This window comes from Massilia aurea (assembly GCF_040790145.1).
GTDB classification, from domain to species: domain Bacteria; phylum Pseudomonadota; class Gammaproteobacteria; order Burkholderiales; family Burkholderiaceae_D; genus Telluria; species Telluria aurea_C.
Genome location: NZ_JBFMMP010000010.1, coordinates 1 through 57,671, shown reverse-complemented (window position 1 = coordinate 57,671; position 57,671 = coordinate 1). Strand labels below are relative to the sequence as shown.

The 57,671-nt window shown below is 65.2% G+C and carries 43 protein-coding genes and 1 tRNA gene (1 of these 44 running past the window's edge); 12 read left to right on the top strand and 32 right to left on the bottom strand.

Features of this window, described 5'->3' with window-relative positions; genetic code table 11:
* The 6 genes in view from AB2N08_RS14870 to AB2N08_RS14845 are tightly spaced (at most 45 nt apart) and all read right to left on the bottom strand, a layout consistent with a single transcriptional unit that may run on beyond the window.
* Positions 1-623 carry the 5' end (the start) of an RNA polymerase factor sigma-54 gene (locus tag AB2N08_RS14870; RefSeq protein ID WP_367611437.1) on the bottom strand. The gene continues 862 nt to the left of window position 1, outside the view, so the window shows 623 of its 1,485 coding nt (coding positions 1-623); its start codon is at positions 621-623; its stop codon lies off the left edge, out of view.
* 13 nt (positions 624-636) lie between these two features.
* Positions 637-1,392 (bottom strand): LPS export ABC transporter ATP-binding protein, encoded by a 756-nt coding sequence (lptB, locus tag AB2N08_RS14865; protein ID WP_367611436.1) that lies wholly within the window; start codon positions 1,390-1,392, stop codon positions 637-639.
* Positions 1,389-1,937, bottom strand: a complete 549-nt coding sequence (lptA, locus tag AB2N08_RS14860) for a lipopolysaccharide transport periplasmic protein LptA (RefSeq protein ID WP_367611435.1) — start codon at positions 1,935-1,937, stop codon at positions 1,389-1,391. Before lptA ends, lptB begins: the two co-directional genes overlap by 4 nt.
* Positions 1,938-1,982: 45 nt before the next feature.
* Positions 1,983-2,588: an LPS export ABC transporter periplasmic protein LptC gene (gene lptC, locus AB2N08_RS14855; protein WP_367611434.1), complete on the bottom strand. Its 606-nt coding sequence runs from the start codon at positions 2,586-2,588 to the stop codon at positions 1,983-1,985.
* Positions 2,589-2,593: 5 nt separating this feature from the next.
* Entirely contained in the window at positions 2,594-3,130 is a 537-nt protein-coding gene (locus AB2N08_RS14850) for a KdsC family phosphatase (protein ID WP_367611433.1), read from the bottom strand.
* Positions 3,130-4,149 carry a KpsF/GutQ family sugar-phosphate isomerase gene (locus AB2N08_RS14845; protein ID WP_370662422.1) on the bottom strand — a complete coding sequence of 340 codons (1,020 nt, stop codon included), beginning with the start codon at positions 4,147-4,149 and terminating at the stop codon, positions 3,130-3,132. The genes AB2N08_RS14850 and AB2N08_RS14845 overlap by 1 nt, the downstream gene beginning before the upstream one ends.
* Before the next feature lie 109 nt (positions 4,150-4,258).
* Here AB2N08_RS14845 and AB2N08_RS14840 point away from each other — a divergent pair, with 109 nt between their 5' ends.
* Entirely contained in the window at positions 4,259-6,238 is a 1,980-nt protein-coding gene (locus tag AB2N08_RS14840; RefSeq protein WP_367611431.1) for a cation:proton antiporter domain-containing protein, read from the top strand.
* A 3-nt stretch (positions 6,239-6,241) separates the two neighbouring features.
* Here AB2N08_RS14840 and AB2N08_RS14835 read toward each other — a convergent pair whose 3' ends face one another.
* The 3 genes from AB2N08_RS14835 to AB2N08_RS14825 all read right to left on the bottom strand — a co-directional run bounded on the left by AB2N08_RS14835 (position 6,242) and on the right by AB2N08_RS14825 (position 9,232).
* Positions 6,242-7,360, bottom strand: a complete 1,119-nt coding sequence (locus AB2N08_RS14835) for a GGDEF domain-containing protein (protein WP_367611430.1) — start codon at positions 7,358-7,360, stop codon at positions 6,242-6,244.
* 111 nt (positions 7,361-7,471) lie between these two features.
* Positions 7,472-8,317, bottom strand: coding sequence for an MOSC domain-containing protein (locus AB2N08_RS14830; RefSeq protein ID WP_367611429.1), 846 nt, complete (start codon positions 8,315-8,317; stop codon positions 7,472-7,474).
* A 75-nt stretch (positions 8,318-8,392) separates the two neighbouring features.
* Positions 8,393-9,232, bottom strand: coding sequence for an alpha/beta fold hydrolase (locus AB2N08_RS14825; protein ID WP_367611428.1), 840 nt, complete (start codon positions 9,230-9,232; stop codon positions 8,393-8,395).
* 175 nt (positions 9,233-9,407) lie between these two features.
* Here AB2N08_RS14825 and AB2N08_RS14820 point away from each other — a divergent pair, with 175 nt between their 5' ends.
* Positions 9,408-12,428 carry a sensor histidine kinase gene (locus tag AB2N08_RS14820; RefSeq protein WP_367611427.1) on the top strand — a complete coding sequence of 1,007 codons (3,021 nt, stop codon included), beginning with the start codon at positions 9,408-9,410 and terminating at the stop codon, positions 12,426-12,428.
* A gap of 93 nt (positions 12,429-12,521) precedes the next feature.
* On the opposite strand, the gene ychF is transcribed toward AB2N08_RS14820, so the two are convergent.
* On the bottom strand, positions 12,522-13,613 hold the full coding sequence (ychF, locus tag AB2N08_RS14815) for a redox-regulated ATPase YchF (protein ID WP_367611426.1): 1,092 nt from the start codon (positions 13,611-13,613) through the stop codon (positions 12,522-12,524).
* A 263-nt stretch (positions 13,614-13,876) separates the two neighbouring features.
* On the opposite strand from ychF, the gene AB2N08_RS14810 reads away from it, so the two are divergent.
* Positions 13,877-21,199: an Ig-like domain-containing protein gene (locus AB2N08_RS14810; RefSeq protein ID WP_367611425.1), complete on the top strand. Its 7,323-nt coding sequence runs from the start codon at positions 13,877-13,879 to the stop codon at positions 21,197-21,199.
* Positions 21,200-21,215: 16 nt separating this feature from the next.
* On the opposite strand, the gene AB2N08_RS14805 is transcribed toward AB2N08_RS14810, so the two are convergent.
* On the bottom strand, positions 21,216-22,313 hold the full coding sequence (locus tag AB2N08_RS14805) for a patatin-like phospholipase family protein (RefSeq protein WP_367611424.1): 1,098 nt from the start codon (positions 22,311-22,313) through the stop codon (positions 21,216-21,218).
* A gap of 107 nt (positions 22,314-22,420) precedes the next feature.
* Between AB2N08_RS14805 and AB2N08_RS14800 the strand changes: the two genes are divergently transcribed.
* On the top strand, positions 22,421-24,298 hold the full coding sequence (locus AB2N08_RS14800; RefSeq protein WP_367611423.1) for a DUF3857 domain-containing transglutaminase family protein: 1,878 nt from the start codon (positions 22,421-22,423) through the stop codon (positions 24,296-24,298).
* Positions 24,299-24,313: 15 nt separating this feature from the next.
* Here AB2N08_RS14800 and pth read toward each other — a convergent pair whose 3' ends face one another.
* The 7 genes from pth to AB2N08_RS14765 form a co-directional block, all read right to left on the bottom strand.
* Positions 24,314-24,898 (bottom strand): aminoacyl-tRNA hydrolase, encoded by a 585-nt coding sequence (gene pth, locus AB2N08_RS14795; RefSeq protein ID WP_258837205.1) that lies wholly within the window; start codon positions 24,896-24,898, stop codon positions 24,314-24,316.
* Between the two features lie 124 nt (positions 24,899-25,022).
* The gene (locus tag AB2N08_RS14790) at positions 25,023-25,616 is read right to left on the bottom strand and encodes a 50S ribosomal protein L25/general stress protein Ctc (RefSeq protein WP_367611422.1); all 594 of its coding nucleotides are present in this window, start codon (positions 25,614-25,616) and stop codon (positions 25,023-25,025) included.
* 260 nt (positions 25,617-25,876) lie between these two features.
* Positions 25,877-26,827 carry a ribose-phosphate pyrophosphokinase gene (locus AB2N08_RS14785; RefSeq protein ID WP_367611421.1) on the bottom strand — a complete coding sequence of 317 codons (951 nt, stop codon included), beginning with the start codon at positions 26,825-26,827 and terminating at the stop codon, positions 25,877-25,879.
* Positions 26,828-26,972: 145 nt separating this feature from the next.
* A tRNA-Gln gene (locus AB2N08_RS14780) sits at positions 26,973-27,049 on the bottom strand.
* 83 nt (positions 27,050-27,132) lie between these two features.
* Positions 27,133-28,026: a 4-(cytidine 5'-diphospho)-2-C-methyl-D-erythritol kinase gene (gene ispE / locus AB2N08_RS14775; RefSeq protein ID WP_367611420.1), complete on the bottom strand. Its 894-nt coding sequence runs from the start codon at positions 28,024-28,026 to the stop codon at positions 27,133-27,135.
* A 4-nt stretch (positions 28,027-28,030) separates the two neighbouring features.
* The gene (lolB, locus tag AB2N08_RS14770; protein WP_367611419.1) at positions 28,031-28,651 is read right to left on the bottom strand and encodes a lipoprotein insertase outer membrane protein LolB; all 621 of its coding nucleotides are present in this window, start codon (positions 28,649-28,651) and stop codon (positions 28,031-28,033) included.
* A 34-nt stretch (positions 28,652-28,685) separates the two neighbouring features.
* Complete coding sequence (locus tag AB2N08_RS14765; RefSeq protein WP_367611418.1) at positions 28,686-30,485, bottom strand: tetratricopeptide repeat protein; 1,800 nt, start codon at positions 30,483-30,485, stop codon at positions 28,686-28,688.
* 102 nt (positions 30,486-30,587) lie between these two features.
* On the opposite strand from AB2N08_RS14765, the gene mutM reads away from it, so the two are divergent.
* Genes mutM through mutY form a run of 3 tightly spaced genes read left to right on the top strand, consistent with a single transcriptional unit; the run spans position 30,588 to position 34,516 of the window.
* Entirely contained in the window at positions 30,588-31,421 is an 834-nt protein-coding gene (gene mutM, locus AB2N08_RS14760; protein WP_367611417.1) for a bifunctional DNA-formamidopyrimidine glycosylase/DNA-(apurinic or apyrimidinic site) lyase, read from the top strand.
* 21 nt (positions 31,422-31,442) lie between these two features.
* Positions 31,443-33,395: a dynamin family protein gene (locus AB2N08_RS14755; protein WP_367611416.1), complete on the top strand. Its 1,953-nt coding sequence runs from the start codon at positions 31,443-31,445 to the stop codon at positions 33,393-33,395.
* Positions 33,392-34,516, top strand: a complete 1,125-nt coding sequence (mutY, locus tag AB2N08_RS14750; RefSeq protein WP_367611415.1) for an A/G-specific adenine glycosylase — start codon at positions 33,392-33,394, stop codon at positions 34,514-34,516. Before AB2N08_RS14755 ends, mutY begins: the two co-directional genes overlap by 4 nt.
* Before the next feature lie 139 nt (positions 34,517-34,655).
* On the opposite strand, the gene AB2N08_RS14745 is transcribed toward mutY, so the two are convergent.
* The 8 genes from AB2N08_RS14745 to AB2N08_RS14710 all read right to left on the bottom strand — a co-directional run bounded on the left by AB2N08_RS14745 (position 34,656) and on the right by AB2N08_RS14710 (position 44,781).
* Positions 34,656-35,801 (bottom strand): deoxyguanosinetriphosphate triphosphohydrolase, encoded by a 1,146-nt coding sequence (locus AB2N08_RS14745; protein ID WP_367611414.1) that lies wholly within the window; start codon positions 35,799-35,801, stop codon positions 34,656-34,658.
* Between the two features lie 17 nt (positions 35,802-35,818).
* Positions 35,819-37,429, bottom strand: coding sequence for a bifunctional shikimate kinase/3-dehydroquinate synthase AroKB (gene aroKB / locus AB2N08_RS14740; protein WP_370662425.1), 1,611 nt, complete (start codon positions 37,427-37,429; stop codon positions 35,819-35,821).
* A gap of 150 nt (positions 37,430-37,579) precedes the next feature.
* A complete protein-coding gene (locus AB2N08_RS14735; protein WP_367611412.1) occupies positions 37,580-39,628 on the bottom strand; it encodes a hypothetical protein in 2,049 nt (682 codons plus the stop codon).
* Positions 39,629-39,724: 96 nt separating this feature from the next.
* On the bottom strand, positions 39,725-41,920 hold the full coding sequence (gene pilQ / locus AB2N08_RS14730; protein WP_367611411.1) for a type IV pilus secretin PilQ: 2,196 nt from the start codon (positions 41,918-41,920) through the stop codon (positions 39,725-39,727).
* The gene (locus AB2N08_RS14725) at positions 41,917-42,456 is read right to left on the bottom strand and encodes a pilus assembly protein PilP (RefSeq protein WP_367611410.1); all 540 of its coding nucleotides are present in this window, start codon (positions 42,454-42,456) and stop codon (positions 41,917-41,919) included. The genes pilQ and AB2N08_RS14725 overlap by 4 nt, the downstream gene beginning before the upstream one ends.
* Positions 42,456-43,145, bottom strand: coding sequence for a type 4a pilus biogenesis protein PilO (locus AB2N08_RS14720; protein WP_367611409.1), 690 nt, complete (start codon positions 43,143-43,145; stop codon positions 42,456-42,458). Before AB2N08_RS14720 ends, AB2N08_RS14725 begins: the two co-directional genes overlap by 1 nt.
* Positions 43,142-43,759: a PilN domain-containing protein gene (locus tag AB2N08_RS14715; RefSeq protein WP_367611408.1), complete on the bottom strand. Its 618-nt coding sequence runs from the start codon at positions 43,757-43,759 to the stop codon at positions 43,142-43,144. The genes AB2N08_RS14720 and AB2N08_RS14715 overlap by 4 nt, the downstream gene beginning before the upstream one ends.
* Positions 43,759-44,781, bottom strand: coding sequence for a pilus assembly protein PilM (locus AB2N08_RS14710; RefSeq protein ID WP_370662421.1), 1,023 nt, complete (start codon positions 44,779-44,781; stop codon positions 43,759-43,761). The genes AB2N08_RS14715 and AB2N08_RS14710 overlap by 1 nt, the downstream gene beginning before the upstream one ends.
* 365 nt (positions 44,782-45,146) lie before the next feature.
* Between AB2N08_RS14710 and AB2N08_RS14705 the strand changes: the two genes are divergently transcribed.
* Positions 45,147-47,480, top strand: coding sequence for a penicillin-binding protein 1A (locus AB2N08_RS14705; protein WP_367611406.1), 2,334 nt, complete (start codon positions 45,147-45,149; stop codon positions 47,478-47,480).
* Positions 47,481-47,575: 95 nt separating this feature from the next.
* Here the strand turns inward: AB2N08_RS14705 and cyaY are convergent, their stop codons facing one another.
* Positions 47,576-47,905: an iron donor protein CyaY gene (cyaY, locus tag AB2N08_RS14700; RefSeq protein ID WP_367611405.1), complete on the bottom strand. Its 330-nt coding sequence runs from the start codon at positions 47,903-47,905 to the stop codon at positions 47,576-47,578.
* A 40-nt stretch (positions 47,906-47,945) separates the two neighbouring features.
* Between cyaY and lptM the strand changes: the two genes are divergently transcribed.
* Both lptM and lysA read left to right on the top strand, forming a co-directional pair.
* Positions 47,946-48,140, top strand: a complete 195-nt coding sequence (gene lptM, locus AB2N08_RS14695; RefSeq protein WP_367611404.1) for an LPS translocon maturation chaperone LptM — start codon at positions 47,946-47,948, stop codon at positions 48,138-48,140.
* Between the two features lie 17 nt (positions 48,141-48,157).
* The gene (gene lysA, locus AB2N08_RS14690; RefSeq protein WP_367611403.1) at positions 48,158-49,435 is read left to right on the top strand and encodes a diaminopimelate decarboxylase; all 1,278 of its coding nucleotides are present in this window, start codon (positions 48,158-48,160) and stop codon (positions 49,433-49,435) included.
* Between the two features lie 166 nt (positions 49,436-49,601).
* Here the strand turns inward: lysA and AB2N08_RS14685 are convergent, their stop codons facing one another.
* The 5 genes from AB2N08_RS14685 to AB2N08_RS14665 all read right to left on the bottom strand — a co-directional run bounded on the left by AB2N08_RS14685 (position 49,602) and on the right by AB2N08_RS14665 (position 55,580).
* A complete protein-coding gene (locus tag AB2N08_RS14685; protein ID WP_367611402.1) occupies positions 49,602-50,222 on the bottom strand; it encodes a sulfite oxidase heme-binding subunit YedZ in 621 nt (206 codons plus the stop codon).
* Positions 50,222-51,199 carry a protein-methionine-sulfoxide reductase catalytic subunit MsrP gene (gene msrP / locus AB2N08_RS14680; RefSeq protein ID WP_367611401.1) on the bottom strand — a complete coding sequence of 326 codons (978 nt, stop codon included), beginning with the start codon at positions 51,197-51,199 and terminating at the stop codon, positions 50,222-50,224. The genes AB2N08_RS14685 and msrP overlap by 1 nt, the downstream gene beginning before the upstream one ends.
* A 311-nt stretch (positions 51,200-51,510) precedes the next feature.
* On the bottom strand, positions 51,511-52,689 hold the full coding sequence (gene ccsB / locus AB2N08_RS14675; protein ID WP_367611400.1) for a c-type cytochrome biogenesis protein CcsB: 1,179 nt from the start codon (positions 52,687-52,689) through the stop codon (positions 51,511-51,513).
* Positions 52,690-52,712: 23 nt separating this feature from the next.
* Positions 52,713-54,800 (bottom strand): cytochrome c biogenesis protein ResB, encoded by a 2,088-nt coding sequence (locus tag AB2N08_RS14670; protein WP_367611399.1) that lies wholly within the window; start codon positions 54,798-54,800, stop codon positions 52,713-52,715.
* A 108-nt stretch (positions 54,801-54,908) separates the two neighbouring features.
* Positions 54,909-55,580 carry a c-type cytochrome gene (locus AB2N08_RS14665; protein WP_367611398.1) on the bottom strand — a complete coding sequence of 224 codons (672 nt, stop codon included), beginning with the start codon at positions 55,578-55,580 and terminating at the stop codon, positions 54,909-54,911.
* A 153-nt stretch (positions 55,581-55,733) separates the two neighbouring features.
* Here AB2N08_RS14665 and yihA point away from each other — a divergent pair, with 153 nt between their 5' ends.
* Together yihA and hemB are read left to right on the top strand one after the other, a co-directional pair.
* On the top strand, positions 55,734-56,483 hold the full coding sequence (gene yihA, locus AB2N08_RS14660; RefSeq protein WP_367611397.1) for a ribosome biogenesis GTP-binding protein YihA/YsxC: 750 nt from the start codon (positions 55,734-55,736) through the stop codon (positions 56,481-56,483).
* Positions 56,484-56,502: 19 nt separating this feature from the next.
* Positions 56,503-57,510, top strand: a complete 1,008-nt coding sequence (hemB, locus tag AB2N08_RS14655) for a porphobilinogen synthase (protein ID WP_367611396.1) — start codon at positions 56,503-56,505, stop codon at positions 57,508-57,510.
* The last annotated feature ends 161 nt before the right edge of the window (positions 57,511-57,671 follow it).

The following is a 57,671-nucleotide window of genomic DNA, read 5'->3' as shown; positions in this document are numbered from 1 at the left end:
ACCGGGTCCATGCTCTGCACCATCGCCAGCGCGCAGCGCAGTTCATCGAGGTCGACCTCGAGTTCTTCGGGCAGCCGCGCGTGGATCTCGTCGAGCGGCTCGTCCAGGTAACCGTTGTCGTCGAGCGCATCGATCACCAGTTCGGCCAGCGCGCGATCGCGTACCGAGAGCAGCGTTTCACGCACCTGCTCCATCAGGTGTTCGCGCAGCGTGGTGGCGCAGGCTTCGAGCTGCGGACGGCCGTCTTCGTCGTCGCTGCTGCCACTGCCGGACGAGGCGCCGCCGCCTTCGTTCCAGTCGGCTTCAGGCCGGTCGCCATCGGCAGCGCCGCTGTCACCGCCCTCGCCTTCGGCCGGCGCAGCGCCCTCGCCCTCGGCCTGCTGGCCCGGCGCCGGTGGCGCCTCGCCATTGGCCGGCGCATTGTTGATGGCGCCATCGGCCAGCAAGCGCACCGAGCGGTCGAGCGGATCGTCGAGCCGTTCGAGCAGCGGGTTATCGCCCAGTATCTGCTCGATCTCCTGGTGCAGTTCGAGCGTCGACAGCTGGAGCAACCGGATCGATTGCTGCAGTTGCGGCGTGAGCGCCAGGTGCTGCGAGGTGCGAAGCTGAAGCGACTGTTTCATTGCTTACCCTGGCTCACATGCGGAAGTGTTCACCAAGGTACACGCGGCGCACCGACTCGTCGGCGATGATATCGTCGGGACGGCCGGATGCGAGCACCGCCCCCTGGTTGATGATGTAGGCGCGGTCGCAAATGCCGAGCGTCTCGCGCACATTGTGATCGGTGATCAGCACGCCGATCTTGCGCTCCTTGAGGAAGCGAACGATGCGCTGGATCTCGATCACGGCGATCGGATCGACGCCGGCGAACGGTTCGTCGAGCAGCACGAAGCGCGGATTGGTCGCCAGTGCGCGCGCGATCTCCACGCGGCGGCGCTCGCCGCCCGACAGCGACAGCGCCGGGTTCTCGCGCAGCTTCTCGATCTGCAGGTCGGCCAGCAGGGTATCCAGACGATCGCTGATCTGCGCTTTGGTCAGCGGCTTGCCGTCGACCTTCTGCAGCTCGAGCACGGCGCGGATGTTTTCTTCCACCGTCAGCTTGCGAAACACCGACGCCTCTTGCGGCAGGTACGACAGGCCGAGCACCGCGCGGCGATGGATCGGCAGGCTGGTGATGTCGGTGCCGTTGATGCTGATCGAGCCGGCGTCCGACGGCACCAGGCCGACGATCATGTAGAACGAGGTGGTCTTGCCGGCGCCGTTCGGGCCCAGCAAACCGACCACTTCACCGCATTCGACCTCCAGCGCCACGTCGCGCACGACCAGGCGCTTGCCATAGCTTTTTTGCAGGCCCTTGACGACGAGTGTGCTGCGATCGCTCACGTCCTTCATTGCGTGCCTCCGGCCGGAGGGCGCTTGGGCGACAGGATCAGCGTGCCGCGACCGCCGCCAACCTTGCTCTGGCCACTGACGTCGTTGCGCACCGCGACCACTTCCTTGCGGTTATCGTACGAGATGAACGGGCCCGTCATCTGGTTGGTCATGCGGTCGTTTTCGAGTTCGGTGACGACGGCGTTCGAGAACAGGCGCACGAGCTCAGTGCGCTCGTCGTACTCGATGCGCTCGGCCTGGCCCTCGACCCACAGATTGGGGCCGCCGTCGCGCTTCTGGCGAAACGTGGCCTGCTTGCCGTTGGCGGCGGTGAGCGTCACGCTCATATAGCCTTCGGGCGTGTCCTTGACCACGGCGCGCTCGGCCTTGACCAGCAGCGTGCCGCGGGTCAGGATCACGTTGCCGGTAAAGGTGCGCACGCCGGCCACGCCATCGAGGTCGGCGTTATCGTACTCGAGACCCGCCGGTTTGAGCGAATCGGCCTTCTCGGCCGCTGCGGTCAAGGACAGGAGGGAAAAGAAAGCGGCAGCAAAGAGTTTTTTCATTGTGGTGCTGGTCCTGGGTTAGCACGCGCGCGGGGCTGGTGGCCTTCAGCGCTGGCGTGGCGGATAGACGATACGGCCGCGGCCGGACAATTGCATCTGCATGGTCGCATTGTTGGCAACCAGGCCGACGGCCTTCAGGCTGGACGCGCCAAGCTCCATGTCGATCGGCTGATCGGTCTTGACGATTTCTTCGTCGGGCAACACGGTCATGGCCTGCGTGCGCACGCGCAGCGCTTCGCTCACGGGCGTCTTCGGGCGTTGCAGGTCGACGTCGCCGAACAGTTCGACGCGGTGTTCTTCGTGGAAGATGCGCGCATTCCTGGCCACCACCGTCATCGGCGGGCGGCCCGGTTCGATGCCGCGCAAGAGCGGCTGCTCGACGTTCGACACGTCGCCCAGCGGGATGTGGGCCAGGCGCTTGCCCGACACCACATAGCTCGGCTGGCCGTTCGGCGTCATGCGCACGAACGAGAAGTTCTCGACGATGTAATCGGGCTCGTTGGGCGGGCCGCCCAGCTGCGCATCGATGTCGGTCGCCTGCATCAGCTGCAGCAGCCAGAAGCTGCCGAAGGCGAAGAACACGCCGATCACGATCATCGCCAGCAGATTCCAGCGGTGCGCGGTGCGTTTGTTGGCGGCGAGAGTGGCCATGGCGTTCAGGCGAAATACGGCGCGAGCGCCTGGTCGTAGGTGCCCTGCGCGCGCATGACGAGGTCGCAGATCTCGCGCACCGCGCCGCGCCCGCCGCCGTTCTTCGTCACGTAGTGCGCGCGGTGCTGCACTTCAGGGTGACCGGACGGCACGGCGACGGCAAAGCCCACGCGCGCGAACAGCGGCAGGTCGATCACGTCGTCGCCGATGTAGCCGCATTGGTCGGCCGTGAACCCGGTGGCCTCGAGCAGCTTGGCAAAGCCGATGCGCTTGTCGTGGATGCCCTGGTGGACATGCGAGATGCCCAGGTCGGCCGCGCGCTTGACGACGATCGGCGACAGGCGCGCGCTGATGATCGCGGTCTGCACACCGGTCTTGTTCAGCAGCTGGATGCCCAGGCCGTCGAGCACATTGAAGGTCTTGGTCACTTCGCCGTCCGGGCCGTAGGTCAGGCTGCCGTCGGTGAGCACACCGTCGACGTCGAAGATCATGACCTTGATGCGCGCGGCGCGCTCGATGTGGGCCAATACAGGAGTAGTCATCAGATCACCTTCGCGCGGGTCAGGTCGTGGATGTGCAGCGCGCCGACCAGGCGGCCGTCATCGATCACGAGCATCTGGTTGATGCGGAATTCTTCCATCACGGCGACCGCGTCGACCGCCAGCTGCTCGGGACGCACGCTGCGCGGATTGGCGTGCATGACGTCGCGGATCAGCACATTCGAGAAATCGTGCATGCGCTCGATCACGCGGCGCAAGTCGCCGTCGGTGAACACGCCCAGCGGCCGGCCATCGGCGTCGACCACGGCGGTCATGCCCATGCCCTTCTGGGTGATCTCGAGCAGCGCCTTGACCAGCGGGACATCCAGCCCCACCGATGGAATGGCGTCACCGGTGCGCATCACGTCGCGCACGTGGGTGAGCAGGCGCCGGCCCAGCGCGCCGCCCGGATGCGACAGCGCGAAATCCTGCTCGCGAAAACCGCGCACGTCGAGCAGCGCCACGGCCAGCGCGTCGCCCATCGCTAGCGTGACGGTGGTGCTGGTCGTCGGCGCCAGGTTGAGCGTGCAGGCCTCTTTGGCCACCGCGATGTTCAGGTGGACGTCGGCCAGCCTGGCCAGGCGCGAGGCCGGCTTGCCGGTCATGGCGATCACGCGCGCGCCCAGGCGTTTCACGGCCGGCAGGATGTCGAGCAGCTCGGACGATTCGCCCGAATTCGAAATGGCGATCAGGATGTCGTTGGCGGTGACCATGCCCAGGTCGCCGTGCGCGGCTTCGCCCGGGTGCATGAAGAACGCCGGCGTGCCGGTGGACGACAGCGTGGCGGCGATCTTGCGGCCGATGTGGCCCGATTTACCCATGCCCGAGACCACCACGCGGCCGGTGCCGGCATAGATCAGCCGTGCGGCATCGACGAAGCTGCTGTCGTCGCCCAGGCGCGCGTGCAGCGCGACAATCGCATCGGCCTCGATGGCCAGGGTTTGGCGACCCAGGTCCAGCACGCGCTGCGCCAGGGTCTCGTCAAAACTTTTCAGCATTATTTGGTCATCAGTTACACTCATTCCAGAAGTATAAACGAATTGCGAAAGCAAAAAACTTGCCAGTCGTAACATTCGATGACAAGCACGCCTCGCGGCGCATCGACACAACAACCACCGCCCGCTTCACCCCATGCACTCTGGTCTCGAACTTACCCTGTTGCTGCTCGGCTGCGCCGTCCTTGGCGTGGTCGCCTTTCGCAGCCTGCACCTGCCGCCGATGCTCGGCTACCTCGCCGTCGGCGTGCTGATCGGCCCCCACGCCCTGGCCCTGGCCGAAGACAGCCCCACCACCCACGCGCTGGGCGAATTCGGGATCGTCTTCTTGATGTTCTCGATCGGGCTCGAATTTTCGCTCGGCCAACTGCGCTCGATGCGGCGCATCGTGTTCGGGCTGGGGCTCGGGCAGGTGGTGTCGACCGTCGCCGCGGCCATGGGCATCGGCCTGCTGGCGGCCTACTTCATGCCAAAATTGTCCCTGGCGTGGCAGGCCGCGTTCGCGTTGGGCGGCGCGCTGGCCATGTCGTCCACGGCGATCGTCGTCAAGCTGCTCACCGAGCGCCTCGAGCTCGAGAGCGAGCATGGGCGGCGCATCATCGGCATCTTGCTGTTCCAGGACCTGGCGGTGGTGCCGCTGTTGATCATGATCCCGGCGCTGGCGCGCGACCCGGAAGACATGGCGATCACGCTGGGCCTGGCCGCGCTCAAGGCCGGCCTGGTGCTGGCACTGCTGCTGTTCTTCGGCCAGAAGCTCATGGGGCGGTGGTTCACGATCGTGGCCAAGCGCCGCTCGCAAGAGCTGTTCATGCTCAACCTGCTGCTGGTGACGCTTGGCGCGGCCTGGATCACCGAGCAGGCCGGCCTGTCGCTGGCCCTGGGCGCCTTTGTCGCCGGCATGCTCATTTCAGAAACACCGTACAAGCATCAGGTGGAAGAAGACATCAAGCCGTTTCGCGACGTGCTGCTTGGCCTGTTCTTCATCACGATCGGCATGCTGCTCGACCTGCGCCTGGTGATCGGGTACTGGTGGCAGGTGACGCTGCTGCTGGCGCTCGTGGTGCTGCTCAAGGCCGGCCTGATCGTGCTGATGGCGCGCGCGTTCGGCGCGCCGCTGGGCACCGCGCTGCGTACGGGCCTGGCCCTCGCGCAGGCCGGTGAGTTCAGCTTCGTGCTGCTCAGTCATGCAGCCGGCTCGAAGCTGATCGACCCGTTCGTGATGCAGCTGGTGCTGGCCTCGATGGTGCTGTCGATGCTGGCCGCGCCCTTCATCATCGGCTACATGGACAAGATCGTGATGAAGGTCGCGGCCAATGAATGGATGATGCAGTCGCTGCAGCTGACGCAACTGGCCACGCGCACCATGAAAACGCAGAAGCACGTGATCATCGCCGGCTTCGGGCGCAGTGGCCAGAGCCTGGCCACGCTGCTGAAAGAAGAGGCGCTGCCGTGGTATGCGCTCGACCTGGATCCGGAGCGCGTGCAAGAGGCGCAGGCGGCCGGCGCGTCGGTGTCGTACGGCGACGCCGCGCGCCGCGAAAGCCTGATCGCGGCGGGCGTGAATCGCGCCAGCGCGCTGGTGATCACGTTCGCTGACACGCGCCAGGCGTTAAAAGTGCTGCACCTGGTGCACGAGCTGGCGCCCACCCTGCCGGTGATCGTGCGCAGCCACGACGACGGCGACATGGACGTACTCAAGGCGGCCGGCGCGACCGAGGTGGTGCCGGAAGCGCTCGAGAGCAGCCTGATGCTCGCCTCGCACGCGCTGGTGACGCTGGGCGTGCCGCTGCGGCGCGTGGTGCACCGGGTGCAGGCGGCGCGCGACGACCGCTACGCCACGCTGCGCGGCTACTTCCACGGCGCGGGCGACAGCGGGGCCGATCTCGAACACGGCCACGTGCGGCTGCATTCGGTGCGCCTGCATGCGCAGGCCGGCGCGGTCGGCATGACCCTGGGCGCATTGCGGCTGGCCGATGTGGCGGTCGACGTGACCACCTTGCGGCGCGGCGGCCAGGACGTCGCACCCGAACCGGCCGTGATCCTGGCGGCGGGCGACGTGGTGGTGCTGCGCGGGGACGGCGAGGCGATCAGCCGCGCCGAAGAGCGGTTGCTGTAGCCGTCAGGCGAACGTAATGACCTGGTTGCGGCCCGCAGCCTTGGCCTGGTACAGCGCCGCATCGGCCGACGCGATCAGCTCTTGCGCCACGCCTTCGATGGCGTGATCGCGCTCGAAATCGGTGAGTGCCGCCACGCCGATCGACACCGTCACGGCGACCTCCTCGCCCGTGCTCAGGCCTACCGGCGTGCCGGCCACGCTGGCGCGGATGCGGTTGGCGACCATGCTGGCGTTTTCCAGGTCAGCGTCGATCAGTACCACGACGAATTCCTCGCCGCCGAAGCGGCACAACGCATCGGACATGCGCAGTTCGGCCTTGATGCGGGTGCACACTTCGCGCAGCACGTCGTCCCCGCCCTGGTGGCCGACGGTGTCGTTGACGCGTTTGAAATGGTCGATGTCGATGTACATGCACGACAGGCGGTAGCCCTGGCGCCGCGCGCGCGCGATTTCTTCGACCAGGCGCCGGTCCATGTAGCGCCGGTTGTAGGCGCCGGTAAGCGAATCGGTCAGGCCGATATACTTGAGCATCTCGTTGCTGATCACGTTCTCGAGGCAGATCGCGATGATCGAGCCCATGTGCTCGACGAAATCGGTGCCAAGGGCCGGCGTGAACCGGCTTGGGTCGGCGCTGCCCAGGTTGAGACTGCCGATCAGGCGCTTGTTGCGCAGCAGCGGCACCAGCGCCACGCTGCGCAGACCGGCCGGCGGCTGCGGGAACATCGCGTGATGGCGGCCTGGTACAAAGGCGCCCAGCAGTGGCCGCGGGAGGCGCTCGGGCGCCATGTCAAAGCCAAGCTCGACCGCATGCTCGCAGAACATCAGGTTGGGCAGCGTCTCGAAATCGACGCCCAGGCGGTGCATGACGGTATAAATATCGGCGTTCTGGTCGATCAGCGACAGCGTGACGATATCAAGGTCCGAGATCACCGGCAGCGTGCTGAAGATCGTGCCGACCAGCTCGGGGAAACTGCCGGCGCCGACGATTTCCAGGTCGAACGCCTGGTGACGGCACATGATCTCGTGATTGCGCTCGGCCTGTTCGAGCAGGTACGCCATGCGCGCGCGCAAGGTCTCGTTTTCCGCCATGAGTTCTTGCGGCGATGCGCTCGGCTCGTGCATGAAGCATTCCTTTCAGCAATAACCGTAACATTACGCCATCCATCCTGGCTTGGATACGAAAAACCGCCTGTCATTACAGGCGGTTAGGCGATTTAGCGACAGTGTCCTGGTCTAGAACGCGAGCTCGACGTCGAATTGCTGGCCCACCCGCAGCAGTTGGCCGATGCCGCCCTGCACGATGACGTTCATGCCCACCGTGACGGCGCCGTCCATGCGCGGATTGGCGCGGTAGGCTTGCAGGATGTCGAGCGGATCGGGGCCGGGAATGCCGGTGGCCTGGTCGACCGCTGGGATCGGACAGCGCGCGCAGGGCTTGACCGGCCGCAGCGAGATCGCATCGTCGTGGAACGCGGCGACGAAATCTTCCTCGAACGCGTCGATGCCATCGAGGACCACGTTCGGGCGGAAGCGGTTCATCGGCAGCGCGGCGCGGCCGGCTTGGGCGAGCTTGCCGTTGATGTCGTCGAGCGAGGCCTGGCCGATCAGCAGGATCGGGTAGCCGTCCGAAAAGCGCGTGGCGGCCGCGACGCCATTCGTCCATTTGGTGCTGGTTGGGCGGTGGTAGTCGGGGCGAAAGCGCACCAGGCGGCATGGTGCGCCGATGGCGGTGCTGAACCAGCTGGCGGCGGCGTCGCCGCAATCGGCGGCAGGGATGCGGTCTTCCCAGATCAGCACATTGATCGTTGGCGCGGCGGCGTCGTGCGCCAGCGGCAGGTGCAGGGGCGGCATGCCGGGGGCGTCGGCGATCAACGTGGCGCCGTCGATGCGCGGGGTGACGACGGCCATGCGTGGCACCTCGCGCTGGGTCAGGAACAGGCCATCCTGCGTGACCAGCATCCACTCGCGGTCATGCACGCCGAGGGCCGACAGGCCGTCCAGGGCCAGGTGGGCTTCAGGCACGGACAGGCCGGCGCAGGATTTGATCGGGTAGACAACGAGTTCGGTGAGGGTGGCCATGCTGGAATGAAGCTGCGGTTTTTGTTGATGAACGCATCAGGCTACCGCAACTTCAGGTGACTGCACAAGGCCCGATCAGCTGCGCAGGAATGCCAGCAACTCGGCGTTGAGCCGCTCCTTGTGCGTCGCTGGCAGGCCGTGGCCAGCCCCCTCGTACACGGACAGGCGGCCCTGCGGCAGCATCTCGACGGCGCGGCGTGCAGTGGCGGCCAGCGGCACGATCTGGTCGTCGTCGCCATGGATGACGAGGGTCGGGATCGTCATCTGTCTCAGGTCGGCGCTGAAGTCGGTTTCGGAGAACTGCTTGATGCAGGCATGAGCGCTCTTGATGCTGCATTGCAGGCCCTGGATCAGGAAGGACTGGCGCATGCCTTCCGACACCTTGGCGCCGGGGCGATTGAAGTTGTAGAACGGTGTACTCAGGTCGAGGAAGAACTGGGCGCGGTCGTTGCGCACGCCTTCACGAATGCCGTCGAAGACCGACATCGGCACGCCATCGGGATTGGTGGGCGAGACCACCATCTGCGGCGTGACCGCCCCTACCAGCACCGCCTTGTTCACGCGCTGCGTGCCATGACGCCCGATATAGCGCGCCACTTCGCCGCCGCCGGTCGAATGGCCGACCAGCGTGGCGCCGGTGATGTCGAGCGTCTCGAGCAGGGTCGACAGGTCGTCGGCGTAGGTGTCCATGTCGTTGCCGTGCCAGGCCTTGCTCGAACGGCCGTGGCCCCGGCGGTCATGGGCGATCACCCGGAAGCCATGCTCGGCGAGGAACAGCATCTGGTCTTCCCAGGCGTCGGCCGACAGTGGCCAGCCATGGCTGAACACGACCGGCGTGCCGTGGCCCCAATCGGTGAAATGGATCGTGGTGCCGTCGCGGGCGGTGACGGTATCGATGGTGTGTGCTGTGCTCATATGGGCTCCTTGGCGTGGCGTGGGGTTCGTGAGGTGATGCCGGTATTATCGGCCTGGATACGGCGCGCGCTCCCATGCGAAAGTGGTGCTGCGGGGGACCCTTTTGGGGGGGTGGGCAGCCATTGCCCGCCGGCTGGTAGAGTGACGGTTTCAACAAATGCGCCGTCACGCTTTCATGGTTTTGCCAATCCGCTTTCCTTCCTGGCTATTCGCTCACCTGGTTATCACTCTGGCGCTCGCGGCGCCAGCGCCGGCATGGGCCAACCCCGACACGGCGCCGTCACCGATCATCGCCATGGACCATGCCAGCTGGACTGCCGCGAACGGCGCGCCGGCCGGCGTCAAGGGCATCACGCAGACGCCGGATGGCTGGCTATGGATCGGAGCGTCGTCGGGCCTGTTCCGCTTCGACGGCGTGCGCTTCCAGGGCGCGCAGGGGGCGCTGGCGCCGCTGTCGGCCAACATCAACGAGATCGGTGTACTGAACGACGGCAGGTTGTGGGTCACCTACAAGTTTGGCGGCGCCAGCCTGCTGCAGGACGGCGCGATGCGCCACTTTCCTGCCGGCCAGGGCGGCATGCCGGGCGGGACCAGCCACCGGATGGGGCAAGACAGCGCCGGCCGCATCTGGCTCGGCACGTCGTCCGGGATGCGCATGCTCGGCGCGGACGGCAGCTGGCGCGTGCCCGATGCGTCCTTCGGCCTGCCGGCTGGCGACGCCGTCGCGATGCTGCTCGACCGGCGCCAGACATTCTGGGTCCGCAGCCGCGACGGCGTGTATGCACTGCGCCGCGGCAGCACCCACTTCGAGCGCACGCTGGCCATCAGCGGCAGCGGCGTGCTGGGAGAACATCCTGACGGCAGCATCTGGGCGTCAGGCATGCTGACACCCGGCCTGCAACTGGTGGAAGGCCCTGCCGGCAGCGACCCCGGCGCGTGGGCAACCGACGACCGCATCAACAATTTCCGTTTCGACCGCAGCGGCACTTTGTGGCTGCCCGGAAGATCCGGCATCAGCCGCATCGGCCCGGCCGGTTCAAGCCTGCGCCAGCTGACCGGCAGGGCCAATGGACTATCGGGGCAGTACGGGTTCACCGTGTTCGCAGACCGCGAGGACAATCTCTGGGTGGGCACCGAGAGCGGCATCGACCGCTTCCGCGCATACCGCCTGACGCCGCTGAAGCTGCCGCCCTACATCGCCGGTGCGCGGCCGCTGGCGGCGCATCCCCATGCCGGCGTCTGGGTCGACCGCTCGTTTTTGGCGGGCCCGGATGCGGCGCCAGCGCAGATTGCGCCGCCATCGTCGGATGCGGACCTGACCACGGCCCTGTACGCAGCGCCGGACGGCGTGCTCTGGAGCGGCGGCATCGGCGGCTTGTGGCGCATCGAGAATGGGCGGCGCAGCGCCGTACCGCTGCCGCCCGACGTCCCGGATCCGATGCGCACCGCGATCTTCTCGCTGGTGGGCGGCGCCGATGGCGCATTGTGGGTCAGCCTGGGCCGGCGCGGGCTGTTCACGTTGCAGGGTGGGCGCTGGCTGGCCAATGGCGGCGCCCCCGGCCTGGCCGGCCTGGCGCCGACGGCGATGGCGCGCGACGCCGGGGGACGCATCTGGTTCGGTTCCACTGATGACCGCGTCGCCATCCTCGAGCGCGGCGTGGTGCGCCACCTCGGGCGCGCCGAGGGCTTGCGCATGGGTACCGTGCTGTCGATCCTGCCGGTGGCCGGCGGCGCCTGGATCGGCGGCGAGAACGGCCTGGCCTGGTACGATGGCCACCGCTTCACGCACCTGACAGGTCGGGGCGGCGACCAGTTTACCGGCATCACCGGCCTGGTGTTCGCCCGCGACGGCACGCTGTGGCTCAACGGCGGCGCCGGCATTTCCGCGATCGGCCCCGAGCAAGTGGCGCGTGCTGCGCGCGAACCCGGCTACCAGCCGCAGTTCACACGCCTTGACTACCGCGACGGCTTGCCCGGCACCGCCAGCGGCATCACGCCACTGCCTTCGGCAGTACGCAGCAGCGACGGCGTGCTGTGGTTCTCGACCACGGGCGGCACGGTCGCCTTCGATCCACTGGCGCTGCCGCGCAACACCCGCGTGCCGCCGGTCGTCATCACGGCGCTCAGGGCCGACGGGCAGGACAACCCGGTCCGCGCCGGCGTGCGGCTGCCGCCCCATACCGGCACGCTGGAAATCGGCTTCAGCGCGCTGAGCTACCGCGCGCCCGAGCGCATGCGCTTTTTCTACCGGCTCGACGGCATCGACACCGACTGGCAAGCGTCGGAACAGCGCCGCACGGCCCACTACACGAACCTGCCGCCGGGACACTACCGCTTCTCCGTGATCGCCTCGAACGACGACGGCCTCTGGAACCGCGAGGGCGCATCGCTGTCGTTCGAGGTGACGCCGAGCCTGACCCAGACACTGGCGTTCCGGCTGGCCTGCGCCCTGCTGATCGTGGCCGGCCTGTGGCTGCTGCACCGGATGCGCCTGCGCCACGTGGCGCGGCGCGTCACCGCGCGCATGAGCGAGCGCCTGGCCGAACGCGAGCGCATCGCGCGCGAATTGCACGACACGCTCCTGCAATCGGTGCAGGGCCTGATTCTGAAGATGGGCGCGTCGCTGCAGCGCCTGCGCGACGATGAACGCGCGCCGATCGAGGCCGCGCTGAACCAGGCCGACGAGGTGCTGGCCGAAGGCCGCGACCGCGTCGCCGGCCTGCGCGGCGCGAACCCGGCGCACGGCGACCTGGCCCAGGCCATCACGGCTTTCGGCGCACCGATCGCGCACGAGGGCGCCGTACGCTTCGAGGTGCAGGTGCACGGCATGCCGCTGGCACTGGAGCGCAGTGTCGGCGATGAAGTCTTCGCGGTCGTCAGGGAGGCGCTGCGCAATGCGTTCTCGCATGCGCAAGCAGCTGCGGTGACGGTGACGCTCGATTACCGGGCGGCAGAACTGGTCGTCAGCGTGGCGGACGACGGGCGCGGCATTGCGCCGGACGTGCTTGCACGTGGCGCACGGCCCGGCCATTGGGGTATTCCCGGCATGCGCGAGCGCGCCGCCGGCATTGGAACGCTCGAGCTACGGTCGCTCACCGGCGGCGGGACCACGTGGTGCTTGCGGGTGCCGCTGACAGGCTCGTCGTTGTATGGCTGGGTGAGGTCGCGGGTGCGCACGTGGCGGGCGTGGCGGTAATGGCGCCAGTCACGACATAAAAAAAAGCCCCGACGCCGAAGGCTGTCGGGGCTTTTTCAGGCGACCGGAATCCGCTGGATTCCGACCTGTTGCTTAGACGTTGAACAGGAAGTTCAACACATCCCCATCCTTGACGACATATTCCTTGCCCTCGGCGCGCATCTTGCCCGCCTCTTTCGCGCCGGCCTCGCCCTTGTAGGCCAGGAAATCGTCATACGCGATCGTCTGCGCGCGGATGAAGCCGCGCTCGAAGTCGGTGTGGATCACGCCGGCTGCTTGCGGTGCGGTGTCGCCCACGTGGATGGTCCAGGCGCGCACTTCTTTCACACCGGCGGTGAAGTAGGTCTGCAGGCCGAGCAGCTTGTAGGCAGCGCGGATCAGGCGGTCCAGGCCCGGCTCTTCCATGCCCAGGTCGGACAGGAAATCGGCCTTGTCGGCGTCGTCCATCTCGGCGATTTCGGACTCGATCGCGGCGCTGATGGCCACGATCGGCGCGTTCTGCTCTTTCGCGTACGCGGTCAGCAGGTCAAGCAGCGGGTTGTCGGTGAAGCCCGTGTCGGACACGTTGGCCACGAACATCGCCGGCTTGGCCGTGATCAGGTGCAGCGTCTTGATGATTTCCATCTCGTCGGCGTCCAGGCCCACGGTGCGCACTGGTTTGCCCTGGTCCAGGTGCGGCATCAGGCGTTCGCAGATGGCAACCAGCTTGGCCGCATCCTTGTCGCCCGAGCGCGCTTTTTTATTTTCGCGGTGGATCGCTTTTTCGACGGCGGTCATGTCGGCCAGCGCCAGCTCGGTCTGGATGACTTCGATGTCGTCCAGCGGGCTGACCTTGCCGGCCACGTGGATCACGTTGTCGTCATGGAAGCAGCGCACGACGTTGATGATGGCGTCGGTTTCACGGATGTGCGACAGGAACTGGTTGCCCAGGCCCTCGCCCTTCGATGCACCGGCCACCAGGCCGGCGATGTCGACAAATTCGACGATCGCATTGACCATGCGTTCCGGCTTGACGATGGCGGACAGCGCGGCCATGCGCGGATCCGGCACTTCGACCACGCCCACGTTCGGCTCGATGGTGCAGAACGGGTAGTTTTCAGCTGGGATGCCGGCCTTGGTCAGTGCGTTGAACAGGGTGGACTTGCCGACGTTTGGCAGGCCGACGATGCCGCATTTGAGGGTCATGAGAACTCTTTCTGATTCGATAAAAGCGAGCGATCAATGAACCGCTCTAAACCCTGCATTGTACCGTCGAACCGGCGGCACTGCCGAAAAAAACGGCGCACGGCGTGGCCAAGTAAACCCGAAAATGACGAATATACAATACCGAAAGTCAGGTTGTATCCAAAAAGCCTCGACTGCAAATAATCGGTTTTACTGAATTGCTTGCCGGCAGTAATATGGCTGATTCACACTATCCCTACGCCTCGCGCTAACAAGGACCCGCCATGCCCGCTCAAACTACGGCCTCCCGCCAAGAGATTGCTTTCGTCAACAGTAATCTCGCGGACATCCCGGCGCTGATCGCCGGCCTGCGCGCCGATATCGAGGTGATCATGCTTGACCCCACGCGTGACGGCGTCGAGCAAATCGCCGAGGCGCTGGCAGGTCGTGCCGGCCTGGATGCGATCCACCTGGTAGGCCATGGCGCCTCGGGTCTGCTCCAGCTTGGCGACGTCACGCTCGATGCGGCGTATCTCAAGTCGCACCCTGCCCTGATGGCGCAGATCGGCGCTTCGCTGGACGACGACGGCGATATCCTGGTCTACGGCTGCGAAACTGGCGCCGGGCGCAGCGGTGGGCAATTCTTGCAGGCCCTGGCCGCGACCACCGGCGCCGACACCGCCGCATCGACGGACGTCAGTGGCGGCGCGCTGGCCGGCGGCAACTGGCAGCTGGAGCGCTCGGCAGGCCAGGTCGATACCGTTTCGGCCATGACCCTGGCGGCCGACAACTACCTGTCGATGCTGCCTTTGAGCACGGGCACGATTCATACCTACAGCGAGAATACCTGGGCCTGGAGCAGCCTGGTGGAAGCCGCCGATGGCACGCTCTACCTCGCCCACAAAATCGATCGCACCGCTGTCAGCATCGAGACATGGAACGGCGCGGGCTGGACGGAAGTCACCCGCGTGACCACCAGCATGACGGGCGACACTGAGTTTGGCGACTACCTGAATCTGCAAATCGATCCGGACGGCAACCTGGACCTGATGTTCCAGCACAGCCGGTGGACCGGCAACGATAGTGTCGCCTCGACCCGTGGCATCAAGTTCGGCGAGTACAACCTTGGCAGCAATAGCTGGACCACCAGCACGGTGCAAGAGGCGTCGCACCCGAGCGGCGCGCGCAATTTCAGCGACCCGTCGCTGACTGTCACCGCAGACGGCGCCCTGCATGTGGTCTACAACTACGCCTATTCCCCGGGCGGGTCCGCCGAGTACAAGATCCAGTACGCATCGAGCAGCAACAACGGCCAGACCTGGTCGGTATCGACCGTGCTGACCACCACCATCAACGGCGAAGACGAGTTGCATAACCCGACCGTCCTGCTGGACAACGATGGCGCCATCCACTTGTTCTACGTGCGCGAAGACAATCAGAACGTTACCTTCGGCAACCTGTACCACGCCGTCAAGACCGCTGGCAGCAACAGCTGGTCGACGCCCGAGAAAATCGCGAGCGATCTGGGGAGCAACTTTACGGTTGCTACCGATGGCGAGGCTTTCTACTTTGGTTACAGCGACTACCAATATGACGCGCAGATGGACATCACCGGCACCACGCTGAAGGTCTTGTCCAACGAGAGCGGCAACTGGGTCACGGACAGCAGTCAGAGCTACACCGGCCTGGTCGGCGTCAGCGGCCTGGAAGTCAGCGCCGGCAAGCTGCACATGCTGGTGTCGGGCTACACGCAGGGTTACGCGGAATCGTTCGTCACCGTGCTGCGCAAGGACGGCGCCACCTGGACCAAAGGTTTCCAGGGCGAACAGGATCTGCCATCGCTCACGGTCCAGGCCCCGGACATCTTCGATGAAAGCACCTTCCTCATCGGCGCCGACGGCCAGATCATGGTCGTCACCGAATCGGGCGAACTGAAAGTTGTCGGCTATACGACCGGTAGCGCCGCCGACTTTGGCCTGGACACGAACGCGGCGCCGGTCGTCAGCGACCTGGCTGGCGACAGCGGCGTGTTCACGGCGGGCGCGCCCGACCCGGTCGAGGACATGGCCTACATCGATGAACAGGCCGGGAACATGGGCGCCGTCGTCGTCAGCGATGCCGATGGCGGCGACTTCATCGGCGGCAACCTGACCATTACCCGCACGTCAGGCGCCGCCGACGGCCGTTTCGTGTTCGACTTCGACAGCAGCGGCCTGCTGGCGTTCGGTCCTGACAGCAATTCGCTGGGCGGCACCCTGCGCGCCGGCGACAAGCTGTTCCATCAAGAATTGGGCACATGGACCGAAATCGGCCAGGTACACGCCACCAAGGACGGCCAGGCCGGCCGCGACCTGGTGATCACGTTCACCGGCGTCAACGCCGATGCGACCGCCGCGTCGGACCTGATCAAGTTCATGCTGTACACCGCGCCAAGCGCTGGCGCGCGTGCCTTCTCGCTGACCGTCAGCGACGGCGACGGCGGCACCTCGGCGCCGGTCAGCTTCGGCATGACCGGGATCGATATCGTGGCGCCGGTCGTCTCCAGCATCACGTCAAGCGCACCCGATGGTCTGCGCAAGCTCGGCGACACTGTGCAGATCGCAGTGAAATTCTCGGAGGCCGTCATCGTCACTGGCGCGCCGACGCTGCTGCTCGAAACCGGCGCGACCGACCGCGCCGCCACCTATCTCAACGGCAGCGGGAGCGACACGCTCGTGTTCAGCTATACGGTGCAGGCGGGCGACCTGTCGGCCGACCTCGACGTGGTCAGCAGCAGTGCGCTGCAACTGAACGGCGGCACGCTGCGTGATGCCGGCGGCAACAATGCCGTGCTGACGCTGGCCGCGCCCGGCGCAGCCGGTTCGCTGGGCGCCGCCAAGGCAATCGCGGTCGATGGCGCCGCGCCATCGGATATTGTCTTGAGCAACGCCACCGTCGCGACCCAGGGCGGCGCCCACGCCCCGGTCGGCACCCTGTCGAGCGTCGATGCCAACCCGCTCGACAGCTTCACCTACAGCCTGGTCAGCGGCGCCGGCAGTACCAACAACAGCGCGTTCGAGATCGTCGGCGCCCAGTTACGCGCTCTCGATGCGGGCACCCTGTCCCCAGGCGCCTATCTGGTGCGGGTGCGCACCCAGGATGCAGCCGGGAATCGCTACGAAGAGTCGATGAGCATCAATGTCACCTCGGGGCCAAGCGTTGCCATCACGACCGACAGGGCATCGCTCGGCGTCGGCCAGAACGCGATGATCACGTTCACGTTCTCGGATACGCCACAGAACTTCGTGCTCGGCGACGTCACGGTTGCAGGCGGCACACTCGGGTCGTTGACCGTCAACCCGCTGAACGACAAGGTCTACACGGCCACGTTCACCCCGACCGCCGGCCAGCAGAGCCTGGCAGCCTCGATCTCGGTCGGCGCCAATACCTTTACCGATGCAGGCGGCCTGCAAAATACCGCGAGCACCACCAACGCGATCCTGAGCGGCGATACGCTGGCGCCAAGCGTGACGATCTCCAGCGACCGCGCCACCTTCAAGGCCGGCGAGACCGCAACGGTAACGTTCACGTTCAGCGAACCGCCGAGCAACTTTGTCGCGAGCGATATCGCCGTCACCGGCGGCGCGCTGGGCAATCTGCAGGCCAGCGCCAACCCCCTGGTGTACACCGCCACCTTCACGCCGACGGCCAATCTCGAGTCGCTGTCCGGCAAGATCGCGATTGCCGCTGCGGCCTACACGGACGCGTATGGCAATGACGGCGCGGCCGCGACCGACCTGACCATCGTGGGCGACACCCTGGCGCCGGTCGTCAGCGGCGCCGGGATCACGTTGTCTGGCGCGAGCGGCGTTGGCGGCGTCTTTGTTGCCGGCGATACCGCGCGGGTCAAATGGGACGACAGCGCCGACGGCGACCACAACCCCGACACCGCCGCCGTCAGCGTGGACATGCGCGCCTTTGGCGGCCCGGCCGCCGTGGCGGCGACGCGGGTGGACGGCGTCTGGAGCGCAAGCTTTGCAATCACAGCCGGCGCCATCGATGCGAGCGGCCGCAACGTGGCGGTGACGGTCGTCGACGACGACGGCAACCAGACCATCCGTAACAGCAGCAGCACGGCCAGTATCGACAACCAGGCGCCGACCGTGACCGCAGGCGCGATCGCCGTTGCCGGCGCCAACGGCGCCGGCGGGGTCTACAAGATTGGCGATGTCGTCAGCGCCACCTGGAGCACCGCGATCAATGTCAACGCCGACGTGGCCGGCGTGCAGTTCGACTTCAGCGGGTTTGGCGGTGGCCTCGTGGCCGGCAGCGCCAACAATGGCATCTGGAGCGCCACCTACACGATCGTGGCAGCGAACCTCGACGCCGCCAACCGCAATGTCGCGGTGGCGGTCACCGACGATGCCGGCAACCTGACCTCGCTCGCGGGCATCGCGAATGTCCGGGTCGATGCGATCCACCCGCAGGTCACGTCCATCACGGTGGCCGGCAACCCGGCGCCGGATGCCACCAGTATCGACTACACCGTGGTCTTCTCCGAGGTCGTGCAAGGGGTCGAGCTCGAAGACTTCATTCTCGTCGGCGAAGGCGAGGCCGAAGGCACGCTGGCGGGCCTGAGCGGCGCCGGCACCAACTGGACCGTCAGCGTCAACGGTATCAGCGGCAGCGGTACGCTCACGCTGATCGTGGACCCCGCCGTTGCCGGCATTCGGGATACGGTTGGCAACACCGCTCTCGAGGGCGTGGTCGAAAGCGACGCGCACGGGGTCTCCTTCAACGGAGTGCCGGTCATCGGCAGCAACGGCGGCGGCGCGAGCGCGCAGTTCAGCGTTGCGGAGAAGCAGCAGGCCGTGACCACAGTGACGGCCACCGATGCCGACCAGCAGCCGCTGACGTATGCGATCAGCGGGGGCGCCGACGCAGCCCTGTTCACGATCGATGCCGCCACCGGCGTGCTGCGCTTCCTCTCGGCGCCGCTGCGCAGCCAGGCCGCCGATAGCGACCTTGATCATGTCTACGAAGTGAGCGTCAGCGCGCAGGACGGCCAGGGCGGCATCGACACCCAGGCGTTGAGCGTCACCGTGCTGGCCGACCTGGACGGCGACGGCATGCCGGATCTCGACGATGACGACATCGACAACGACGGCGGCCTGAACAGCGTGGAAGACCCGGTCCCGGGCGCCTTGGGCGTCGTGGGCGACGGCAATGGCGATGGGCTGGCCGACAGCACCCAGCGCAACGTGGCGTCGCTGCCGACGGTCGTGCCGGGCGCGCCCTATGCCACGCTCGAGGTCGAAAACGGCCTGAGCCTGTCGTCAGTGTCGAGCCTGGCTGCTGCCAGCGGCTTGCCGCGCAACGTCAAGATGCCGGTCGGCCAGTTCGATTTCACCATCGACAACGTGGCGCCCGGCGCTGCGGCCACGGTCAGCATCTACGTCGACAGCAGCCTGAAGGTAAATGGCTATTACAAGCAGAACACCAGCGGTGCCTGGGTCAACCTGGCCACGGCGGTGACTGCCGTCGGCACCAAGACCAAGGTCACGTTCTCGCTGACCGATGGCGGCCAGTTCGACAGCGATGGCGTGGTGAACGGCAGTATCAGCGATCCGGGTGGCCTCGTCACGATCGCGCCGGCGATCGTCAGCAATGGCGGCGCGCCGACCGCGAATCTCACCGTGCGCGAAGGCACTACCACCGTCACCACGGTGCAGGCGGGCAGCGGCGCCGGCTATGCGATCACGGGCGGCCTTGACGCGGCGCTGTTCCAGATCGATGCCGTGACCGGCGCGCTGCGCTTTGCCAGCACGCCATCACACAGCCAGCCGCTCGATGCGGGCGCCGACAATGTGTATGACGTCCAGGTCACGGCCACCGATGCGTTCGGCTTTGACACCCAGGCGCTGGCCGTGCGCGTGACCGCCAGGCCGACCACGCCGGTCACACCGACCGAACCGCCGGTCACGCCGCCGGCCACCGTCATCGACGGCGTCAGCGTGGTCAATGAAACCCGCACCAATGCCGATGGCAGCACCAGCACCGCGATCCTGATTCCCGTCGTGCAGCCGGACCGCGCCGAGACCGTGGGCAACAACACCGTGGCCGACATTCCGCTGGTCAGCGTGGGCGGCAGGGTTGTCCTCAGCACCCAGGTGCCGCAGGGCGTCGGCGTGACGATCAGCGGCACCGCCGCCCCTGTCGGCGTGAATGACGCCCTCACCAACCTGATTCGGGAAATCCGGGGCGTTACCACGGACGGTTCGTTCGACCAGACCGAGATGACGGGCGGCGGCTCCGGCTTCCTGGCCAGCCTGCCCACGAATGCCAACCTGCTGGTGCACACCGTGGCGCCCACTGCGGCCCCGGGCGCGCTCGCCAATGGCCAACTGGTGATCCAGGGCGTGCCGGCAGGCACGGGCCAGCCACTGTCGGCGCTCGTGATCGATACCAAGGGCTTGCCGGGCGGCTCGACGATTTCGCTGCAGGACGTGAGCTTCGCGGCCATCGTCGGCAGCGTGACGGTGCGGGGCGGCGCCGGTTCGCAGACCGTGTGGGGCGACAGCGCCAGCCAGAACATCATGCTCGGCGACGATGACGACGTGCTCCATGGCGGCGGCGGCGACGACATCGTCGGCAGCGGCGGCGGCAACGACCGCATCTTCGGCGACGACGGCAATGACATCGTGTTCGGTGGACTGGGCAATGACTTCGTCGATGGTGGCGCCGGCATCGACCGCGTGCAGCTCGTGGGCAGCGGACGCGACGACTATAGCGCGCGCTTCGACAACGGCCAGCTGGTGCTGACCCACCGCGACGGCGGCGCCGACGGCGTCGATACGGTCGCCAATGTCGAAGTGCTGCGCTTTACGGATGCCGACGCCGATACGAGCGTGCGCGGCACGGTCGAACGCCTGTACGAAGCCGTGCGGGGCGGCGCAGCCGATCAGGCCACCCTGGGCGCCATGGCGGACGCCGCCGCCCAGGGCGTTTCGCTGGTCGAGATTGCCGGCCGCGTGCTGGCGAGCGGCGAGGCGCAGCAGGCGGCGGGCAGCGATGCCGCGTTCCTGACAGCCTTGTATGCCAACACGTTCGGGCGCGCTATCGATGCGTCCGGCCTGGCCTACTGGTCGGGCGCGCTGGGCGGCGGCCAGATGAGCCGTGCAGAAGTGGCGCTTTCGATCGTCGATTCGGCAGAAAAACTGGCGATGCCGGTCACCCGCGACATCGACGTTGGTGCCACCGATATCGGCACCCTGGTACGCCTGTATTCGGCGCTGTTCGACCGCAGCCCCGACATGGGCGGCATCAACTACTGGCTGTCGCTGTCCGAGGCGGACATGTCGCTGGCCGACATCGCCGATGGGTTCATTGCATCGGCCGAAGCCAGCGCCGGATACAGCGCCATGAGCAACGAGGTGTTCACGCAGTCGTTGTACGGGAGCGCCATGCACCGTACCGCCAGCGCGGCGGAAGTCGCTTACTGGACCGGCCTGCTCGACAGCGGCGCCCTCGACCGTGGCGACGTCCTGCTGCAGTTTGCCGAGTCCGACGAGAAGGTGGCCCTGGTCGGCGTCATCAGCACCAGTCTCGACACCGGCGTGGTGGGCTGACTGCCTGCCTGATGGCTCAGAGCGGCCGGACCCGCCCCAGGTCCGGCCGTAACGCGAACTCGGCCAGTTCATCCCGCAGGCGCCCGCCCTCCCCGATCGCATTGCGCCAGACGCGGATGCGCGCATCGTGGTCGAGACCGAACGCCGTGAAATCGGTCCGGTCGGGCAATTTACCGCGCGGCAGCGAGCGCAGGAATTCTTGCGAGGGCGCCACCACCAGCACATTGTCCAGCCAGCCGCGATTGGGCCCGCGCGCCGCGCGCCGCCATGGCATGCTTTTATCAAGCCAGCCGGGCACGATGTGATCGGTGAAATGCGGATACAGCACCAGTTCGCTTTTGCTCGCACCGGCCGCGCGCGCGTACGGCAAGGCCAGGTGGTAGTCGATGATGCCGCCATCCCAGTAACTGCCGGGCGGTGCGTCGGCGATGTCGGTCACCGCTTTCATGATCAACGGCAGCGTGCCCGAGGCCAGCAAGCCAGGGGCCAGATTGGCGCGGGTCAGTGTCGAGAAATGCGTCGTGAAACTGTCGAATGGTTCGTGCAACCATGGCGCCTGACTGCGCGCGTCACCGATCACCACCCTCTCCATCAAGCGCCCCAGCCAGGCCCGTGAGCCGGCATTGTGCAGCGCGGCCGATGCAAAGCCGCGCAGTTCGGCGTGGCGACCGCTTGGGGCGGCCAGCGAACGCAGGCCACGGCCGGCCAGGATGTGCAGGCGATGATGGGGATGCTGCACGATGTCGTCTTCGTGCCCGCTGACCAGTTCGGCCAGCAGGGCTTGCACGACGGCGTCGATTTCTTGCGCGCTGGGCTTCAGGCGCGTGTAGCGCTGGCCGGTGTAGAGCTCGCCCAGGCGGGCGAACGCTTTGGCCGGATCCTTCTGGCACGCCGCGGCCATGCGCCAGGCGCCAATGGAGGCACCGATCAACGTACGCTCGCGCGGCGCCGCCGGCAACCACTCGCCGAACAACCACGCATCGAGCGCTTCGAAGATCAGGCCCTTGGGGCCGCCCGCCGCGGCCGGCACGATGGCGATGTCCTGCGCGCGCAAGCCATGCGCGGCAATCTGGGCCATGGCGAGGGGTCCGGCCTGGAAGGTGAGCGCTTTCATGGTGAAATTATCGCAGAAGTCGGGCCGACGGCAGCCGCTTGCGCGACATCAATCCTGCCCGGGCGTCGCCCCGTAACATGGGCCGGTCGCGTGCCTGAAAGAGTGAGATGTCCCTGCGCTGCCTCGTCATGCTGTGCCTGCTTCTATGGCCTTTGATCGGTCAGCCGGCATGCGCGCGCGACTCCGGTACCGACCGCTCCGTCGTCGTCGAGCGCCACGTACGCCACTTCGTCGTCGAACCCAGCGGCGCCTACCTGCTCACGGTCGAGCAAAGCAAGACCATCGTCGATCGCGACGCCCTGCACGAACATGCCCAGTACTATATCGGCTACAACCAGTCGCTCGACGACGTCATCGACGTCCAGGCCTACACTGAAAAAGCCGACGGGCGCCGGCTCGCCGTGCAGCCGCACCAGATCCGCGACCAGCAAGAAGCCGCCTCGATCGACGCCCCGATGTTCCAGGACACGCGCCTGAAGATCGTCGTGTTTCCCGATGTCGATGCGGGCGACCGCGTCGTGGTGCGCTATGTCGTGCGGCGCCATACGCCGCTGTTTCCCGGCCATTTTGAAGACCTGTCCGCCGCGCGCTTCCAGCGCCAGCGCGACTTTCGGCTGGTCTACGACCTGCCGGCGGCGCTACTGCTGCACGCCGACGCCACCGGATTCGCGCCCACGACCGTCGCCGACCTGCCCGAACCCGCCGCCGGCAAGCGGCGCTACGCCTGGCGCTATCTCGATGGCGACAACGCCCGGCTCGAAGCCGACTCGGTCAGCTATCTCGATTACGGCAAGCGGCTCGCCGTGTCCACCTTCGCCGACTACGCCGCCTTTGCCCGCGCCTACCAGGAGCGCGCTGCCGGGCGCGCGTTGCCCGACGATGCCGTGACGGCGCTTGCCGCGCGCATCACGGGCGCCCTGGTCGAGCGGCGCGCGCGGGCGATCGCACTGTCCGACTGGGTGCGCCGCAACGTGCGTTATGTGGGCGTGTATCTCGGCCCCGGCAGCGTGGTGCCGCATGCGGCGGCCAGCGTGCTGGCCAACCGCTATGGCGATTGCAAAGACCACGCGACGCTGCTCGAAGCCCTGCTGGCCAGTGCCGGCATCGACAGCACCGTGGCACTGGTCAACAACGGCGACGCCTATCGCTTGCCCGCCGTGCCCACGCTGGGCGTGCTCAATCATGCAATCGTGTACGTGCCGTCGTTGCAGCTGTATCTGGATCCGACGGCCGAAAACGTGGCGGGCGGCTTCTTGCCGGCGGCCCTGCTCGGCAAGCCGGCGGTGCTGGCGCGCTCGGGCGACTTCGCGATGATCCCGTTCTTCCAGCAGGCACGCAGTCGCACGTTCACGCAGTTTGACATCGGGCCTGATGGCAATAGCCGCTTCAAGGTCACGCGCACCGGCAGCGGCGCCCAGGCCGAACCGTACCGGCGCGTCGTGCGCGCGACGGCGCCGCTCGAACGCGAACGCCTGGCCGAACGCATGCTGCAGGGGCTGGGCCAGTTCGGGGACGGCGTGCTCGAATCGACGCCGCAGGCCGAGGCGGACAACCCGCGCGACGATGTCACGCTGTCGTTTCGCGGCGCCAGCAGCGGCTTCACGCAACTGCCCGGCCCGGCAGGCCTCGCCACCACATACAGTCTCTGGGGCGGCCTGGGCGACGCCGTGCTGGCGTTCGCGCAAGAGCCCGAGCGGCGCCAGGAATTTGTCTGTCCGGCGATCGATGCCGAGGATGAACTACGCTTTCAGCTGCCGAAGCATTCGCGGGTGCTGGCGCTGCCACGCGCCGTGCGTGTCGAAGACGCCAACTTCGCCTATCGCTCGCACTATGCGCGGCGCGGCGCGCTGGTGACGGTGCGGCGCCAGCTCAAGTTCCGGCACACGGCGGCAACCTGCTCGCCCGACGACTACCGGCGCATGCGGCCCGCGCTCGAGCGCATGCTGCGCGACCTGCGCTCGCAGATCGTGTTCAAGGGCGGCTGAAAATGTTGAATGCAATCAGGCCGTATGCAAGCGCATCGTGGCGGTGTCAAACTTGCCTTCGCAAACCAGCGGAATGATGTGCAGGCTCTTGTCGATCGATTCTTCGATCAGGCTCTGCTCTTCGCGGCGCGGGCGGTGCAGCACAAAATCGGCCACCACCTGCTGCAGGTTCATCGTGCGCGGATGGCCGATGCCAAGACGCAGGCGCCAGTAGTCCTGGGTGCCCAGCGCCGCCGTGATGTCCTTCAGGCCGTTGTGCCCACCGGACGACCCACCCTTCTTGAGCTTGGCCACGCCCGGCGGCAGATCGAGCTCATCGTGCACGACCAGCACTTCATCCGGATTGATTTTATAAAAGCGCGCCAGGCCGCCGACCGACTGGCCGGAGCGGTTCATATAGGTCTGCGGCTCGAGCAGCCAGACATCGTTGCCGGCAATGGATGTCTTGGCGACCAGGGCATTGAAACGCGATTCGCGCTGCAGGCGGCAACCCGGCAAGCCATTGGCCAGATTGTCCACGAGCCAGAAGCCGGCGTTGTGGCGGGTTTGTTCGTACTCGGGGCCGGGATTGCCGAGGCCAACGATCAGTCGGATGGACATGCGTAAGGTTCTGTCGAGAAAAGGCGATTATCGCCGAAACCTGCGATTCAAAAAATAAAAACCCGCCGGGCAAGCCGCGGCGGGTTTTTTGCGATGCGCCGCCGGAGCGACGCGTCAGCTGCGATTACTCGGCAGCTGGGGTCTCTTCAGCGGTGACTGCGCCGCGTGGGATGGTTGCGGTGACGATGGTCAGGTTCTGGCCGTGGGTCAGCGCGGTGACGCCTTCTGGCAGGACCAGGTCGTCGGTGTGGATCGAGTTACCGGCTTCCAGGTTTGCCAGGTCGACTTCGATGAACTCTGGCAGTTTGCCTGGCAGGCACGACACTTCCAGCTCGTTCAGCACGTGCGAGATGACAGCGCTGTTCAGCTTGACGGCTGGCGAGGTCTCGGCGTTGACGAAGTGGAAAGCGACTTTGGTGTGCACTGGCTTCGACGAATCGACGCGCTGGAAGTCAGCGTGCAGGACCAGTTGCTTGAACGCGTGCATCTGGAAGTCGCGCAGCAGGACTTGCTGGGTCTTGCCGTCGATTTCCAGGTCCAGGACCGAACCGTGGAACGCTTCTTTTTTCAGCGCGTGCCACAGGGCGTTACCGTCCAGGGCGATCAGTTCAGGAACACCGGCGCCACCGTAGATGATGCCTGGCGTTTGACCAGCTTTACGCAGGCGGCGGCTCGCTCCGGTCCCCTGCAGAGTGCGGTTGAATGCGACTACTTTCATGTGATACTCCAAAAATAAAACAGGCCCGAATGCCGAAGAAAACGATCAACAGCCCGGTAGCCAAGTGGCGACCACCCCCGCGACCAGGGGCAGTCAAGAAAGAGCGCATTGTTACGCGCTCAAAAAAAACGACGTTGCCGGCACAGCCGGCAATGTCGTCCCCGCGAAGGCGGGAACGACATAGTCCAACCTAATCTGATACACCAACGGCGCGCCGGCTGTTCAGCCAGGCGCGCCGTGGAAAACGACGTCGATAATGCTTAGTCGACGAACAGCGAAATCACCGAGTCACCCTTGACGATCCGCTTGAAGGTCTCGGCCAGCAGCGGTGCGCACGTGAGCTGGCGAATCTTGCCGCAAGCGGCGCCGGCTGCACTGAGCGGGATGGTGTCGGTGACCACCAGTTCATCCAGCGGCGAGTTCGCGATGCGATCGATCGCCGGGCCGGACAGCACCGGGTGCGTACAGTAAGCAACCACCTTCTTGGCGCCGCGCTCCTTGAGCACTTCGGCAGCCTTGCACAGCGTGCCTGCGGTGTCGACCATGTCATCCATGATCACGCAGTTGCGGCCTTCGACTTCACCGATGATGTTCATCACTTCGGACACGTTCGCCTTCGGGCGACGCTTGTCGATGATCGCCAGGTCGCAACCCAGGCGCTTGGCCAGGGCACGTGCGCGCACCACGCCGCCGACGTCCGGCGAGACGACCAGCAGGTCGTCGTAGTTGCGCTTCTGCAGATCGCTCAGCAGGATTGGCGATGCGTAGATATTGTCGACCGGGATATCGAAGAAACCCTGGATTTGGTCAGCGTGCAGGTCCATGATCAGGACGCGCTCGACGCCGGCTTTTTCGAGCATGTTCGCCACAACCTTGGCCGAGATCGCAACACGCGCCGAACGCGGGCGACGATCTTGACGGGCATAACCGAAGTAAGGAATCGCTGCAGTGATGCGGCCAGCTGAGGCACGCTTGAGAGCGTCGACCATCAGGATGATTTCCATCAGGCTGTCGTTGGTCGGTGCGCAGGTCGATTGCAGGACGAAGACATCCTTGCCGCGCACGTTCTCATTGATCTCGACCATGACTTCGCCGTCAGAAAACTTCGAGACGACGGCCTTGCCGAGTGGAATACCGAGGCTTTTTGCGACCCCTTCTGCTAGCGCCGGATTGGCATTGCCGGTAAAAACCATCAGGTTTTCGTAAGCCATGGGAGTCCCAAAAGGTAAGAAGCGTTAATACAGTAGAAAAACAATCAGCCGGCTATACCGGCTGATTCACGTGCTGCTATGGTGCCTGGCACCTTATTGCGATCTTCTTGCTGGACGCATACGCATCGACAGAACAAGAAAACTTTGGCAGGGGAACAAGGATTCGAACCTTGGAATGCCGGAATCAAAATCCGGTGCCTTAACCAACTTGGCGATTCCCCTACACGACCTGTACTGCTTGCCGCTTCACATTGTGCTGCACATCTTCATGTACTGCTCAGCGCCGCGACAGGCAAAATTTTATGCTACAACTCACCCATTTGCAAGAGCGATTTCATCATCGGGTGTGTCTTCAGCGACTTCGCTTTCCATGCCGTGAACTGCTTCGGCACCTGCGCCAACACCTGGTCGGCAGCGTCTTCGCTGGAGACTGCGCAAAACACGCATGCCCCTGAGCCAGTCATCCTGGCATCGCCGTAGCTACTCAACCATTCAACCGCTTCGGCTACCGGCGGGAACAGGCGCGTTGCCACGTTCTGCAAATCATTTTTACCAAACCCCACCATGCTGCCTGAATTGGTGTGGCTGGAAAAGTCCGCTATTCTGACCGGCTTTGTGTCCCTTGTCAAATCTGCCGCAGAAAAAATTGCAGGGGTCGGCACCGCCACACCCGGCTCGAGCACGACGTACCAGCAATCCGGCCCGTCCACGGCCTGCAAGGTCTCGCCCACGCCCTCCGCAAATGCCGTCTCGCCGAACAGGAAGAACGGAATATCGGCGCCCAGCGGCAAGCCCAGCGCCATCAATTCTTCGCGCGTGAGGCCAGCCTGCCACAGCTGGTTGGCCGCCATCAGCGCGGTGGCGGCATCGGATGAACCGCCGCCAAGCCCGCCACCCATCGGCAGGATCTTGTCGATCGCCACATCGATGCCCGGCGGCAGACGGCCATGACGACGCGCGTACTCGGCCTGCAGCAGGCGCAGCGCGCGCACGATCAGGTCCTGGTCGTGCGGCACGCCGGGCACGTCGTTCGTGCGCACGATGCGCTCGTCGTCACGCAAGTCAAAATGCAGGCGATCGGCGCGCTCGATCAGCTGGAACACGCTTTGCAGCAGGTGGTAACCATCGGCGCGCCGGCCGGTGACGTGCAAAAACAGGTTGAGTTTGGCCGGGGCCGGACAATCGTGCAAAAAACGCATGGGATCAGGCCGCCGGGTTGACGACGATGCGGATCGCCAGATCCTGGATGTCGCCCGACGCTGCGCGCTCGGCCTGGATCAGGCGGGGCACTGGCGCGGCACTGGCGCCACCAGCAGCGCCGCCGGCCGCGTCTTGCCAGTCGACGAAGCGCAGGCGCCAGCCATCCTTCGTCGTCACGCTGTTGCTGGCCGGCGAAGCACGAAAACGCTGCCCCTGCGCATCGACCGCATAGCCCTGCAACCAGTCGCGCAAGCCCGACACCGGCAGCGGCCAGCCCAGCGTCTGCTGGGTCAGGCTATCGATGTCAGCCGCCGTGCGCGGCGCCTCGCCGCCCTGGGTCAGCGTCGCCGAGCCAGGCGTGACATTGATTGCCGCGACGGTTTGCCCCAGCGGCGACATCAGGGTGACGTCGATCGTGCCCGGACGCTGCTCCCAGTTGAAACTGCCACTGATCGATTCTGGCCGGCCATCCTTTTGATAGTTCACCGACAGGCGCCCGGCCAGGTCGATCGTCTCGCGATAGTCGCCGACCGTGGCGGTGGACAGGTTGGCGGTGCTCGTCGCGCAACCGGTCAGGACCGTGGCGGCAAGGGCGAAGATGGCTAGGCGTCGTGTCAGCAGCATACAAGGCAAAATTAAATGAACGGAGCGGATTATTTCACAAGGACTGGCCGAGGCGCGCCAGCGTCTCGCGCAGGGCGTCGTTCTGCGGGTCTTTCGCCCGGGCGTCGCGCCACAGTTTCTGGGCCGCCGACTTATCGCCCTTCTGCCACAGCACTTCACCGAGGTGAACGCCGATTTCAGCATCCTTGCGCACGCCATACGCGCGGCGCAGGAATTTTTCTGCCTCGTTCAGATTGCCCATGCGATAGTGAATCCAGCCCATGCTGTCCATGATGAACGGATCGTCCGGCGCCATCTCGAGCGCCTTGGCGATCAGGCCATACGCTTCTTGCAGGCGCACATTGCGTTCGGCCAGCGAGTAGCCCAGCGCATTGTAGGCGTGGTGGTTGTCGGGCGCCTGCGCCATCACTTCGCGCAATTGCGCTTCCATCACGTCGACCTTGCCCAGCTTTTCTGCCAGCAGCGCGAAGTCGTACAACAGGTCCGGGTTTTTCGGGAACTGCTTCGTCGCCGCTTCCATCACCGCATACGCCTGGGGCAACTGGTTGGCCTGGCGCAGCAATTGCGCCTCGGCCGCCATGACCTGGGCCTGGCGTTCCGGCTCGGCCGGCTTGACGTCGCCCAGCAGACGGCGCGCCGCGGCCAGATCGCCGCCCTTGCCCGTCAAGTGCGCGCGGCGCAATTGCGCATTGAAGCGGGTTTGCTCGTCGGTGTTGTCGGGCACCTTGTTCAACCACAGCAGGGCACCGGCCAGGTCACCGCGCTCCTCGGCCAGCTGCGACAGGATCAACAGCGCGCGCGACGGGTCGCGTTCGTCATTCGGATTGCGGCCGAGTACGTCCACGAAGCGGGTGAAATAGGTTTCCGCGCCTGGCGCATCGTCCATCTGCGTGGCCAGGATACCGAGCGCATACAGGGTCGCGGCATTCTCTGGCTGCACCTTCAGGAGCGACTCGAACTCGCGCCGCGCAGCAGGATAATCCTTGCGGTTGACCAGCACGCGGGCATAGGCGGCGCGCACATCGTTGGCTTTCGGATAGCTCTTGAGGAATTTCTCCATCATGGCCACCACCTGCGTTTCATCCTCGGTGACCTGCGCCAGCATCAGCAGCGCGATCTCGGCGTCGGGTTTCACGGCCAGCGCCGCTTGCGCGTGGCTGCGCGCCAGCGCCTTGTCACCGCGCACCAGCGCGATCTGGGCGCGCACGATGCGCGCTTCCATCATCTTGTCGTAGGGCTCGATCAGGCGCTCGAGCATGGCGATGGCGGCTTCTTTGTCCTTGGCCCGGCCCAGCAATTGCTGGACCTGGAACATCAGGATGCCGCGCCGGGCCGCCGGCGCTTCGCGCAGGCGCTCTTCGAACACGGGCTCGAGCTCGGCGATCTTCTCGGACGTGACCACCATGCCGACGAAGTACTGGGTCGCTTCGTCGGATTCGGGGTCGAGCCGGTACCACAGGCGCACTGCGGCCAGCGTGTCGTCAGCCTGCTTGGCCGCCACCGCCATTTCGGCGGCGCGCCGGGCCAGGCGCGGATCGCGCGTCTGCTGGGCCAGGCTCAGCACCGTGAGGTACGGCCCTTGCCAGTCGCCATTGCGAAACGCGAATTCGGCCTTAAGTAACTGGTCGAGCATGATCGGTGTCATCTCGACCTTCGGCAGGCGGGCTTCTTCCTCGGCTTTTTGCCTGGCAGCCAACGCTTCGTCATCGAGCAAGGGCTCGGCGGCAGGCGTGGATGAAGACTGGACGTCGGCGGCGACGGAGTGCTGTTGCGGAGCGACAGCACATGCCGTCAACAGCCCGGAGAGGGTTACAATGGCGAAAGCGTTTTTCAAAGCAAGTCCAGAAGTCCAAAGTGAGTTTGATTCTACGCTCATGCGCAGACCTGCCGCGCATGCGCTGCGATGCCGACTGACTCTACACGAATCCCCTTAGGCATGCCTGAACTCCCAGAAGTCGAAGTTACCCGGCGCGGCGTCGCGCCCCATCTCGAAGGCCGCATCGTCGAGCACGTTATCTGCCGCCGCGAAGGCTTGCGCTGGCCCTTCCCGCCCGGCCTATCCGAATTGCTGGCCGGGCGCCGCATCCTGCACATCGGCCGGCGCGGCAAATATCTTTTAATTAACTTCGAGCACGGCACCCTGATCATCCACCTGGGCATGTCGGGCCACCTGCGCGTCCTGCCCCCGGGCATCGAGCCGCGCAAGCATGACCACTTCGACCTGGTCGTGACCGGCCCCGAGGGCCAGCAAGTGTTGCGCCTGCACGATCCGCGCCGCTTCGGCGCCGTGCTGTGGCATGCAGTCGAAGACGGTCCACTGGCCGAACATGTGCTGCTGCGCGGCCTGGGCGTCGAGCCGCTGGATGACGGCTTCGACGGCGCCCTGCTGTACCGCGAAACGCGCCGCCGCAGCGCCCCGATCAAGCAGGTGCTGCTGGCCGGCGATATCGTCGTCGGCGTGGGCAATATCTACGCCTGCGAAAGCCTGTTCCGCGCCGGCATCAGCCCGAAAACGGCCGCTTCGCGCATCAGCCGCGCGCGCTACGACCGGCTGGCTGAAGCGATCCGCGCCATCCTGGCCGCCGCCATCGTGCAAGGCGGCAGCACGCTGCGTGACTTTATTGCTGTAAATGGCCAGTCTGGATATTTCCAGCAGACATATTTCGTCTATGATCGTGCTGGCGTGCCGTGCCGCCAATGCGAGGCCCCGGTACGCCAGATAAAGCAAGGACAACGTTCGACGTTCTATTGCGCGCAGTGCCAGCGCTAGCCCTCCCTACGAGCCAACACAATGCAGGATTTACAACAGTATGGCGCCTGGCGCGCCCGGGTCGCCAACTCCCTCACCGGTTACGCCAGCGCGCTGCGCGAGGCCGGGCTGATCGAAGCGGCCGGCGAGCAGGTCCTGGCGCGTGCGTTGGGCCGGCTGCGTGACGATCGCCTGTCGGTCGCCTTCGTGGCCGAATTCTCGCGCGGCAAGACCGAGCTGATCAACGCACTGTTCTTCGCCGACTACGGCCAGCGCATCCTGCCGTCGAGCGCCGGCCGCACCACCATGTGCCCGACCGAACTGCTGTGGGATGCGAGCCTGCCGCCGTGCCTGCGCCTGCTGCCGATCGATACCCGCGCCGGCAACCTGTCGACGGGCGACTACCGCGACGATCCCGCCGCCTGGACCGTACTCCCGCTCGACCTCGACACGCCGGCGAACATGCACGACACGCTGCGCCAGGTGAGCCAGACCAGGCGCGTCTCGACCGTCGAAGCGCAGCGCTACGGCCTGTACGACGCCCACGACCCCGACCTGGCGGCCAGCCTGGACGCGGACGGCACGATCGAGATCCCGCGCTGGCGCCACGCCATCATCAACCTGCCGCACCCGCTGCTCAAGCAGGGGCTGGTGATCCTCGATACGCCGGGCCTGAACGCCATCGGCACCGAGCCGGAACTGACGCTCAACCTGATCCCGAACGCGCACGCGGTGCTGTTCGTGCTGGCCGCCGAGACGGGCGTGACCAAGAGCGACATCGAAGTCTGGCGCACGCATATCGGCGCCGGTCCGGGGCGCCTGGCGGTGCTCAATAAAATCGACGCCATGTGGGACGAACTCAAGTCGCCACAAGCCATCGACGCCGAGATCGCGCGCCAGCAGCACGACGTGGCGCGCCAGCTGGGCCTGGCCGCCGGCCAGGTGTATCCGGTATCGGCGCACAAGGCGCTGGTCGGGCGCATCGGCGGCGACATGGCCCTGTTCGAGCGCAGCCGCCTGGGCGCGCTCGAATCGGCGCTGTTCCACGAACTGATACCGGCGCGGCGCGCCATCGTCGAGCGCCAGTTGCACGCCGACCTGAACACCCTGATGGCCGGCCAGCAGACGCTGGTGGCCACGCGCCTGCGCGAACTGGTCGAGCAGTTGCAGGAACTGCGCAGCCTGCGCGGCAAGAACCAGAGCGTGATCGCGCACATGGTGCGCCGGGTCGAGGCCGAAAAGAAGGAATTCGACGCCGGCCTGTTCAAGCTGCAGGGCACGCGCGCCGTGTTCACGCGCCTGTCGACCGAGCTGTATACGCTGCTGGGTATGGACGTGCTGCAAGACCGCACCGAGACCGTGCGCGCGGCGATGAGCGCGGTGCGCTTCGCCACCGGCATGCGCACGCCGGTGCGCAACTACTTCGACGGCGCGCGTGCCGGCCTGGCAGAGGCCAGCGCCAAGCTCGATGAAATCACGTCGATGATGGACGCCATGCACCGCAAGTTCGCCGCCGAGCATGGCATGAGCCTGAGCCTGCCGCCGGCCCTGTCACTGGCGCGCCACCGCGACGAGATCGACGCCATCGAAGAACTCTTTTCGCGCCAGTTCGGCACCGCCACCCTGTGGATGAACAGCCGGGCCACGCTGCTCGAACGCTTCTTCGATTCGATCGCCTCGCGCGTGCGCCGCGTGTACCGCGCCGCCAACGCCGACATCGAAGGTTGGCTCAAGGTCGCCAACGCGCCGCTCGAAGCGCAGATTCGCCAGCACCGCGACAACCTGCGCCAGCGCCAGGCCACGGTCAAGCGCATCCACGAAGCGAGCGACAGCCTGGAACAGAAAATCAGCGCCTTCGAGAGCGGCCAGGCCGACCTCGAAGTCATGCGCACGCGCCTCGGTTCACTGGCCACGGGCGTCACGGATACCTTGTCGGCGCCCTTCCCCAATACCGCAGCGGCCACCAGCGCCGAAGCCCACTACACGACTGCATGAAGCGACTGACCGAGTTCGACCAGCTGGCCGATCCCACCTTTTCCCGGGCCGTGATCGACTGGCAGCGCAGCCACGGCCGCCACAGCCTGCCGTGGCAGAACACCACTGACGCGTACCGCGTGTGGCTGTCGGAAATCATGCTGCAGCAGACGCAGGTCGCTGCGGTACTGGGCTACTACGCCCGCTTTCTCGAACGCTTCCCGACCGTGCAGGCGCTGGCCGAAGCCCCGGCGGAAGATGTCATGGCCCACTGGAGCGGCCTGGGTTACTACACCCGCGCGCGCAACCTGCACGCCTGCGCAAAACGCGTGGTGGCGGACTACGACGGCGTATTCCCGAGCGACCCGGCGCTGCTGGCCGACCTGCCCGGCATCGGCCGCTCGACCGCCGCCGCCATCGCCGCGTTCTCGAGCGGCGTGCGCGCCGCGATCATGGACGGCAACGTCAAGCGCGTCTTCGCGCGCGTGTTCGGGATCGATGCCTATCCCGGCATCAAGCCGGTCGAAGACGCGCTGTGGCGCCGCGCCGAAGCGCTGCTGCCGGAGGTGACCAATGACCCTGGCGCCATCGAGTCGTACACCCAGGGCCTGATGGACCTGGGCGCGACGCTGTGCACGCGCTCGCGTCCCGACTGCGGGCGTTGCCCGCTGCAGGCGCGCTGCGTGGCCTTCGCCACCGGCCGCACGGCCGAACTGCCGGTGCGCAAACCCAAGAAGAAGACACCCGAAAAACGCACCGCGATGCTGGTGCTGATCGACCGCGGCGAAGTGCTGCTCGAGCAGCGCCCGCAGACCGGCATCTGGGGCGGCCTGCTGTCGCTGCCGGAAGTGGGCGGCCATGCGGCGATGGATGGCGACGCCGATCCGGTCTGTACGACGGACATCGCCGCGGCAAGTCGCGCGTTCGGCACACTCGACGAAGTGCGGGCGCTGACGCCCTTGACGCATGGTTTCACCCACTACAAACTGCACATCGCGCCGTTCGCGGTGACGCTGGCCACACGGGGCGCGCATGGGGATCGGCACGTGTGGTGGAAGCTCGATGCGATTGGCGACGCGCCGCTGCCAGCGCCGGTCAAGAAGTTGTTGCTGGATCTAGCACAACCGAATTTGTTCAGTTAGCCTTAAAACGTCGTTCCAGCGGAGGCTGGAACCCAAGTTCGTAGCGTGCCACTTGCGTCAAACGTAGCTGGTATGCATGCAAACTTAGGTTCCCGCCAAGGCGCCCGGCGAGGGCGGGAACGACGTGCCTGGGCGGCCCTCAGAATTGCTCGAGCGAAAAGATGCGGCGGTGCTCGCGGATCGCGTAGCGGTCGGTCATGCCAGCGATGTAGTCGGCGATCTTGCGCGCCTGCCGGTGCGGATCGTCCTGCACCTGGTAGTCGCCCGGTAGCAGGACGGGGTCCGTCAGGAAGGCCTCGAACAGTTCGCGCACGATGCGGCTGGCTTTCACGCGCGTGCGGTTGACCTGGAAGTGGCGGTACAGGTTCGCGTACAGAAAACGCTTGAGCGCCACGGTCTCGGCGCGCATGGCGTCCGAGAAGCGGATCAGGGGTGGCGCCGCGCGTACGTCGTCGATGGTTGACGGCGCCGCGTCGGCGATCAGTTGCGCCGACGTCTCGACCAGGTCAGCCGTCATCGCCGTGATCATCAGGCGAATCGTCTCGTACAGCGCGCGCCGGCCCGGCAAGCCCGGATAACGCGCCTCGACCTCGCGATGCAGGCGCGCGAACAGCTCGACTTCTTCCATCTGCGCCATCGTGAGCAGGCCCGAACGCAGGCCGTCGTCGATGTCGTGGTTGTTGTACGCGATCTCGTCGGCCAGATTGGTCAGCTGGGCTTCGAGGCTCGGCTGGCTGCGCTCGATGAAGCGCTGGCCCAGGTCGCCCAGCTGGCGCGCGTTGTTGAGCGAGCAGTGCTTGAGGATGCCTTCGCGCGTCTCGAACGTGAGGTTCAGGCCATCGAAGGCGCCGTAGTGTTCTTCCAGGTGGTCGACCACGCGCAGGCTTTGCAGATTGTGCTCGAAGCCGCCGAAATCGTGCATGCACTCGTTGAGCACATCCTGGCCCACGTGACCGAACGGCGTGTGGCCCAGGTCATGCGCCAGCGCGGTCGCTTCGACCAGGTCTTCGTTCAGGCGCAGGCTGCGCGCCAGCGTGCGGCCGATCTGCGCCACCTCGATGCTGTGCGTCAGGCGCGTGCGAAACAGGTCGCCTTCGTGGTTGATGAAAACTTGCGTCTTGTACTCGAGGCGGCGAAACGCGGTCGAATGGATGATGCGGTCGCGGTCGCGCTGGTACTCGCTGCGCGAACCGGGCCCCGGTTCGGCATGCGTGCGCCCGCGCGATTGCCTTGACAACGCCGCATACGGGGCCAGGCCGGCGTCGAAGCCGCGGTTGGGCAGCATCGCAGTCACTTGGGAGGTCATCCGCTGCAGGCCGCGAGCGTCGAGCGCAGCACGTCGAGCGGCGCGGTCGTGATCGACGGGCTTCCCAGTGGCTTCAAAAGGATAAAGCGGATTTCGCCGCCTTCGTTCTTCTTGTCGACTTCCATCAGCTCGATCCAGCGCGCTTCGCCCAGGTCGGGCGCCACCGCCGGCAGGCCGGCGGCGCGCACCAGCGCGCGCACGCGCTCCACCGCAGCAGGTTCGATCAGGCCCAGGCGCGCCGACATGTCGGCCGCCATCACCATGCCGCAGCCGACCGCTTCGCCGTGCAGCCAGGCACCGTAGCCCAGGCCGTTTTCAATGGCGTGGCCAAAGGTGTGGCCGAAATTGAGCACCGCGCGCAGGCCGCCTTCGCGTTCGTCCTTGCGCACGACATCGGATTTGATTTCGCACGAACGGGCGATGGCGTAGCCGATGGCCTGGCGCTCGCGCGCGATGAGCGGCTCGATGTTCGCTTCGATCCAGTCGAAGAAATCGGCGTCGAGGATCGCGCCATGCTTGATCACTTCGGCCAGGCCGGCCGACAGCTCGCGCGCTGGCAGCGTATTCAGCGTGGCGGTATCGGCAATCACGGCGCGCGGCTGGTAGAAGGCGCCGATCATGTTCTTGCCCAGCGGGTGGTTGATGCCGGTCTTGCCGCCCACCGACGAATCGACCTGCGCCAGCAGCGTGGTCGGGATCTGCACGAACGGCACGCCGCGCATATAGCTCGACGCGGCAAAGCCGGTCAGGTCGCCGATCACGCCGCCGCCCAGCGCCACCAGCGTGGTCTTGCGGTCGCATTTGTGCTGCAGCAGCGCGTCGTACACGAGGTTCAGCGACTGCCAGTTCTTGTGCTCTTCGCCGTCGGGAAGAATGATCTCGAGCACGTCGCGGCCCGCTGCGCGCAGGTGGCCCGCGACCTTCTCGAGGTACAGCGGCGCGACCGTGGTGTTGGTGACGATGGCCACCTTGTGGCCGCCGATGTGGCGCTCGAGCAGCGCGCGGTCGTCCAGCAAGCCGGCGCCGATCACGATCGGGTAGCTGCGCTCGCCAAGTTCGACGTTGAGGGTGATGTGTGCCTGTTCGTTCATTGCTGTCCTTGCATGCTTGCGCGCGCGGGCGTTTTCCTGCGCGGCCAGCTGGTCCAATATGGTCTGAACCATCGATTGTACGTTAGGCCGGCCCGTGTCGATGACCAGGTCGGCGATCTCGCGGTACAGCGGATCGCGCTCGGTCCAGAGCTGTTCGAGTTTGCCGCGCGGGTCGGCGGTCTGCAGCAGCGGGCGGTTCTTGTCGTGCGCGGTGCGCTGCAGGATGCTGCCGATCGACGCGCGCAGGTAGATCACGGTGCCGCGCTCGGCCAGCAGCGCGCGGCTGGCCGGGTTGAGCACGGCGCCGCCGCCGGTGGCCAGCACCAGGCCCTGCTGGGCCGAGAGGTCGCGGATCACATCGGCTTCGCGCCGGCGAAAGCAGGCTTCGCCCTCGATTTCGAAGATCCACGGGATGGTGGCGCCGGTACGCGCTTCGATCTCATGATCGGCGTCGACGAATCGACGGTTGAGCTTGCGAGCAAGCAATCGACCAATCGTGGTCTTCCCTGCCCCCATCAGGCCAACAAGGAAGATATTGTTGTTCTTGGGATGTGGCACAACCAGACCCGCTGAAATGAAAAGACGGCCAGTATAGACTGGCCGTCCCGGATTGCGGTCAAAAAGCGCACGTCCCGCGAGGTGGGGACGACACGCCTGCGCGGTCGATCAGTTCGATTTGAAGGTATAGGCCGTCACGTTGCCGCGCGGCGTGGTGACGCGCAGGATGAAGCTGCCGGTTGCGCATTCCGTGTCCGGGCGCACCGTGGCCTGGTGGATGGTGCCGCCGGTCTCGTTGGTCGATGCGACGGTACCAGGCACGAACGAGCTGGTGGACAGCTTGGTCGCATCGGTCGAGCTCACGGTGGTGCCAAATGGCATCGGGTTGCGGTTGACGTCGTACAGGCGGAAGCGCAGTTGCTGCGCGCTGCAGCCGGCGCCGGCCACGCCATTGATCACCAGTGGGTCGCCGTCGCTCGCGAGCCAGTCGCGGCAGGTGCCGTCGGCGCTGCACATCTGGCGCACCAGCGTCGCGACCGAACCGCTGAAGGTGATCTCGCGCGAGGCGCGGATGTAGTTCAGGCCCCACTTGCCGTCCGGCGTGCTGCTGTAGCTGGTCCGGTTGTACGGGAATGGCAGGTCGCCCTTGGCCGCATCGTAGGTACCGTTCATGTCGGTATCGAGGAACGCGTCGCCCATATCGCCTTCCTGGCCGCTGCTGGCGGTCGGGAATGGCTCGCCGCCGCTCGGGCAGGTATCGACCAGCGGACGATAGGCCGTGGTGCCGGTGTAGCCGCTGCAGCTGTACTGGCCATCGCCGTTGCTGTCGACGAAGTTCTCGACGCCCTGCAGGTAGGCCAGCACGGTGACGCGGCCATTGAGCGGCCGGAAGTTCTGGCTGCGCAGCGACACGGTGCAACCGCCATTGCTGGTCAGGCAGGCGCCTTGCGCCGAGCTGCCCACGGCGCCGCCCTCGGTCACGAAGTTGACGGTGGAGCCATCCGAGACCGGGTTGCCGTACTGGTCGGCCAGCAGCACGGTGATGTCGGTGGTCTCGTTATCGTATTGCAGGCCTTCGATATTGTATTTCTCGGCGCTCATCGACATCGCCTTCTGGATCGGCAGCCCGGTAGAGATGGTCAGCGCGTCCGACAGACCGCTGATCTTCACGCCATTGCGGCTTGCCTCGGCCGTCACGCGCACCGGCGTCGGGATCGTGCCCGAAGAGACCATCGTCATGACATTGCCCGATGCGTCGGTGGTGGCGCGGCGCGGCGAGACCGTCAGGCCGCCGGTATAGGTGGTGGCGGCGAAATCGACATCGACCCCGGCCAGGCCGTTATCGTTCTGGTCGACCACGCGGAAGGTCAGCTGGGCCGCTTCCGAACGGCCCTGGCCACCCGAGCCCCGGAGCACGATCGAGGTGCCCGACACGCTGCTGCCCGAGAACAGGATGCTGCCGATATTGGCCGGCGAGACCGCGACCTGGATGCTTTGCGACGAATTGCCGATCGTGACCGTGATCGTGTCGTTCACGCGCAGGCAGCCCTTGTTCGTGTAGGTAGCGGTCTGGACGCCATTGGCGAAGGCGCCGGCCACCAGGGTGGCGGTGCCGTCGCCGGAACACAGCGAGGTCATGTTCAAGCCTTCGACCGTGCTGGCCGGCTGGCCGCCGCTGGTGACCGGGATGTTCAGCGAAAGCGTGCTGAAGGCTGGCAGGCTGCCAGTCGGCGCTTGCGCGAACGACAGGCTGCCGACGGTCAGTGGCGCCGCGCCCACCGACAGATTGTAGCTGGCGGTGGCGGTCGTGCCGGCCACCACCGAGCTGGCGGTGATCGCCACCGCGCCTGCCGATGTCGTGCTGGCCGGCTTGACACTGACCGTCGCCACGCCATTCGCGTCCGTCAGGGCCGAACCGGTTGCCGGCGTGAAGACCACCAGGTCGCTCGTGGTGAACTGAACGATCGCGCCCGTGACCGGCTTGCCGGCGCTGTCGAGCACCGTGGCCTTGACCGAGGCGCTCTGGCCACCCGACAGCGACGTGATGTTGGCGCCGCCGCCATCGGTCAGGGCCAGCGTGACTTTTGGCGCCAGCGTGGTGCCGGTGCCGGTACCGGTGCCGGTGCCCGAGCCGGTGCCGCTGCCAACCGTGCCCGGCGAGCCGCCACCACCGCCGCAGGCGGCAAGCGATGCGGCCACGAGGGCGATTGCGCTCAAGCGGCCAAGGCTGGACCGGCTTGCGAGTGATGAAATGTGGTGCATGACGTGAGGTTCCCTGTTGTTCTATTTAAGTGGTCGCGAACTGCACGCCGATCAGCGTGCGCCCGCCACGTTGTCGTTCACGATCTTCGGGGTGATGAAGACCAGCAGTTCGGTCTTGCTGCTTTCGCGTGCGGTGGTCTTGAACAAATAACCCAGCAGCGGCACGTCGCCCAGGAACGGCACCTTGTTCTCATTGGTGCGTTCGGTCTGCTGGTAAATCCCGCCCAGCACCACGGTGCCGCCGTTTTCGACCATCACCTTGGTCTTGACGTGCTGGGTATTGATGGCAAAGCCAGCGCGGGTATCTTCACCCTTCGAGTCCTTGCTCACGTCCACTTCCAGCACCACGTTACCGTCCGGCGTGATCTGCGGCGTGACCTCCAGGCGCAGGTTGGCCTTCTTGAACTCGATCGCGGTGGCGCCGCTGCTGGTCGAATTTTCATACGGCAGCTCGACGCCCTGCTCGATCAGCGCGACCTGCTTGTCTTCGGTAACCACGCGCGGGCTCGAAATGATCTTGCCCTTGCCGTCTGCTTCCAGCGCCGACAGTTCCAGGTTCAGGAAGCGGTTGGCCGCCGACGAGAACAGCGAGAACGCCAGCGACGAGGCGGGCACGCCGCCGATGCCGGCCGCCGGCAGGTTGACCATCGTGGTGTTGTTGAAGCTGTCCGCGCTGTTGGCCACCTGGCCCGTGGTCTGGCCCACGCCGACCAGGTTGCCGCCGATGGCGATGCGTTCGTTGCCGCTGACCTGCCAGCCCGAGTCGCCGCCGCGCATGGTGCGCATGTCGGCAAAGCCCAGCTTGGCGCCGAGGTTGCGCGAGAAGCCATCATTGGCTTCCACCAGGCGTGCTTCGATCAGCACCTGCTTCGAGGCGACGTCGGTCTTCTGGATCAGCTTGCGGATGTCTTCGATCTTGGATGCGATATCGGTCACGAACAGCTGGTTGGTGCGCGGATCGATGATGGCGCTGCCGCGCTTGGACAGCACGCGGTTGCGACCGGCGTCGGCGCCGGCGCCGGCGCCGGCCTGGTCCAGGCCGAACACATTGCGGAACGATTCGGCTTTCTGGTAATTGAGCTGGAAGATCTCGGAGCGCAGCGGCTCCAGTTCGGCGATCTGGGCGCGCTGCTCGAGTTCGAGCTTCTCTTTGGTGAGCAGCTCTTCTTTCGGCGCAATCCACAGCACGGTGCCGTTCTTGCGCATGTCCAGGCCCTTGGCGGTCAGGATCACGTCCAGCGCCTGGTCCCACGGCACGTCCTTCAGGCGCAGCGTCAGGAAGCCCGCCACCGAGTCGCTGGCGATGATGTTCAGGCCCGAGATGTCGGCCACTGCCTGCAGCGCGGCGCGCACTTCGACGTTCTGGAAATCGAACGACAGTTTTTCGCCGCGGTAGCCCTGCGGGTTGTTGCTCGAGCCGGGGCTGTTGCGGTTCGGGTCTTCCACGACCGGGCGCACTTCGACCACCAGTTGCGAGTCGCTCTGGAACACCGATTGTTCCCAGGCGCCCTGGGCGTCGATCGTCATGCGCACATTGTCGCCCTGGGTGGCGGTGGCCACGCGCGTGACCGGCGTGCCGAAATCGGTCACGTCCAGGCGGCGGCGCAGCGATTCTGGCAGGCGCGCGCCGATGAAGTCGACCGTCACGCCGGTGCCGGTCTGGCGCACGTCGACGGCGACCTGGTTGTTCGGCAGGTCGACCACGACGCGGCCAGCGCCGTTGGCGCCGCGCTTGAAGTCGAGGTCGCGCAGCTGCGGACGCGCAGCCAGGGCCGCAGCGACCGGTGCCGCCACCGGCAAGCCGCTGGCATTGACCGCGCGCGCCACGCCACCCGTGCCTTCGACGGTCACGATGATCGACTTGCCGTCGATTGCGGTGGCGTAGTTCAGCGCCCGGCCCAGGTTGACGACCATGCGGGTGCGTTCGCCGGCCTGCACCAGGTTCAGGCTGCGCACGTCACCGAGGTTCAGCTCTTGCATGTTCTTGCCGGTGGCGTTCGCCGTGGCGCCGAAGTCGAGCGCGATACGCGCCGGATTGGTGATCGCAAAGCCGATCGGGGCACGGCTTGGCGCGTCGCGCATGGTCACGTTGATGATCACGTTGCTGCCTTGCTGATTGGCCGTGATCGATTCGATCGCATTGCCCTGGGCCAGGACGGCGCCGGCGCACGTCAAGAGCACGAGTGCGGCTGCGGCGCGCGCCAGCCAGGCCGGCATGGCGAAGCGAATCTGAACATTGGGGGTCATTTACTGCTCTCCTGGTTGTGCTGCAGCTCGATGTTGGCTATCCGTTCCACCCAGTCGCCGGCGGCGTCCTGCACCGATTCCCTGATCTCGATCGCCTCATCACTCACACGTGTGACGCGACCATAATTTTGTCCCAGCCGCTGTCCGGGCCGGACCCGGTACAGCGTGCGCTCGACCTGCACCATCGCGTAACTGACGCCGGCTTTTTTCATCGTGCCGACCATCCGCATCGTGTCGATCGGGAAGTACTCGAGCGGCTCCTTCGGGCGGGTCAGGTCGGGCTGATTGGCATTCGGGCTGGTTTGCGCCATGCGCGCCAGTTCGCCCAGCAGCTTGGTCTGGTCGAACGGGTCGAGCGCTTCGCCCGGCACGTAGGCATGCGGCTGGAATGTTTTCGGTTCCGGCAACGGCTTGACCTTGACGACGGTGCGGCCTTCGACTTCTTTCATCCAGGCGCGGGTTTCGCCGACGCCGCCGTCGCCGCAACCGGCCAGCAAGACTGCCGCGAGCAGCAAAATAGAGTGGGCTCGTTTCATCACTTGGCTTTACCTTTGCCCTTGCCTTTGCCCTTGGCGGCTTTTTTCTCGGCCGCGCGCGCGGCGCGCTGGGCGACCAGTTCTTCCTGGTCGAGATAGCGGAAGGTCTTGGCGATCGCTTCCATTGCGAGGCCGCCTTCCTTGACGCTCACCAGCGACAGGTTGTTGAGCGTGACGATGCGCGGCAGGTTCGCCATGTCGGCGGCAAACGCGCCCATGTCGTGGTAGCGGCCGCTCACTTTGATGCTGATCGGCAGCTCGGCGTAATAATCGCGCACCACTTCCTGGCCCGGCTTGAACAGCTCGAACTGCAGGCCGCGGCCCACGCCGGCCTGGTTGATGTCCGACAGCAGCGCCGCCATTTCCGATTTGCTTGGCAACTGCTTCTCCAGGCGCACCACGTACAGGTCGACCTGCGCCTTTTGCGCCTTGAGCGCTTCCAGGTTGATCGCCTGCGCCATCTTGGTTTCGTACTCGCCGCGCAGCCGCACTTCTTCCTGCGCAAGCGTTTCCTGCTCGGCGAACTGGTCGCTCCAGTAGAAGTAATAACCCAGGCCGACCACCAGCGCCATCATGCCGGCCGCGCACAACAGGCGCGGCGCCAGCGGCCACTGGCCGGGCTGGCGGCCCTGCAGGTCCTCGAACTGCGCCGAGAGCTGGGAGAAAAGCTCCTTGATATCGATATTCATGATTTCTCCGGCGCGCCAGGTTTGGCCGCGGCGCCGTCTTCAGGCGTGTCGCTGTTGCGGGCGCGCTTGATCGACACGGCCAGCGTGAATTCGACCACCTTGCGGGCGCTCTTGCTTTGGGTCACGGTAGCAGCGCGCACTTCGGTCAGGTCGGGCTTTTGCAGCCATGCCGATTGGCTCGACAGGTTGCGCAGCAGCTCGGCGACCCGCTCCTGCGACTGGGCGGTGCCGGTCAGGACCACGCGCTGGCCATCCTGCTTGACGGTCTTGAGGTGCACGCCGTCGGGCGTCTGGCGCACCAGTTCGTCGAGCAGGTAGACGGGCTGGTTGCGATCGCCCTGCAAGTCTTCGACCGCCTGCTGGCGTGCCTGCAGCGCGGCGATTTCTTCCTTCAAGGTCGTGATCTCGCCGATCTTCTTGTCGAGATCGGCGCTGGCCTGCTTGAGCACCTCGTTGCGCTGGTTCTGGACCGAAATCTGGCTGGCGTTGTAGCCGCCCACCAGCAGCACCACAGTGGCGCCGACCAGGCCGCCGAACGCCATGAGCGCCACGAACGCCGATTGCTTCTGCTTGCGTTTTGCCTCGCGGTGAGGCAACAGGTTAATGCGAATCATCAGCCAAACCTCCGCAACGCCAGGCCGCAGGCAACCAGGTAGGCGGGCGCCTCCTGGCGCAGCTGGTGTTCGCGCACACCGGGGCCGAACGCCATATTGTCGAACGGCGAAGCCAGGCCGGTGGGGATCCGGGTGCGGCCGGCCACGATGTCCATGATGCCCGGCAGCAGCGCGCAGCCGCCGGCCAGGTAGATCTGGTCGATCCGCGTGTAGGGCGTCGAGGTATAGAAGAACTGGATCGCGCGCGTGACTTCCAGCGCTGCGTTTTCCAGGAATGGCGCAAGCAGGTCGGCGCGGTAGTTTTCAGGCAGCTCGCCTGCCTTCTTGCGCGTTTCGGCTTCTTCAAACGCCATGCCGTAGGCGCGCACGATGTCTTGCGTGAGCGAATTGCCGCCAAACGGCTGCTCGCGCTCGTAGACCGCTTCGCCATTGAGCAGCACCGACACGTGGGTGGCCTGGGCGCCGATCTGGAACAGCGCCACGATCTGGTCGCGCTGCAAGCCGGCGGCGTTTTCCAGCGCGCTGCGCGCGGCGTACGATTCGATATCCATCACGGTCGCGAGCAGGCCGGCGCCTTCGGCGATGGCGACGCGGTCCTCGACTTTTTCGCGGCGCGCGGCGGCCAGCATCACTTCCATGTCATCCAGAGAATTGAGCCCGGGGCCGATCACGTCGAAGTCGAGGCTGACTTCATCGAGCGCAAACGGAATATACTGGCTGGCCTCGGATTCGACCTGCACTTCGAGCTGGTCTTCCGACAACCCGGCCGGCAGGATGATTTTCTTGGTGATCACGGCGGCAGGCGGCATGCCCAGCGCCACATGCCTGGCGCGCGTGCCGCTTTTTTTCCAGACCCGGCGCACAGCGTCGGCGACCTGGTCCATGTTTTCGATATTGCCGTCGACCACGGCGCCGCGCGGCAGCGATTCGGTGGCGTAGCGCTCGAGACGCACGAGCCCCTTGCCGGCATCGGCCAGCTCGACCAGGCGAACGCCGGACGTGCTGATATCAAGCCCGATCATTGGCGGACTCGACTTTCCAAACAAGGCACCCAGATTGATCACCAAAACACTCCTTGGCTGCCGCTTATGGCAGGATATTGCTGTGTGAACACCCTTACAAGGGTCGTTGTCGTGAAGCAAACACGTGTTAATTTCTTATAAAAATCCGATACTTACGTGAAAGCACCGTCTCGGATCGTAGCAATAAAGGATGATTTGAGACAAGATATTTCTACTCGGGAACATCAGAATGCGGGGCGTGCGCACCACACTTTGCGAATTCATTGCCAGCAAAATATTGCTCTGCGGCTCGATTAAGCCTTGGCCAGTATCGGGTACCAAACTGCTGCCTTATAATGAGGCGGATCAACAAAGCGAAAGTCAGCATGAAAGAGAAACAGGCAGCACCTTCTTCCTCCTCGAAGTTCAGCCCCAAGCGCCTGATCCTCATTGCATTCGCCAGCCTGTTCGGCCTCGGTGCGATCGGCGTGCTCGTGCTCGTGTTCGCCCTGGCAATGGCGTACCCGAACCTTCCGGCGCTGGACACGATCACCGATTACCGGCCCAAGATGCCACTGCGGATCTTCACGGCCGATAATGTCCTGATCGGCGAATTCGGTGAAGAGCGCCGCACGCTGGTCCACTTCAAGGACATCCCCGATGTCATGAAAAAGGCCGTGCTGTCGATCGAGGACGACCGCTTCTATGAGCACAGCGGCATCGATTACCTCGGCATCATGCGCGCGGCCTTCCGCAACGCCACCGGCGGCGCACGCCAGGGCGCCTCGACCATCACCCAGCAGGTGGCGCGCAATTTCTTCCTGTCGTCGGAGCAGACCTTCAAGCGCAAGGCCTACGAAGCGATGCTGGCCTGGAAAATCGAAAAGAACCTCTCCAAGGACCAGATTCTCGAGCTGTACATGAACCAGATCTACCTGGGCCAGCGTGCGTTCGGCTTCCAGTCGGCGGCCCAGATCTACTTTGGCAAGGACCTGCGCGACATCACCGTGGCCGAAGCGGCCATGCTGGCCGGCCTGCCGAAGGCGCCGTCGGCCTACAACCCCGTGGTCAATCCGACCCGCGCCAAGACGCGCCAGCAGTACATCCTGCTGCGCATGCACCAGCTGGGCTACATCAGCGACGCCCAGTTCGAGCAAGCCAGGGTTGAACCGCTGAAGATCAAGACCGACAGCGCCGCCTTCGGCGTGCATGCCGAGTACGTGGCCGAGATGGCGCGCCAACTGGTCTACGAGCAGTTCAAGGAAGACACCTACACGCGCGGCCTGAACGTGTTCACCACGATCACCAAGGCCGACCAGGACGCGGCCTACCTGGCACTGCGCCGCGGCGTGATGGATTACGAACGCCGCCGGCCGTATCGCGGCCCGGAGTCGTTCATCGACCTGCCGTCCGCCAAGGGCGCGACCGACGAAGCGATCGAAGCCGAACTGGCCGAGCATCCCGACAGCGACAACATCATCGCCGCCGTCGTGCTGCAGGCCTCGAGCACGCAGGTCCAGGCGACCATCGCCTCGGGCGAGACGATCACGCTGTCAGGTCCGGGACTGGCGTTCGCCAAGGCCTGGTTGTCGGACAAAGCTGCGCCGAACCGGCGCGTGCGCCGTGGCGCCGTCATTCGCGTGATGCAGGACGACGACTCGAAGTGGCTGATCACGCAGATGCCCGAAGTGGAATCGGCCTTTGTTTCGGCCAATACCGAAGACGGCTCGATCCGCGCGCTGGTGGGTGGCTTCGACTTCAACCGCAACAAGTTCAACCACGTCACGCAAGCCTGGCGCCAGCCCGGCTCGTCGTTCAAGCCGTTCATTTATTCGGCCTCGCTCGAGCGCGGGCTGTCACCGGCGACCATCATCAATGACGCCCCGATCAGTTTCGATGCCGGCCAGACCGGCGGCCAGGCCTGGGAACCGAAGAACTACGACAGCAAATACGACGGTCCGATGACGATGCGGCGCGGCCTGATGCAGTCGAAGAACATGATCTCGATCCGCATCCTGAACAAGATCGGCGCGCGCTACGGGCAGGAATACGCGGCCCGCTTCGGCTTTGAACCCGAACGCAATCCGGCCTACCTGACGCTGGCCCTGGGCGCCGGCGCCACCAACCCGCTGCAGATGGCCGGCGCCTACGCGGTGTTCGCCAACGGCGGCTACCGCGTCAGCCCGTACCTGATCTCGAAGGTCACCGACAGCGACGGCAAGGTGCTGTCCGAAGCACGCCCGGCACGCGCCGGCGACGAGGCCAATCGCGTGATCGACGCGCGCAACGCCTTCCTGATGGACAGCATGCTCAAGGACGTGGTCCGTCACGGCACCGCGAACAAGGCGATGGCCCTGAAACGCACCGACCTGGCCGGCAAGACCGGCACGACCAACGACTCGATCGACGCCTGGTTCGCCGGCTATCAACCGAAGCTGGTGGGCATCGCATGGATGGGGTACGACAAGCCGCGCAACCTGGGCGCGCGCGAGACCGGCGGTGGCCTGGCCCTGCCGATCTGGATCGGCTACATGCAAAAGGCGCTGAAAGACCAGCCGATGGTCGACCGCGAAGTGCCGGCCGGTTTGGTGCAATACGGTAGCGAGTACTACTACGCCGAAACGCCGCCGGGCAGCGGCGTCGAAGCGCTCGACGTCGGCCAGCCGCCGCCAGCGCAGCAACAGCAGGAACGCGACGCGGTGAGGAACGAGTTGTTCTGATCGAAGCCGCCAGCCTGAAAGCCGTCGTTCCCGCCTCCGCGGGAACGACGTTTTTGGGCTAACGGTTTAAGCAAGGGCCGCAGTGGTGCGGCTGCTTATTGCAACGTGACCGCCGCCCCACTCTGCTCGCTCGCACACTGCGACACGGCCGCGAAGAACTCGCTGTCGTCGCGCGTGTTGCGCCACTCGTCGCCCACGCGCTTGTAGTGGTAGCCGCCCGAGCGCGCCGCGAGCCACATCTCTTGCAGCGGGGCCTGGCTGTTGATGATGATCTTGGTGCCGTTGTCGATGAATTCGATTTCGAGCACGTTGCCGCTGCGCTTGCACTCGACGTCGATGACGTCTTCGTCGTTCAGGCGGTCAAACGCGGTCTCGAGCCGTTTCAGGGTCAGGTCGGCCAGGTCCAAAAATTCGGTTTCGGTCATGCTACACTCCAAATCTGCTAATCAAACCCTGATTCTAATCGTGAAGTCCTCCCTCGCGCGTCCTTTCGGCGCCGTATTGCTTGCGTTCGCAGTCTCCACCCTTGTGGCCGGCTGCGGCCAGACCGGCCCCCTGTATATGCCGAACCCGCCCGCCAGGCCCGTGCCGGTCGTCATCGACCAGCCAGCCCAGCCAGTCCCTTCGAACAACGCGTCCACCCCGGCGCCTTACCGTTAATCGCCCGCGTCCACCACATGTCCCACTTCTTGTACCAGGACGGCGTGCTGCACGCCGAAAGCGCTTCCCTGTCCGCCATCGCCGATCAGTTCGGCACGCCGACCTACGTCTATTCAAAGGCCACGCTGCTCGAGAACTTCAACGCCTACCAGGACGCCTGCGCCGGCCGCGACGCGCTGGTCTGCTACGCCATGAAGGCCAACTCGAACCTGGCCGTGCTCGACCTGCTGGCACGCCAGGGCGCGGGCTTCGACATCGTCTCGGGCGGCGAATTGCTGCGCGTGATCGCCGCCGGCGGCGACCCGGGCAAGACCATCTTCTCGGGCGTGGGCAAGACCGAAGCCGAGATGACGCTTGCGCTGGAAAAAGGCATCCTGTGCTTCAACGTTGAATCGATCCCCGAACTGCACCGCCTGAACGACGTGGCCGGCAAACTGGGCATGCGCGCACCGGTCTCGCTGCGCGTGAACCCGAACGTGGACGCCAAGACCCACCCGTACATCGCGACCGGCTTGAAAGCGAACAAGTTCGGTGTCGCCTTCGACGAAGCGCTCGACACCTACCGCGCCGCCGCCGCACTGGCGCACCTGGACGTGGTCGGCATCGACTGCCATATCGGCTCGCAGCTGCTGGACGACGCGCCGCTGCTCGAAGCGCTCGACAAGCTGATCGACCTGATCGACGCGCTTCACGCCGAAGGCATCCACCTGCATCACCTAGACATCGGCGGGGGCATCGGCGTCGACTACGGCGTGGCGGGCGATGCGCCGCCGGTGCCGGTGGGCGACTACCTGGCCCGCCTGTTCGAGCGCATCGACGCCTGGCGCGCGGCAAAATACGACGGCCAGCCGCTCAAGGTGATTTTCGAACCGGGCCGCTCGATCGTGGCGCAGGCCGGTGTGCTGCTCACCCGCGTGGAATACCTGAAGCCGGGCGCCGAGAAAAATTTCTGCATCGTCGATGCAGCAATGAACGACTTGATGCGCCCGACGCTGTATCAGGCCTGGATGGGCGTGCAAGCAGTCAGCCCGCGCGACAGTGCGGCGCTGATGTGGGACGTCGTGGGCCCGATCTGCGAATCGGGCGACTGGCTGGCGCGTGAGCGTGAACTGGCGTTGGCGCCGGGCGATCTGCTGGCGGTGATGACGGCCGGCGCGTATGGCATGACGATGGCGTCGAACTACAACACGCGCGGCCGCGCGGCGGAAGTCATCGTCGATGGCGAGAACATCCACCTGGTGCGGCGCCGCGAAACCCCGAGCGAGACGTTCGCGCTCGAGACGATCATCAAATAAAACAAAGCCGGTGTCAGGTCTGACATTCGGACACGACCTCAGCTTTAGCCAGTTCCAATGGTTCCTGCCCAGTAGTAGCATGGCGCCATGTTAGCTAGTTCCGGCTAAAAGACTGTCGAGGTCGTGTCCAAATGTCAGACCTGACACCGGCTTTTCACTCTGGTGCTCAGGCGCGCACGGGTTGCGGTTTGCGCCTGAAGTGCCAGAACACCCGCAGCGCCAGCAGCGCCGCGACGATCGATCCGAACACGATCGGCTCAGCAAAATCGTTCTTGCCCTCTTTCATCCACCAGAAATGCAGGATCGCCAGCGGCGCGATCACGTAGATCAGGCGGTGCAGCCATTGCCAGCGCTTGCCGCCCAGGCGCTTGATCATCGCGTTGGTCGACGTCGCCGCCAGCGGAATGAGCAGCACGAAGGCGATGAACCCGACCAGGATGAACGGGCGCTTGACCACATCGGCCAGCATTGCCGGCACGTCGAAGAAGTGGTCGAACCACAGGAACGCGGTGAAGTGCACGAGCGCATAGAAAAAGGTGAACAGGCCCACCATGCGGCGCAGCTTGACCAGCCAGTTCCAGCCGGTCAGGCGCCGCAGCGGCGTCATGCCCAGCGTGATGCACAGGAAGTACAGCGCCCACTCGCCACTACCTAGCGTGATTGCCGCCAGCGGGTCGGAAAAGCTGCCACTGGCCGTGCCCCACACGAGGCGCGCAAAGGGAATCAGTGAAAGTACAAAGACGGCCGCCTTGACCCAACTTACCTGCTTGCTGTTCAACCCTGCCATCAGAAATACCGCTTCAGATCCAGGCCGGTATACAGCGACGACACCTGGTCGTAGCCATTGAACATCAGGGTCTTGCGTTTCGGTGCGAACAGGCCCGATTCGCCGATGCGCCGTTCGCTCGCCTGCGACCAGCGCGGATGGTCGACGTTCGGGTTCACGTTCGAGAAGAAGCCGTATTCGCGCGGCGCCATATCGTTCCAGGCGGTGCGCGGCTGGCGCGAGACCAGGCGGATGCGCACCAGCGACTTGGCCGATTTGAAGCCATATTTCCACGGCACCACCAGGCGCACCGGCGCGCCATTCTGGTTCGGCAGTACCTGGCCGTACATGCCCATCGCGAGCATCGTCAGGGGGTGCATGGCCTCATCGATGCGCAAGCCTTCGACATACGGCCAGTCGAGCACCCCACTGCGCAGGCCGGGCATCTGCTTGCTGTCGTTCAGGGTAGTAAATTCGACGAACTTGGCGTTGCCGGTCGGTTCCACCAGCTTGAGCAGGTTCGACAGCGAATAGCCGACCCACGGAATGACCATCGACCAGCCTTCGACGCAGCGCAGGCGGTACACGCGCTCTTCCAGCGGCGCCAGCTTGAGCAGGCTGTCGATGTCGAGCGTGAGCGGTTTTTTCACCTCGCCCTCGATCCGCACGGTCCAGGGCCGGGTGCGCAGCGTATGGGCGTTCTTGGCAGGATCGTCCTTGTCCAGGCCGAATTCGTAGTAGTTGTTGTAGCCGGCAGCGTCCTTGAACGGCGTCTGCTTTTCGTCGGTCGACAGCGCCACGTTGGCGCGCGAAGCCAGCTTTTGAGCAGCAGTCTGGGCCAGGGCTTCGCGGTTGGCCATTTCCCACACGCCGCTGCCGACAGCGGCCGTGGCGGCCATGCGCGTGATGAATTCACGCCGGCCGGTGTAGATTTCTTGCGACGTGATTTCGGATGCGTACGGAAGATCGAGTCCGTTGGGATTGCGTTTGAAGAGCATGGCTGGCCTCACGAGCTTGGGAACCTTCACAGTACACCAAGTTCCCTTAAGCTTTCGTTAGGCGGCCAACACTACAGATCCGGTGAACCGCTTCCAGCATTGTTGACCCGTATACGTCGTTCCCGCGGAGGCGGGAACCCAAGCTTGCGTGCGCAGCCAGTTACTAGTTACTTAGCGGCAGTTCTAGTGACTTGGATTCCCGCCTGCGCGGGAATGACGTGCATACTTTTGCGTATGAATATTCCGGACAGCAGTGCGCCTGCGCGGGAACGACTTACTGAGGTCGGCGGCTTATTGCGCCAGGCTTCTCATCAGAGTTCGCCGTACGAGTGCAGGCCCGACAAGAACATGTTCACGCCCAGAAACGCGAACGTGGTCACCAGCAAGCCCACCACCGCCCACCAGGCCGCGACACGGCCGCGCAGGCCTGTCATCAGGCGCATGTGCAACCAGGCCGCGTAGTTCAGCCACACGATGAGTGCCCACGTTTCTTTCGGATCCCATGACCAGTAGCCGCCCCACGCCTCGGCCGCCCACAGCGCGCCCAGGATGGTGGCGACGGTGAAGAACGCGAAGCCGACCGAGATCGACTTGTACATCACATCATCCAGCACTTCGAGCGGCGGCAGGCGGTCGACCAGCAGGCCATGCGACTTGAGCAGGTAGGCCGAGGCCACCATCGCGGCCAGCGCGAAGGTGCCGTAGCCGATGAAGTTGGCCGGCACGTGGATTTTCATCCACCAGCTCTGCAGCGCCGGCACGAGCGGCTGGATCTGGGCGGCGTCGCGCGAGACCGTGTACCACAGCAGGAAGGCGACGGCGGCGCCGATGATCAGCATCACGAACGGGCCCAGCTGGCGGGTAGCGTAGTGCTCTTCGTAGTACAGGTGGAACAGCGCGGTGATGATGGCGAACAGGATGAACACTTCGTACAGGTTCGACACCGGGATATGGCCGATGTCGGGCCCGATCAGGTACGACTCGTACCAGCGCACCATCATGCCGACCGCGCCGATCACGACGGCGGCCCAGCACAGCGAAGCGCCCACGCCGCCGCCGAACTTGCCACGGCTTAAGAGGCCAATCCAGTAGAACACGGTCGAGAACACAAACAGCGCGCTCATCCACAGGATCGCCGACTGGCTCGACAACATGTATTTGAGGAAGAATTTTTGCTCGGCGGCGGCCAGGTTGCCGTCGTACATGGCGATCGCGCCCAGCGACAGCACGGCGACCAGCGGCAGCAGCCAGCGCATCGGTTTCCAGTACCAGCCCAGCGCGGCGAACACGGGCGCCGTGCACACCAGGATCACCTCTTCGTAGATGTCCATATGGTGGCCGTAGCGGTTCAGCGCGAACAGCGCGGCGGCGCACAGGGCGATGGCATACAGCCAGTCAAGCGGCCCCAAGCGGCGGAAATAGCCTGGCGCCTCCTGGTATTGTTCGGTCGAGCGCGCGGCGGCGCCAGTCTTCGTGTGTGACAGTTCCATTGTTTTCTCCAGGCTGCACCAGCTTACGCCGGTTGCGGCAGCTTTGCTGACAAGTCTTCGTACTCGCGCTCGAAATCGAGCGTCTTGCGTTGCGTGCTCATGGCCATCAGGGCCTCGGCCCCAAGCTCACCGTCGCGCACCCAGATCCAGACACGCCGCTCGCGAATATAAAACATCGCGAATACCCCAAGCACGAGCAGGACGCAGCCGAAGTAGACCACGTTCTTGCCCGGCGAGCGTGTCAATTGCAGCACAGAAGCCTTCACTTCCGTGAAATCGTCGAGCTGCAGGTAGACCGGCGCGCCGTACAGATAACTGTCCGACAGCGCATTGGTGGCCAGTTGCAGGAAGCGGCCATTGGCGTCGGTCGGCGCGGCGGCGGCGTCGCCGTTCTTTTCGCGCGCCACTTGCCACAGTTCCCACAGCGCGCCGTTGAGCATTTTCATGAAGATGCCTGCCGCTTTCTCTTGCTCGGCCTGCGGAATCTTTTCCAGGAACTGGGCCACGCCGACGAAGCCGCCGCGACCGTCGCCGCCGGCGAAGATGCCCAGCGTGCGCGCGGCCGACTCCTGCAACTGGGCCGCCAGCTCGCTCCCCTGGTTGCCGCCCAGCGCCCGTTGCGCATAGCGGTGCGCGGCCACGGCGCGCGCCTCGGGATCGACCAGCGCCGCGCGCAGGCGCATCCAGTCGCCCACGCCGAAGCGCTCGTCGACCGGAATGCGCAGGAAACTGAACGTTTCCGACGGGTTTGCGCGCACGCCGGCCAGGTAGACCTGCGAACCGTCAAGCGTCATCGGCTGCATGTAGTTCATGAATTCACGGGCCTGGCCGGTGGCGTCGCGCAGCTTGTATTGCACGCTCGGGCCGACGTTTTTCAGGTCTTTCGTCGCGTCGGGGTTGACCGCCGCGCCCGAGGCCTTGCCCAGCGTGGCGGCGAATTGCTCGTTGAACGACGTGCCCTTGGTCACGGCGCGCACGTCGTTGCCCTGGCCGGTATTTTCGACATTGAATGGCCGGAAACCCGACCACTCGACGGCATAGGTGTCGCCGCCGATCTTCAGTTCGGTGGCGCCATTGACTTCGCCTTCGATCGGGAAGCTGGCGCTGCCGGTACCGCTCATCGGGAAACCCGTCAGGCGCAGCTTGCTGCCGCCATCGTCAAAGCTCGACTGGTAGACGGCGATGCCCTTGTAGATCAGCGGGTGATTGACCTTGATGGTCGATTCGAACGTGTGCCCGGTTTCGAGGTCGCGCACGACGACGTCGCTGGCGAACAGCTTCGGCATGCCGGTCGAATAGAACTCGATATGAAATTTCTTGAGCTGCAGCGAGAATGGCAGTTCTTGCACCAGCACGCCCGACGGCTGGTTCAGGATCGCGGTGCGGCTGGCCTGCCCTTCGGCAATCGCCGTATTGCCACGGAAGGTCGGGTTGCTCGTGCCCAGGCGGTGCTGGGCCGGAATGTCGGCGATCACGCCGCTGCCGGTGAATGGCGTCTTGTTGAAGAGCCACTGCTGGATGCGCACCGGCAGGTCGGAGTCGAGCGTGCCGCCAACCAGGATCACGATGATCGACGAGTGCGCGAAGATGTAGCCGAACTTGTTGCCGGCGCCCTTCTTGGCCGTGACCAGGGTGCCGCCGTCTTTCTCGACGATTTTGGTGGCATAGCCGGCGTGGCGCAGGCGCAGCGCGCTCTGCTCGGCCAGGGCGCTTTTCGACAGAGGGGCTTGCCATTCGAGCTTGTGATGAAAATTGCGCAGCGAATCGAAGCGCACGTTTTCGCGCCAGCTGCGCATGTCGCGCATCATTTTCGGCGCATTGCGAATCAGGCACAGGCCGGTGGACATGACCAGCACCACCAGGATCACCAGGAACCACCAGCTCGAGTACACGCTGTACAGGCCGAACTTGTTGAAAATCTCGAACCAGAACGGCCCGAACTGGTTGACGTAATTGCTCATCGGCTCGGCCTGCTTGAGCACGGTGCCAATGATCGACGAGATGGAGATGATGGTTAAGAGGCTGATCGCAAAACGCATCGATGAGATCAGCTCGACCGCCTCGCCCAAGCCGCGACGGCGGGTGTTCAGTTCAATTCCGGTGGTGCTCATGCTTTACAAATTCTTCCTGCGGCAGCTGCCACTTGCAAAAAGGGCGTCAGCACAGCGCTGCCGCCCTTCTTCCGTTCATTTCTGCCTGTGCGAGATGATGTTCGTCTCTCAGCGCAAGCCGGCGATATAGTCGGCCACCGCGCGCATTTCAGCCGTCGACATGCGCTGCGAGAGCGTCGTCATTTGCGGGCTGTTGGCGCGGGCGCCGCTCTTGAATGCTTCGAGCTGGGCGGTCGTGTAATCCTGATGCTGCCCTGCGAGGCGGGGATATTGCGCGGGAATGCCGCTGGCGTTGGCGCCATGACAGCTGGCACAGGCCGCCACGCCACGCTCGGCGATACCGCCGCGATAGATCTTGCGCCCCAGTTCGACGGTGTCCTTGTTCTTGGCCGCGCCCGGTTTGTGCGCCTGCGTCGCCAGCCAGGCCGCGATGTCTTTCTTCTCGGCCGCAGTGAGCATCTTCGCGTAGGTCGTCATGATCGGCTGCTGGCGGTTCGGGGTCGTGAAATCGACCAGTTGCTTGTGCGTGTAGCTGGCGAACTGGCCCGAAAGCTTGGGGTTGGCGACAATCGACGAATTGCCCGCCGCACCGTGGCATGACGCGCACGATGGCAGGCCGCGCGCGGGGTCGCCCGCATCGTACAGGGCGCCGCCCCGGGCCGGGTCGGCCTTGACCGCAGATGTGGTAGTGGGCGCCGCCGTCGCCGCCGGGAGTCCCCCGAAAACAGTCAGTGATGTTACCAACAGTGTTTTGAGCAGGGGGGACGACAAGCGGTTCATACTAGCACCTTGAAAAAGTCAATAATTGAAGGTTCAGTGCAGCGCCCTTGATCGCTCGGGCCATGGGGCCGACAGGCAGCAATCAACCCCTTATTGTACAATAGCTTTGTTTCTCAAACGCCATTTCGTAGTCCTCTTAACACTCTTCCCCCAATGTCCAGATTATGGCAAGCCCGGTTCTTTACGACCGTTAATCAGTTGCGCGACCTGCCCGACACCAATGTGCCGGAAATCGCCTTCGCCGGGCGCTCCAACGCCGGCAAATCCACCGCGATCAATATCCTCACGAACCAGAAGGGTCTTGCATTCGCGTCGAAGACGCCAGGTCGCACCCAGCACATCAATTATTTTTCGATCGGCGGCGCCCACGTGGGCCAGCACCGCAAGGATGCGGTCCGGGTCGACGAGATCGAAGCGCTGCTGGTCGACTTGCCGGGCTACGGCTACGCCGAAGTCTCGGGCACGGCCAAGCTGCACTGGCAAAAGCTGCTGGGCGACTATGTCCAGCGCCGCGACCAGCTCGCTGCGCTCATCCTGATCATGGATTCGCGCCGTCCGTTCACCGACCTCGACGTCCAGATGCTCGAATGGTTCGCCCCCACCGGCAAGCCGATCCACTGCATCCTGACCAAGGCCGATAAGCTCAACCGCAACGAATCGACCAACGCGCTGCGCGAAGCGCGCGGCGTGCTCGAGAGCTATGTCGATGAAGATGGCGTCGGCTTCCCGTTCACGGTGCAGCTGTTCTCGGCGCTCAAGCGTATCGGCATCGATGAAGCCGACGCCAAGATTCTCGAGCTGGCCGGGCTCGATGGTGTGGCCGGCGAGTACGAGGGTGAGGAAGAAGTAGACCACGAAGAAAGTGCTGCGCCGTCGGCGGACGACGATAAAACCTCCGCCTGATTTTGCAAGGACCCAATCGATGAGCATCATCACTTCCGCCTATCCGGCGGCCCGCCCGCGCCGTATGCGCCGCGACCCGTTCTCGCGCGCCATGATGCGCGAGAACACGATCACCGCATCCGACCTGATCTATCCGGTCTTCGTCCTCGAAGGCCAGAACGTGCGCCAGGAAGTCGGCTCGATGCCGGGCGTGGCCCGTGTTTCGCTCGACCTGCTGCTGAAGGTGGCCGAAGAATGCGTGCAGCTCGGCATTCCGGCGCTGGCGCTGTTCCCGCTGGTGGATCAGTCGGTCAAAACCTATGACGGCATCGAAGCGACCAACCCGGATGGGCTGGTGCCGCGCGTTGTTCGCGAGCTCAAGCGTCAGTTCCCGGAACTGGGCGTGATCACCGACATCGCGCTCGACCCGTACACGACCCACGGCCAGGATGGCTTGCCGGATGAGAATGGCTATATCGTCAATGAAAAGACGATCGAGATGCTGGTCAGGCAAGCACTCACCCACGCCGAGGCCGGCGTGGATATCGTGGCGCCGTCGGACATGATGGACGGGCGCATCGGCGCGATCCGCAACGCGTTCGAGGCGCAGGGCCATATCCATGCGCGCATCATGGCGTATTCGGCCAAGTATGCGTCGGCATTCTATGGACCGTTCCGCGATGCGGTCGGCTCGTCGTCCAACCTGGGGGCGGCCGACAAGAACACCTACCAGATGGACCCGGCCAACAGCGACGAAGCCCTGCGCGAAGTGGCGCTGGACCTGGCCGAAGGCGCCGACATGGTGATGGTCAAACCGGGTATGCCGTACCTGGACATCGTGCGCCGCGTGAAGGATGAGTTCAAGGTGCCGACGTTTGCCTACCAGGTCAGCGGCGAGTACGCGATGCTCAAGGCGGCGGCGCTCAACGGCTGGCTGGACCATGACAAGGTCATGATGGAGTCGATGATGGCGTTCAAGCGTGCGGGGGCCGATGGGGTGCTGACGTATTTTGCGCTGGATATTGCGCGCAAGTTGAAGGCAGGCTGAACGTTCGCTTGATGTGAAAAAACCGTGCCATTTTTTAGTGGCACGGTTTTTTTTTGTGCTGTCGGTGTGCGACGGACTGGGGTTCCCGCCTTCGCGCACTGCTGTCCGGAATAATCTTGTTGACTGTCGCATCAGAATAGACATCCCTGATTTTTGATCTC

Bases quoted from the DNA above. Each gene is read 5' to 3' on its own strand.
- lptB (WP_367611436.1), bottom strand. From the start codon at position 1,392: ATGAAGGACGTGAGCGATCGCAGCACACTCGTCGTCAAGGGCCTGCAA.
- lptA (WP_367611435.1), bottom strand. From the start codon at position 1,937: ATGAAAAAACTCTTTGCTGCCGCTTTCTTTTCCCTCCTGTCCTTGACC.
- lptC (WP_367611434.1), bottom strand. From the start codon at position 2,588: ATGGCCACTCTCGCCGCCAACAAACGCACCGCGCACCGCTGGAATCTG.
- AB2N08_RS14850 (WP_367611433.1), bottom strand. From the start codon at position 3,130: ATGACTACTCCTGTATTGGCCCACATCGAGCGCGCCGCGCGCATCAAG.
- AB2N08_RS14845 (WP_370662422.1), bottom strand. From the start codon at position 4,149: ATGAGTGTAACTGATGACCAAATAATGCTGAAAAGTTTTGACGAGACC.
- AB2N08_RS14840 (WP_367611431.1), top strand. From the start codon at position 4,259: ATGCACTCTGGTCTCGAACTTACCCTGTTGCTGCTCGGCTGCGCCGTC.
- AB2N08_RS14835 (WP_367611430.1), bottom strand. From the start codon at position 7,360: ATGCACGAGCCGAGCGCATCGCCGCAAGAACTCATGGCGGAAAACGAG.
- AB2N08_RS14830 (WP_367611429.1), bottom strand. From the start codon at position 8,317: ATGGCCACCCTCACCGAACTCGTTGTCTACCCGATCAAATCCTGCGCC.
- AB2N08_RS14825 (WP_367611428.1), bottom strand. From the start codon at position 9,232: ATGAGCACAGCACACACCATCGATACCGTCACCGCCCGCGACGGCACC.
- AB2N08_RS14820 (WP_367611427.1), top strand. From the start codon at position 9,408: ATGGTTTTGCCAATCCGCTTTCCTTCCTGGCTATTCGCTCACCTGGTT.
- ychF (WP_367611426.1), bottom strand. From the start codon at position 13,613: ATGACCCTCAAATGCGGCATCGTCGGCCTGCCAAACGTCGGCAAGTCC.
- AB2N08_RS14810 (WP_367611425.1), top strand. From the start codon at position 13,877: ATGCCCGCTCAAACTACGGCCTCCCGCCAAGAGATTGCTTTCGTCAAC.
- AB2N08_RS14805 (WP_367611424.1), bottom strand. From the start codon at position 22,313: ATGAAAGCGCTCACCTTCCAGGCCGGACCCCTCGCCATGGCCCAGATT.
- AB2N08_RS14800 (WP_367611423.1), top strand. From the start codon at position 22,421: ATGTCCCTGCGCTGCCTCGTCATGCTGTGCCTGCTTCTATGGCCTTTG.
- pth (WP_258837205.1), bottom strand. From the start codon at position 24,898: ATGTCCATCCGACTGATCGTTGGCCTCGGCAATCCCGGCCCCGAGTAC.
- AB2N08_RS14790 (WP_367611422.1), bottom strand. From the start codon at position 25,616: ATGAAAGTAGTCGCATTCAACCGCACTCTGCAGGGGACCGGAGCGAGC.
- AB2N08_RS14785 (WP_367611421.1), bottom strand. From the start codon at position 26,827: ATGGCTTACGAAAACCTGATGGTTTTTACCGGCAATGCCAATCCGGCG.
- ispE (WP_367611420.1), bottom strand. From the start codon at position 28,026: ATGCGTTTTTTGCACGATTGTCCGGCCCCGGCCAAACTCAACCTGTTT.
- lolB (WP_367611419.1), bottom strand. From the start codon at position 28,651: ATGCTGCTGACACGACGCCTAGCCATCTTCGCCCTTGCCGCCACGGTC.
- mutM (WP_367611417.1), top strand. From the start codon at position 30,588: ATGCCTGAACTCCCAGAAGTCGAAGTTACCCGGCGCGGCGTCGCGCCC.
- AB2N08_RS14755 (WP_367611416.1), top strand. From the start codon at position 31,443: ATGCAGGATTTACAACAGTATGGCGCCTGGCGCGCCCGGGTCGCCAAC.
- mutY (WP_367611415.1), top strand. From the start codon at position 33,392: ATGAAGCGACTGACCGAGTTCGACCAGCTGGCCGATCCCACCTTTTCC.
- AB2N08_RS14745 (WP_367611414.1), bottom strand. From the start codon at position 35,801: ATGCTGCCCAACCGCGGCTTCGACGCCGGCCTGGCCCCGTATGCGGCG.
- aroKB (WP_370662425.1), bottom strand. From the start codon at position 37,429: ATGGGGGCAGGGAAGACCACGATTGGTCGATTGCTTGCTCGCAAGCTC.
- pilQ (WP_367611411.1), bottom strand. From the start codon at position 41,920: ATGACCCCCAATGTTCAGATTCGCTTCGCCATGCCGGCCTGGCTGGCG.
- AB2N08_RS14725 (WP_367611410.1), bottom strand. From the start codon at position 42,456: ATGAAACGAGCCCACTCTATTTTGCTGCTCGCGGCAGTCTTGCTGGCC.
- AB2N08_RS14720 (WP_367611409.1), bottom strand. From the start codon at position 43,145: ATGAATATCGATATCAAGGAGCTTTTCTCCCAGCTCTCGGCGCAGTTC.
- AB2N08_RS14715 (WP_367611408.1), bottom strand. From the start codon at position 43,759: ATGATTCGCATTAACCTGTTGCCTCACCGCGAGGCAAAACGCAAGCAG.
- AB2N08_RS14710 (WP_370662421.1), bottom strand. From the start codon at position 44,781: ATGATCGGGCTTGATATCAGCACGTCCGGCGTTCGCCTGGTCGAGCTG.
- AB2N08_RS14705 (WP_367611406.1), top strand. From the start codon at position 45,147: ATGAAAGAGAAACAGGCAGCACCTTCTTCCTCCTCGAAGTTCAGCCCC.
- cyaY (WP_367611405.1), bottom strand. From the start codon at position 47,905: ATGACCGAAACCGAATTTTTGGACCTGGCCGACCTGACCCTGAAACGG.
- lysA (WP_367611403.1), top strand. From the start codon at position 48,158: ATGTCCCACTTCTTGTACCAGGACGGCGTGCTGCACGCCGAAAGCGCT.
- AB2N08_RS14685 (WP_367611402.1), bottom strand. From the start codon at position 50,222: ATGGCAGGGTTGAACAGCAAGCAGGTAAGTTGGGTCAAGGCGGCCGTC.
- msrP (WP_367611401.1), bottom strand. From the start codon at position 51,199: ATGCTCTTCAAACGCAATCCCAACGGACTCGATCTTCCGTACGCATCC.
- ccsB (WP_367611400.1), bottom strand. From the start codon at position 52,689: ATGGAACTGTCACACACGAAGACTGGCGCCGCCGCGCGCTCGACCGAA.
- AB2N08_RS14670 (WP_367611399.1), bottom strand. From the start codon at position 54,800: ATGAGCACCACCGGAATTGAACTGAACACCCGCCGTCGCGGCTTGGGC.
- AB2N08_RS14665 (WP_367611398.1), bottom strand. From the start codon at position 55,580: ATGAACCGCTTGTCGTCCCCCCTGCTCAAAACACTGTTGGTAACATCA.
- yihA (WP_367611397.1), top strand. From the start codon at position 55,734: ATGTCCAGATTATGGCAAGCCCGGTTCTTTACGACCGTTAATCAGTTG.
- hemB (WP_367611396.1), top strand. From the start codon at position 56,503: ATGAGCATCATCACTTCCGCCTATCCGGCGGCCCGCCCGCGCCGTATG.